Genomic DNA, 57,671 nt, shown 5'->3' with positions numbered 1-57,671 from the left:
GCGGGGATGCTCGCCCGCAAGGGCTACCCGGAGGGCATGGCGCTGCGCGTGGTGCGGCAGGCGTTGGAGGAAGAGGGGGAGGAAACCGAGGACTTGGGGTTCGGAGAGTAACGGCTCCGCTGGTGCCGGGGTGCCGGGGTGCCGGGGTGCCGGGGTGCCGGGGTGCCGGGGTGCCGGGGTGCCGGGGTGCGGCGGGGGCGCTCCTCCTGCCCCCGCCGCACCGGCCTTTCACGCCCCCGTGACCGGCAACCCTGCCGCCCGCCACGCCTGGAAGCCGCCCACCAGGTCCGTCGCGCGGTACAGGCCCAGTTGGTGCAGGGAGGCGGCGGCGAGGCTCGACGCGTAGCCCTCGTTGCAGACGACCACGATGCGCAGGTCGTGGCCGGTGGCCTCCGGGGCGCGGTGGCTGCCGCGGGGGTCGAGGCGCCACTCCAGTTCATTGCGCTCGACCACGAGCGCGCCGGGGATCAGCCCGTCGCGCTCCCGCAGCGCCGCGTACCGGATGTCGACGAGCAGCGCCTCGCCGTGGGACGCCGCGTCGAACGCGTCCTGTGCCTCGACGCGGTCGAGCCCGGACCGCACCCGTTCCAGAAGCTCGTCGATGCCCACCGGGTTGTCGCTCACTGCCAGTCCTCCGGGCGCTCCACCGACTCCAGGCGCAGCACCGGTCCTGTGCGGCTGTAGCGCCGGATCCGGGGGAGCGGTGGGTAGTAGGCGTGGACCGAGACGGCGTGCTCGGTGAGGGACTCGTTCAGTACCTCGTGCACATGGTGGCGGCCGAAGGCGCGCCCCTCGCCGGCCGTCAACTGTCGTTCCCTGTCGACGTCTTCGGACAGCTCCAGGGTCCTCCAGCCGTCGGTGGGGAGACGGGCGGCGAGCGAGTTCTCCTTGAGCGAGCCCCGCGCCGTCAGGAAGGCGCCGACGGACTCGGCGTGGTCGTGCCAGCCGGTGCCGGTGCCCGGCGGCCAGCCGATGAGCCAGGCCTCGCTGCCGTCGGGGCCCTCGAGCCGCAGCCAGCTGCGGCCCTCCGGATCGAGCGGCAGGGAGGCGATCAGTTCGCGGTCCTCAGCGACGCTGCGGACGAATGCGAGGAGGTCGGCCTGCGTGGGCGCGGCCGACGGCGTACGGGAAGAAGTGGTTCGCGCGGCAGCGGAATCAGACGCGGACGCGGAAGAAGCAGAAGGAGACACCAGTACCGTCCTGGGAGTTCGCGAGAAGCGCGCGCCGCACCGGGCTCCGTGGTCACGGAGCGGTGCACGGCGTACGCGCGGGGAAAGAATGCGAATTCAGCAGGAGGGGTGACACACGCAGCCCGCATAGCGGACGAGGTCCATATGGACCCTCCGCCACAGGCGTACATCGGTGTCGACCGTCACGCTCCGGAGTACACCATGGGGGCACGGGACGGTCAACTCACCGAAAGGATCACCGAGTGGCTCAGCGGCCGGCGCCGCTCTTCACCGGACCGTTCTCCTCCGCGGGCCTGCCGAGGGCCGTGCGCGCGGCCTCGTACAGCTCCGCGGGTCGTACGCCGCTCAGTGCCGTGACCAGATGCCCGTCGGGCCGGATCAGCAGCACGGTGTGCGCCGCGGCCTGCGGGTACGTCTCCGCGACGAGCAGCTCGGCGTCGTGGGGGAGCGCCGAGACGGCCGCCGCGAGCCGGGGCATCAGCCCCGCCGACATCCAGTGCTTGCGCTCCCACACCCCGGTGCCGGGGGCGACGAGCACGACGAGCAGTGGTCCGCGGCCGATCCGGTCCCTCAGGCGTACGAACGAGCCGTCGGGTGCGGTCACTTCGACATCGGCGACCGGTGCGCCGGGCGCCGTGCCCACCTCCACCTGCGACTCGGAGCGCGCGGGCGCGAGCGGGGAATCGGCGTACACCCCCGGCGCGCCCAGCGGTCCGTGCCCCAGGTGACCGTCCGTGAGCAGAGCGTCGTGCCCGCGCGCGGCTCCGGGGACGTACGCTCGTAGCCCGCCACCGCCACGCAGTATCGGCAGCGCCTGGTCCGCGGCGCGCAGCCGCCCGGCGACCACGGCCCGGCGCTCGGCCTGGTAGCTGTCGAGCAGCGCGTCGGGCTCGGAGCGCGATGCGTCGTGCCAGGCGATGGCCAGCTTCCAGGCGAGGTTGTCGGCGTCGCGCAGCCCCTCGTCCAGGCCCTGCGTGCCGAGCGCGCCCAGCAGGTGCGCGGAGTCCCCGGCGAGGAAGACCCGGCCCACGCGCCAGCGGCGCGCGAGCCGGTGGTGCACCGTGTGGACTCCGGTGTCGAGCAGCTCGTACGGCGGGGTGGAGCCTCCGCACCAGCCCGCGAGGGTCTCCCGGATGCGAGTCACCAGGGCGTCCGGGGTGACCAGGTCGCTGCGGGGCGGCAGCAGCCAGTCCAGGCGCCAGACGCCGTCGGCGAGGGGACGACCGACGACCTCCGAACCCGAACGACCCGAGGTCCGCCACGGAGGGCTCCGATGGAGCAACGCCTGACCGGGCCACGGAAGTTCCGCACGCAGCGCGGCGACCGCGTGTCGTTCGACGGCGGTGCGCCCGGGGAAGCGGATGTCGAGGAGCTTGCGGACCGTGGAGCGCGGCCCGTCGCAGCCGACGAGGTAACTGCCGCGCCACCAGGTGCCCTTGGAGCCGCGGGTATGGGCGGTCAGGCCCGTCTTCTCCTCCTCGATCGAGTCGAGGCGGCTGTCGACGGCGACCTTGATGAGCCGCTCGGCGGCGACGGCCCTGCGCAGGGCGCCGGTGAGATCGTGCTGGGCGATGTGCAGCGGGGCGGGCAGCGGTTCGCCGGGCCCGCCGGACGTCGTCGGCCCGCCGGGCGTCACCGTCCGCCCGGGTGACCCCGGTCCACCGGACGTTTCCGACTCACCCGTCGCACCGTGCTCACCGAAGGTGAGCACACCCATCACCTGCTTGCGGCGCATGGAGCGCCAGCCCGTCCAACGGGCGCCGATCCCCTCGAACGACGTACCCGCGAGCCGCTCGGCCAGGGCCGCGGTGTCCTCGCGCAGCACCACCGTGCGGGCGGGCCGCGGTTCGTCCTTGCCGGGGCCCTCGTCCAGGATCACGGAGGGCACGCCGTGCCGCGCGAGGGCCAGGGACAGCGCGAGCCCGACAGGACCCGCGCCGACGACGATCACCGGGTCCACGGCGTGGCCCCTCCCGCACCGCGAAGCCCGTCGGGGAGTGTCCCGTGCCAGGGCACGGGCGACGTACTGGACCAACAAGGACGGGCAGTTGGAGCGGGGTGCGCGTTCACAGAGCGTATGCAACCCATTGCCGGTGCTTGCGTCAAGTGACGGCGGCAGTGGCGATCAAGCCACTGCCGCCGTCGTGCTCGGGCCCCGCGCCGGGGGTGGGGTCAACCCCTGGGAGCGTCGGGTCCTTCGGATCGGTCATCGGTCCCCGGCTGCTCGGCGGGGCGCTCGAGGGTGGCCGAACCGTGGCCGGCGCCGCCCGGCAGGTCCGCGGCGTCCATCAGCCCGCCCTCGGCGACGGGTTCGGCGGCCGCGGCCACCTTGATGCCCGTCTTGGCGCGACGGCCGCGCCGCTCGATCCAGTTGGCGAGCCCGGACAGGGCGAGACACATCAGGACGTAGATCGTGCCGGTCACGATGAGTACCGGAACGTACGGGTACTCGCCGCCGACCAGCGTGTTGTTGGCCAGCTTGCGGGCCGCGTACAGGAGCTCCGCGTAGGTGATGATGTAGCCGAGCGAGGTGTCCTTGAGGGTGACCACAAGTTGGCTGATGATCGTCGGCAGCATCGACCGGATCGCCTGCGGCAGCAGCAGCGTGGTCATCACCTGGTACTTGCGCAGGCCCAGAGCGTACGCCGCCTCGACCTGTCCGCGCGGCACCGCCTGGAAGCCGGCGCGCAGCACCTCCGCCTGAACCGAGCTGTTGTAGATGGTCAGACCGATCACCAGTGCCCAGAAGGCGCTGTTCTGGCCGACGGCGCCCAGGTCGCTCTTGTAGGTGAGGAAAAGAACCCACAGGGCGTAAATGGTGATCAGCAGGGGGATGGCGCGGAAGAGCTCGATGAAGCCGGTGGCGAGCCAGCGGATCGGCCGGTGCTCCGAGGAGCGGGCCACGGCCAGCACCACGCCGAGCAGCAGCGAGAGCGCGCCGGCGGCGGCGAAGACCTTCAGGGTGGTCAGGATGCCGTCGCGGATCGCCGTACGGACGTTCGCGTAGTTGAAGATGTTCCACTTCTCGGCGGCGAACTGGTCCTTGGACGCGAGCTGCGCGATCACGAACACGATCAGGCCGAGGACCGCGAGCGTGCCGACGACGGTGTAGATCCGGTTGCGCGTCCGGGCCTTGGGGCCGGGAGCGTCGTAGAGAACGCTGGCACTCATCGGGCGACCTCCATGGTGCTCTCGAGCCACCGGAACAGGAGGCTGATGGCGAAGGTGATGACCAGGTAGCCGAGCGCCACCCACAGGAAGATCCAGGCGATCGGGTAGCCCTGGTCGCTCAGCAGCTTCTGCCAGCCGAACAGTTCGGTGACGCTGAAGGCGCCCGCGATGGCCGAGTTCTTGGTCAGCGCGATGAAGATGGAGCTCAGCGGGGGCAGCACGGTGCGTACCGCCTGCGGAAGGATGATCAGGCCGAGCGTCTGGAAGAACGACATGCCGATCGAGCGCGCCGCCTCGGCCTGGCCGAGCGGCACCGTGCTGATGCCGGAGCGGACCGCTTCACAGACGAACGACGAGGTGTAGCAGCTCAGCACGATGAGGGCCTTGACCCACGGGCTGAAGCCGAAGTCGATGACCTGGGGCACCGCGAACCAGATGACGAGGAACAGCAGTGTCAGCGGGGTGTTGCGGAACAATGTGACCCAGGCGGTGCCGAAGTACCGCAGGGGCGGTACGGGAGAGACGCGGAAGCCGGCGAGGAGCGTGCCGAGCAGCATCGCGAGCAGGCCACTGGCCAGGGTCAGGCCTATGGTGCCGAGGAATCCCTCGCGGAATTCCGAAAGGTGGTCGAGCAGTACATTCACGGGGAGTTCCTCGTGGGGCGGCAGCGGTCGGGCAGGGCGAGCCGCGCCCTGTACACCCACGCGGCGTACAGGGACGCGGTCAACTCACTGCCTGCGTGAGACAGGCGGCTGAACGCTCAGGAGTGCTGAACGCCCAGGGACACTCAGCGGCGCTGAACGCTCAGTAGCGCTCCAGGGCCGGCGGCTCCTCGTACGCGGAGCCCGAGAGGCCGAGCGTCGCGTCGTAGGCCTTCTTGTAGTCGCCGTTCTTCTCGTGCGCCTCGATGGCGTCGGCGACCGCGTCACGCAGGGCCTTGTCGTCCTTGGCCATGCCGACGCCGTAGGGCTCCTCGGTGAAGGGCTTGCCGACGACCTTGAGCTTCTTCGGGTTCTGCGCGGCGTAGCCCTTCAGGATCGCGTCGTCGGTGGTGACGGCGTCGACCTCGTTGTTGAGCAGCTGCTGCACGCACTCCGAGTACTTCGCCAACTCGACGGTCTCGGCGCCGTACTTGGGCTTCTTGATCTCCTGCAGCGGGGTCGAGCCCTTGATGGAGCAGACCTTCTTGCCCTTGAGGGAGGTCGGGCCGGTGATGCCCTTCTCGTCGCTGCGGACCAGGAGGTCGGCGCCGGCCATCATGTACGGGCCCGCGAAGCCGACCTGCTTCTTGCGCTCGTCGTTGATGGTGTAGGTGCCCACGTAGAGGTCGACATCGCCCTTGGAGATGGTGGTCTCGCGGACGCCGGAGTCGATCGTCTTGAACGTGATCTGGTTCGCCTTGAAGCCGAGGTCGGCGGCGACCATCTTGGCGATCTCGATGTCGAAGCCGGAGCGCTTGCCGCTGGAGTCCTGGAAGCCGAGGAACGGCTGGTCGTCCTTGGAACCAATGACGATCTTGCCGGCCTTCTGGGCCTTCTTCAGGGTCGCGGAGTCGACCTTCACATCGGTCTTCACCGCGTACGTGGGCAGCTTCGGCTGGTTCTTGCCACCCGAGGCCCCGGCGGGCTTGTCACCGGCATTGCCGGACTCGCCGCCACAGGCGGTTGCGGTGAGGGCGAGCGCGGCGACGGCGGCAGCCGCTGCGGCGGACTTGCGGAGCTTCATGGTGAACTTCCTTCGTGTCGGCAGATTCGGCAGTAGGGAAAAGGCAACACGCGCGCGTGGGACGCACATTGCGCTCCCGCGCGGGGCGCGCGTCTAGTGGTGCAGGATCTTCGACAGGAAGTCCTTGGCCCGGTCGCTGCGCGGATTGCTGAAGAACTGTTCGGGTGCGGCCTCTTCGACGATCCGGCCGTCCGACATGAAGACGACCCGGTTGGCCGCCGAGCGGGCGAAGCCCATCTCGTGCGTGACCACCACCATCGTCATGCCGTCCCGAGCGAGCTGCTGCATCACTTCCAGGACCTCGTTGATCATCTCCGGGTCGAGCGCCGACGTCGGCTCGTCGAAGAGCATCACCTTCGGGTCCATCGCCAACGCCCGTGCGATGGCCACACGCTGCTGCTGGCCGCCGGAGAGCTGCGCGGGGTACTTCTCGGCCTGCGCGGCGACACCGACCCGGTCGAGGAGCGCTCGCGCCTTCTCCTCGGCCGCCTTCTTGTCCGCCTTGCGGACCTTCACCTGCCCCAGCGTCACGTTCTCCAGCACCGTCTTGTGCGCGAAGAGATTGAAGGACTGGAAGACCATTCCCACATCCGCGCGCAGGCGGGCCAGCTCCTTGCCCTCTTGGGGCAGCGGCTTGCCGTCGATCGTGATGTCGCCGGAATCCACGGTCTCCAGGCGGTTGATCGTGCGGCACAACGTCGACTTGCCGGAACCCGACGGGCCGATGACGACGACGACCTCGCCTCGCGCGATGGTCAGGTCGATGTCCTGGAGTACGTGCAACGCGCCGAAGTGCTTGTTGACTCGACTCAGCGCGACCAGTGCGTCGCCCGCAGGGGGAGTGGCGTCCTTGGTCACCGAAACTTCGGTCATCGGGGTCTTGCTCCGTCCTCCTCGGTTGGGAGGACAGTAGTAACCCCGTACGACCAGCGTCATTACATCTGAGGGGAAATTGAGGATAACGATCCGGCCGCAACCGGACACTACGTGTGAAGGGGGCGCGGGCCCCGGATACCGGCTCCGTAACGGAACACGGCCGTAACCGGAAGGCTCTTGACGCCGTCCTTACTTTTCGGAGTGGATGCCTTCGTGAAGTGCGCGGGAGAGGTGAGGGGGCGAAATGAGACTGCTTCTGGTCGAGGACGACGACCACGTGGCCGGTGCCCTTTCGGCTGTCCTGTCCCGGCACGGCTTCGAGGTGCGGCACGCACGCAGCGGCGAGGAGGCCCTGCAGGCGCTGGTGCCCGAAGCCGACGCCTTCGGTGTCGTGCTGCTCGACCTGGGCCTGCCCGACCTGGACGGCTACGAGGTGTGCGGCAGGATCCGCAAGCGCACCACGACCCCCGTGATCATGGTGACCGCGCGCGCGGACGTGCGCTCGCGCATCCACGGGCTCAACCTCGGCGCGGACGACTACGTGGTGAAGCCGTACGACATCGGGGAGCTGCTCGCCCGCATCCACGCGGTGAGCCGCCGTACGGTGCAGGAGGAGCCTGCCGCCGCCGTCGACCACGGGGTGCAGTTCGGGGACGTGAGCATAGATCTGCCCACCCGTAGGGTCGCGGTCGCGGGCGACGCGGTGCAGCTCACCCGCAAGGAGTTCGACCTCCTCGCGCTCCTGGCACAGCGGCCGGGCGTCGTCTTCCGCCGGGAGCAGATCATCAGCGAGGTGTGGCAGACCAGCTGGGAGGGCACCGGGCGCACCCTGGAGGTGCACGTCGCCTCGCTGCGTTCCAAGCTGCGCATGCCCACGCTCATCGAGACCGTGCGGGGAGTCGGTTATCGGCTCGTCGCCCCGGCCGCGCAGTAGAAGCCGTAGAGTCCTGGTGTGCGCGCCCGCCTGCTTCCGCTGCTCATCGTCCTCATGGCGGGTGTCCTGCTCGCGCTCGGCTTCCCGCTGGCCGTGAGCGTGGCCTCCGCGGAGCAGCAGAAGGTGGTCGTCGACCGCATCGACGACACCGCCCGGTTCGCCTCCCTCGCGCAGTTCGTGACCACGCGCCCGGACAAGGCCGGCAAGGGCGAGCGGCTGGTCAGCGACGAGCGGCGGCAGACGCTGCGCACCGAACTCGCGCGCTACCACGACGTGTACGGCATCAAGGCGGGCGTCTTCTACCGGGACCGGGAGCCCATGGGGCGCGCGCCCGACGACTTCCGGGTGCCGTCCGCCGCCGGCAGCGACGTACGGGCGGCGTTCGACGAGGCGCTGTACTCGCGCGGCAGCCACGATCCGTCGCAGGTGTGGCCGTGGCAGCGGGGGCGGCTCGTGGTGGCCTCGCCCGTCATCCGGGACGGGGACGTCGTCGCCGTCGTGGTCACCGAGTCGCCGACCGGCGCGATGCGCAGCAAGACACTGCGCGGCTGGCTGGTCATCGGCGCCGGTGAGGTGGCCGCGATGCTGCTCGCCGTAGGGGCCGCGCTGCGGCTCACCGGCTGGGTGCTGCGGCCCGTACGGGTGCTGGACGCGACGACCCACGACATCGCCACCGGCCGCCTGAAGTCGCGGGTCGCGGCGGCCGGCGGTCCGCCGGAACTCCGGCGCCTGGCCAGGTCGTTCAACGAGATGGCGGACAACGTCGAGGACGTGCTGGAGCAGCAGCGCGCCTTCGTCGCCGACGCCTCGCACCAACTGCGCAACCCGCTCGCGGCCCTCCTGCTGCGCATCGACGTACTGGCGCTCGAACTACCGGACGGGAACGAGGAGATCGCGTCCGTGAAGGCCGAGGGCAAGCGCCTCGGCCGGGTCCTCGACGACCTGCTCGACCTGGCCCTGGCCGAGCACGCCGCCGCGGACCTCCAGCTGACCGACATCGGTGAGCTGGCCGCCGAGCGCGTGGAGGCCTGGCGTCCGCTCGCGGACGAGAAGGGCGTACGGCTCGTGGCCGACTGCCCCGCGGTGACGGGCTGGGCCGACCCGGTCGCACTGTCCAGCGCCCTGGACGCCGTGGTCGACAACGCCCTGAAGTTCACCCCCGAGGGCGAGCAGGTCACGGTCACCGCGCGGGCCACGGGGGATGCGACGGTGATCGAGGTCGCCGACGGCGGCCCCGGCCTGCGCGAGGAGGAACTCGCCCGGATCGGCGACCGGTTCTGGCGCAGCGGACAGCACCAGAACGTCAAGGGCTCGGGCCTCGGCCTGTCCATCTCGCGGGCCCTGCTGGCGGCGGGCGGCGGCTCCCTCGGGTACGCGCAGCGTGCACCGCACGGCCTGGAGGTGACGCTGCGTGTGCCCAGGACGGCACCGGTGCCCGCTCAGGGGGCCGCGGAGGAGGGACTCGATGCGAGCCGTGGGGGGAACGGTTCAGGCCGGGAGACGGCCGCTCAGGGCTTGACCGAGCGGTAGTAGCGGTTCGCGCCTTCGTGCAGGCTGAGCGGGTCCGTGTAGACGGCCGTTCTGAGGTCGACGAGCTGCGCCGCGTGCACCTGCGCCCCGATGTGGTCACGGCTGTCGATGACGGTACGGGTGACCGCCTCGGCCAGCTCCGGGTCCACCCGGTCGGTCGTCACCAGCAGGTTCGCCACTGCCAACGTGCTGACGGGCTCGCCCTGTTGGGCTGCCGGGTAGGCGTCGGCGGGCATCACGGCGGCGCGGTAGTAGCGCGAGTAGCCGCCCATGGCGTGCAACTTGTCGACCAGGGAGCCGAGTTCGACCAGCCGGATCGGGGCGTCCTCGGACAGCTCCCGTACGTGGTTGGTGGGCAGGCCGCCGGACCAGAAGAACGCGTCGATCTCGCCCGACTCCAGGGCGCGCGGCATGGCGTCTATGCCGATGCCCACCTCGGTGACGTCCTTCTCGACGTCGAGCCCCGCCGCCTTCAGGATCCGCTCGGCGATCAGCCGCACGCCCGAACTGCGCCCGCCCACGGCCACCTTCATGCCGCGCAGGTCCTCGACCTTCTCCACGGGGGAGGTCCGCTTGACGACGAGCTGCATGTAGTCGTCGTAGAGGCGGGCGCAGCCGCGCAGGCGCTCCGCGCCGGGCCGGCCCTCGGACTGGTACTTGGCGACCGCGTCCGCCGCGGCGATGGTGAAGTCGGCCTTGCCGGTGGCGACCCGCTCCACGTTCTCCCAGGAGCCCTCGCTGCTGGTCAGGGTGACGCCGAGGTCCGGCAGATCGCGGTCCATGGCCCGCCGCAGAAGATGGCCGTACTTCTCGTAGACGCCGGTCCGCGCGCCCGTACTGAAGGTCACCCGGCCCTGCGGCGACTGCTCGCCCAGGGGTAGCAGCCACCACAACAGCAGCCCGAACACCACGAGTCCGGCCACGGACCCCATGAGGGCGCTGCGGCGGGTGACGCGGAGGGGCGGCTGTGGCATGGCGCGATCCTGCCAGGTGGTGACGCTCGGTGGCCAGGTTCGGAACGTCCCCTTGTGGTCACGTTCGGTGACCTGTGGGCCACGGTCCAGTGGGGACGGGGCGGGCGCAGCAGAACCACTCCGGGAACCCCATACCCTTGTTCTCATGAGCAGCAGCGACCCGCGTCCGGCCGTGGACGTCAGTTCACCCGACACCACGAAGACGTACGAAGTTCGCACCTACGGGTGCCAGATGAACGTTCACGACTCCGAGCGTCTTTCGGGGCTCCTGGAGGGCGCTGGATACGTGCGCGCCCCCGAGGGCTCCGACGGTGACGCGGACGTCGTGGTCTTCAACACGTGCGCGGTGCGGGAGAACGCTGACAACAAGCTCTACGGCAACCTCGGGCACCTCGCCCCCAAGAAGGCGCGGCGTCCGGGCATGCAGATCGCCGTGGGCGGCTGCCTCGCCCAGAAGGACCGCGACACGATCGTGAAGAAGGCGCCCTGGGTGGACGTCGTCTTCGGCACGCACAACATCGGCAAGCTGCCCGTCCTGCTGGAGCGCGCCCGCATCCAGGAGGACGCACAGGTCGAGATCGCCGAGTCCCTGGAGGCTTTCCCCTCCACGCTGCCCACCCGCCGCGAGAGCGCGTACGCGGCCTGGGTCTCCATCTCGGTCGGCTGCAACAACACCTGCACCTTCTGCATCGTCCCGGCGCTGCGCGGCAAGGAGAAGGACCGCAGGACCGGCGACATCCTCGCGGAGATCGATGCCCTGGTCGGCGAGGGCGTCTCCGAGATCACGCTGCTCGGCCAGAACGTCAACGCCTACGGGAGCGACATCGGCGACCGTGAGGCCTTCAGCAAGCTGCTGCGCGCCTGCGGCGGCATCGAGGGCCTGGAGCGCGTCCGCTTCACGTCCCCGCACCCGCGCGACTTCACGGACGACGTGATCGCCGCCATGGCCGAGACCCCGAACGTGATGCCGCAGCTCCACATGCCGCTGCAGTCCGGCTCGGACACGGTTCTGAAGGCGATGCGCCGCTCGTACCGCCAGGAGCGGTTCCTCAACATCATCAAGAAGGTCCGCGAGGCCATGCCGCACGCGGCCATCACGACCGACATCATCGTGGGCTTCCCCGGCGAGACCGAGGAGGACTTCGAGCAGACGATGCACGTCGTGCGCGAGGCCCGCTTCGCGCAGGCCTTCACCTTCCAGTACTCCAAGCGCCCCGGAACCCCGGCCGCCACCATGGAGGGCCAGATCCCCAAGGAGGTCGTGCAGGCCCGCTACGAGCGCCTCGTCGCCCTCCAGGAGGAGATCTCCTGGGAGGAGAACAAAAAGCAGGTCGGCCGCACCCTGGAGATCATGGTCGCCGAGGGCGAGGGCCGGAAGAACGGCGTCACCCACCGCCTCTCCGGCCGCGCCCCCGACAACCGGCTCGTGCACTTCACCAAGCCCGAGGCCGAGGTACGCCCCGGCGATGTCGTGACCGTCGAGATCACGTACGCCGCCCCGCACCACCTGCTCGCCGAGGGCGACGTCCTGGACGTGCGCCGCACGCGCGCGGGTGACGCGTGGGAAAAGCGCAACCAGGAGGAGCAGGACAAGAAGCAGGGCGTGCTGCTCGGCCTCCCGCAGGTCGGCGTTCCCGAGCCGCTGCCCGTGGTGACCGGGGGCTGCGCCGTCGACTGACGGGGCAGCGGAGACACGACGGGTTCGCCGGTGCCCGCCCTGTTCCGGGGCGGAGGCCGATTTCCGGGGCGGAGGCCGACTTTCCTGGGGCGGAGGCCGACTTTCCGGTCCGCGGCGGGCGCGCAGTAGGCTGCCGATCATGCTTGTCGCCGCTGCCGCCTGCCCATGTCCGCCCCTGCTCGTGCCCGAGGTCGCCGCGGGTGCGGCCCCGGAACTCGACGTCGCGCGCGCGGCGTGCGACGAGGCGGTCGCGGCGCTGCTCGCGGCGGAGCCGGACCTGGTGTGGGTCATCGGTGAGGGCTCCCGCACGGGCGCCCACGAGACCGGCGCCCGCGGCTCCTTCCGCCCCTTCGGCGTCGACCTCGACGTGCACCTGGGCGCGCCGTCGGACGGTGCGCGGGCCACGCTCCCGGTGTCTCTCTCCGTAGGCGCGTGGCTGCTCGCGCGCGCGGGCTGGACCGGCGAGGTGCGCGGCTACGAGGTGGCGGGGGATGCCGCTGTCGACGGTGCGTCGCCTCTGGCGGAGGGCACGGCAGGAGCGGAGCGCGTGGCGTTCCTCGTCATGGGTGACGGCACGGCGTGCCGCACGCTGAAGGCCCCCGGCTACCTGGACGAGCGCGCCGAGGGCGTGGACGCCGCCATCGCCGCGGCCCTGCGCGACCTCGACGCCGACGGCACGCTCGCGCACCTCGATGCCGACCTCGCCCGCGAACTGAAGATCTCAGGACGCGCCCCGTGGCAGCTCCTCAGCGCCGCCTGGGAGAAGCAGGACGGAACGGGCCGCCTTCTGTACGAGGACGCGCCCTACGGAGTGGGTTACTTCGTGGCGTCCTGGACCTGATGCACCCCGTGAACGGCGACGGCCGCGGAGCCATCGGGCTCCGCGGCCGTCGCCGTCGGTGGGGTGTGCGCGGCGTCACGATGCCGCGGAAGGGGGCGAAGGCGGGTTGTCCCCGTCGTCGGTCCCCCTGGCGTTCTCGGCGCTCTTGCCGTCCGGATCGGACACTCGGCCGACGGCGTCCTTCGCCTTGTCCGTGCCCATCTGGATCTTGTCGCTGTACTTGCCCTTGGTCTTCTCGTCGACCAGCTTGCCGGCCTTCTCCAGGCCCTGGTCGATCTTGTCCCCGTGCTGCTGCGCGAGGTCGGACACCTTGCCCTTGGCGGGGGCGAGCTTGGCTTTCAACGAGTCCAGGATGCCCATGGCTGCACCTTCTTCCGTCGCACGGAGCTCTCGGGGAGCTACTTGCGGACGCCCTCACCGGCCTCGTTGTCGGCGGCCTGTTCCGCGGACTGCTGCTTCGGGATCTCGACGCCCTCCGGCGCGACGGCCTCGGCCGCCACGCCCTCGGTCGCGGCCTCCGTGGCCTCCTGCTCCGCGCTGGGGGCCGCGGCGGCCTCGGCGGGCTCCTCGGCGTCCGTCGACTCCGGAGCGGCCGTCAGGACGGCCGACCGGGGCTCGGCGATCGACGCCTCGTCCGCATCCTTGGCTTTCCGGCGAAACATGGCAAAAACGCCCATCTCAACTCCATACGTTACTCGTGTGGGCGAAATCCCGCCCTACCCGGTGCGTCCCATTGCGGCCACCGGGGCGCCGGCTCCTCGAAACCGGCGGCTGGAACCTCGCAACAGGAAACGAACCCGCACCCGTGGCGTCACGTAGCTCATTCGTGAGCAGGCGTCCGGGTTTGCGAGACTGGGGCGGTGAGTAGCGCAGCTCCCGCCCCGCGGGTCATCGCCGTCGTCGGGCCGACCGCGGCAGGAAAGTCAGATCTCGGCGTCTTCCTCGCCAAGGAACTCGGCGGCGAGGTGGTCAACGCCGACTCCATGCAGTTGTACCGGGGGATGGACATCGGTACCGCCAAGCTGACGCCCGAGGAGCGCGCCGGGGTGCCGCACCACCTCCTCGACATCTGGGACGTCACCGAGGCCGCCAGCGTCGCCGAGTACCAGCGGCTCGCCCGTGCGGAGATCGACCGACTGCTCGCGGCCGGCCGCTGGCCCGTCCTCGTCGGCGGATCGGGCCTCTACGTACGGGGTGCCGTCGACAAGATGGAGTTCCCCGGCACCGACCCCGAGGTCCGCGCCCGCCTGGAGGACGAACTCCGGCTGCGCGGCTCCGGCGCCCTGCACGCCCGCCTCGCCGCCGCCGACCCGGAGGCCGCCGCGGCGATCCTGCCGAGCAACGGCCGACGCATCGTCCGCGCCCTCGAAGTCATCGAGATCACCGGTAAACCGTTCACCGCCAACCTGCCGGGACACGACTCGGTCTACGACACCGTCCAGATCGGCGTCGACGTGGCGCGCCCCGAACTCGACGAACGCATCACCACGCGCGTGGACCGTATGTGGGACGCAGGTCTCGTCGAAGAGGTACGCGCGCTGGAGGGGCAGGGGTTGCGCGAAGGGCGTACCGCGTCCCGTGCACTCGGCTACCAGCAGGTGCTCGCGGCGCTCGCCGGCGAAAGCACCATGGACGAGGCGCGCGCGGAGACCGTCCGCGCCACCAAGCGCTTCGCGCGCCGCCAGGACTCGTGGTTCCGGCGCGACCCGCGGGTGCATTGGCTCAGTGGGGCCGTGGCCGAACGCGGAGAACTTCCGGCTCGCGCAATGTCGTTGGTCGAACGACCGGTTACAGCCTGATCACGTGATGGCATCGGGACGCTCCGCCCGTCATCCCGGCCTCTGTGGGCGTGCCATCATCGACCATCGATCGACCAGTGGAGTCCGGAGTGGGAGGGCGCGTGGCGATGGAGGCCGGCCCTCGTGACACCGCACCAGGCGGAGAACAGCTCAGCACCGACGGCCCGGAGGCGACAGCCGACGGGGTGATCGACGACGGCCCGACCGCGGACGAGCTCGCCGCACAGGACGAGGGCCAAGAGGTCGAGGTCGAGCTGCGCCCGCAGCGCAGGCTCCGGATCTGGCAGCTGGCACCCATCGTGATGCTGGCCGCGATCGGCTCCCTGATGTTCGCGTTCCCGCTGTTCTTCGAGTTCGGCGACGGCGGCGCGGTCGTCGCGATGCTCGGCCTCCTGATCAGCTCCTGCGCGGCCGGCTGGGGCATGATGGCGGCCCGCCGGGTGGGCTACACGCTGCCGGGGCTGCCGCCGCGGGGCTCGGGCCGGTGGCCGGACTGGCGGGTCGTGGGCGCGTACGTGGTCGTGGTCGTGGGCGTCGCGGTGCTCGCCGTGTGGCGCGTCGCACGGCTGCGCTGACCGCCCCACGCACCCCTGAAGGACCTCCGCCGACCAGGTTGTCGGACCGATCTCGTACGATCGAGAAATGACCACCTTCCTCAAGGGTCACGGGACCGAGAACGACTTCGTGATCATCCCGGATCCGGAGAACGCCATCGCGCTCTCGCCGACCGTCGTCGCCGCGCTGTGCGACCGCAGGGCCGGCATCGGGGCCGACGGTGTGCTGCACGTCGTGCGCACCGCCGCCCACCCCGAGGCGCGGCACATGGCCGAAGAGGCCGAGTGGTTCATGGACTACCGCAATGGCGACGGCTCGGTGGCCGAGATGTGCGGCAACGGGGTGCGGGTCTTCGCCCGCTACCTCCAGCACGCGGGGCACGTCGGCGAGGGCGACCTCGCCGTGGCCACCCGAGGCGGCGTCAAGACCGTCCACATCGACAAGGAAGGCCTGATCACGGTCGGCATGGGCAGGGCGGCGCTCCCCGAGGGCGACGTCACGGTCAGCGTCGACGAGCGGTCCTGGCCGGCGACGAACGTGAACATGGGGAACCCGCACGCGGTCGCCTTCGTGGCCGACCTCGCACACGCGGGCGCCCTGTACGAGCCGCCCCCGTTCGCGCCGGCGAACGCGTACCCGGAGGGTGTGAACGTCGAGTTCGTCGTCGACCGAGGACCGCGGCACGTCGCCATGCGCGTGCACGAGCGGGGCTCCGGCGAGACCCGCTCCTGCGGCACGGGCGCCTGCGCGGTGGCCGTCGCGGCCGCCCGCAGGGACGGCCTGGACCCGGCCGTGACCGGGGCTCCTGTCACATACGAGATCGATCTGCCCGGAGGCAGGCTGACGATCACCGAGCGTCCGGACGGCGAGATCGAGATGACCGGTCCCGCCGTGATCGTCGCGGAGGGTCGGCTCGACACCGACTGGTTCGCGGCAATCGAAACCGTAAACCAGTGAACCTTCGCTCGAATGGGTGATCCGTTTCACGCTCGGCGAGAGCGGGACTGCGCCACGTGATGGGCTCGGTAGCATCAAGCACCGGTCCGGACGGGTGCCGCCGCCAGCCCGCCGCCGGTCGACAAAGCCGGAGGTGCTCATGAGTGCGGAGGCGACCAACCCCGCGGACCGGGGGCCGATCACGCCCGGGGCCCAGCGTCGACGCGGCCGCCCCCGGATCGACCTGCGCCGTCTCGGCCGGGCCGCGCTGCTCGGCCCCGCCGCCCGCGGCCGCCTCCCCGACGCGATCGGACACGTGGCTGAGGCCCACCGCGCCCACCACCCCGACGCCGTCCTGGAGCCGCTGCACCGCGCGTACGTGCTGGCCGAGTCCTCGCACCGCGGCCAGATGCGCAAGAGCGGCGAGCCGTACATCACACACCCGCTCGCGGTGACGCTGATCCTGGCCGAGCTCGGCGCGGAGACCACGACGCTGACCGCCTCGATCCTCCACGACACCGTCGAGGACACCGCGGTCACGCTCGACCAGGTGCGCGAGGAGTTCGGCGAGGAGGTCGCCTATCTCGTCGACGGCGTGACCAAGCTGGAGAAGGTCGACTACGGGGCGGCTGCCGAACCCGAGACCTTCCGCAAAATGCTGGTCGCGACCGGCAACGACGTGCGCGTCATGTCGATCAAACTCGCCGACCGCCTGCACAACATGCGCACCCTCGGCGTGATGCGCCAGGAGAAGCAGGAACGGATCGCCAAGGTCACCCGCGACGTCCTCATCCCGCTCGCCGAGCGCCTCGGCGTGCAGGCACTGAAGACCGAGCTCGAAGACCTCGTGTTCGCGATTCTGCGTCCCGAGGAGTACGCGCAGACCCGCGAGCTCATGACGTCCTACGCCCAGCGCACCGAGGACTCCCTCGCCGGGTTCGCGACCGAGCTGCGGGCAGTGCTGCGGGAAGCGGGCCTGAGCGCCGAGGTGCTCATCCGGCCGCGGCACTTCGTGTCGGTCCACCGGGTGCGGCGCAAGCGCGGCGAGCTGCGCGGGGCCGACTTCGGACGCCTGCTCGTGCTCGTGAACGAGGACGCGGACTGTTACGGCGTCCTCGGTGAACTGCACACCTGTTTCACGCCGGTGGTCTCGGAGTTCAAGGACTTCATCGCCGTACCGAAGTTCAACCTGTACCAGTCGCTGCACACCGCGGTGGCCCGCGCGGACGGCGAGGTCGCCGAAGTCCTCATCCGGACGCACCAGATGCACAAGGTCGCGGAGGCGGGCGTCGTGGCGCTCGGCAATCCGTACGCGCCCTCCGCCGAGGAACATCTGGACACCCTGGGCGAGCGCTCCGACCCCACACGTCCCGGCTGGCTAAGCCGGCTGCTGGACTGGCAGCAGTCCGCCCCTGACACCGACACCTTCTGGTCGACGCTGCGCGAAGACCTCGCCCAGGACCGCGAGATCACCGTCTTCCGGCCCGACGGCGGCACCATCGGCCTTCCCGCGGGCGCCAGTTGCGTCGACGCCGCGTACGCGCAGTACGGCGAGGACGCCCACGCCGTCATCGGCGCGCGGGTCAACGGCCGCCTGGCGACGCTCAGTACCGTCCTCGGCGACGGTGACACGGTCCAGCTGCTCATGGCCGGGGTCGAGGGCTCCGCCGCGTCCGAGCCCTCGGTCGCCTGGCTCGACCACGCCCGTACACCCGCCGCCCGCATCGCCATCCGCCGCTGGCTGGCCGCCCACCCGGAGGGGCCCACCGCCCCGCCATCGGCGCCCCGCGCCCCGTACAGCGGCCCCTCGGCGCGGCCCGCCGCGGCGAACGCCGTGGTCGACCAGCCGGGCGCCACGGTGCGCCTCGCGGGCTGCTGCACGCCCGTGCCGCCCGACGAGATCACCGCGTTCGCCGTACGCGGCGGCGTCGTCACCGTGCACCGTGTCGCCTGCTCCGGAGCGGCGCGCATGAAGGACGCGGGGCGCGCGGAGGTCGGCGTGCGCTGGGCGGACGCGGAGGCCGGCGAGTACCGCGTGACGCTGATCGCCGAGTCGTTCAGCCGTCCCCACCTGCTCGCCGATCTGACCGAGGCCATAGCGCTCGAGGGCGTCGCGATCATCTCGGCGACCGTCGACCCGCCCGACCAGGGCCGCGTCCGGCACACGTACACGCTTCAACTCCCGGACGCCGCGCACCTCCAGGGCCTCATGCGGGCGATGCGCAACGTGCCGGGCGTGTACGACGTGGGCCGCACGCGACATGCCGCGGCGGGCGCCCTCTAGGACCCGCCCTGCCGCCACCCGGACTCCTCGTTCGGGTGGTGCGGCGCGTGCCGCGCCGTGTACGCAGGCGTGCGCTGATAGCGGTAGTTCATGCTGCTCAGCTCCCGAACGCCCCGTGTCGCCGCGCTGCTCGCCGCCGGCGCCTCGCTCGCCCTTGTCGCCGCGGCCGCGCCGCAACCGGCCGAACCGCTCGGCATCGGCGACCGGCTCTTCCCGCAGCTGGGCAACCCCGGCTACGACGTCACCGACTACGACATCTCCTTCACGTTCCACGGTGACAACAGCAAGCCCCTCGACGCCGTCACCAAGATCAATGCGCAGGCGACCTCCTCGCTCGACCGGATCAACCTCGACTTCTCGCACGGCAAGGTCCGTTCGGTGCTGGTCAACGGGGCGCGGGCGCAGTACGACAGCAAGGGCGAGGACCTGATCGTCACGCCCGCCACGCCCGTCGTGCCCGGTCAACCACTCCAGATCACCGTGCGGCACACCAGCGACCCCAAGCCCGGCAAGAAGGAAGTCGGTTGGGTGCGCACCGAGGACGGGCTCGCGATGGCCAACCAGGCCGACGCCGCGCACCGCGTGTTCCCCTCGAACGACCACCCCTCCGACAAGGCCTACTTCACCTTCCGGATCACCGCCCCCAAGGAGTACACGGCGGTCGCGGGCGGCCTCCCCGTCGCAAAGAAGCGACAAGGGGGAGCCACGCAGTGGGTCTACCGCACCGCCCACCCCATGGCCACGGAGCTGGCCCAGGTGTCCATCGGCCGCTCCGCCGTGCTGCACCGCCAGGGTCCGCACGGGCTTCCCGTGCGTGATGTCGTGCCGGCCAAGGACGCCAAGGCGCTGAAGCCGTGGCTCGACAAGACGCCTGGCCAGATCTCCTGGATGGAGCGGAAGGTCGGCTCCTACCCCTTCGAGAACTACGGGCTGCTGATCGCCCACGCGTCCACCGGCTTCGAACTCGAGACGCAAACACTCTCTCTCTTCGAGAGAGAGCTGTTCGTGCGCTCCGCGTACCCGAAGTGGTACATCGAGTCGATCATGGTCCATGAGCTGGCACACCAGTGGTTCGGCGACAGCGTCAGCCCCCGCAGCTGGTCCGACCTGTGGCTCAACGAGGGCCATGCCACCTGGTACGAGGCCCTGTACGCCCAGGAGAAGGCGGACCGGCCCATGGCGAAGCGGATGCGCGCCGCCTACCGCGTGTCCGACGCCTGGCGCGCCGAGGGCGGACCGCCCGCCGCGCCCAAGGCACCCACGGGCGGGAAGATCAGCATCTTCCGGCCGGTCGTCTACGACGGCAGCGCCCTGGTCCTCTACGCCCTGCGCCAGGAGATCGGCGCGGACGCCTTCCAGCACCTGGAGCGCGCCTGGGTGGGCACGCACCGTGACTCCACCGCCACGACCAAGGACTTCGTGCAGCTCGCCTCGCAGGTCGCCGGGCGGGACCTGAGCGGCTTCTTCGACGCCTGGCTGTACGGCAAGAAGACGCCGCCCATGCCGGGGCACCCGGACTGGAAGTCCGACCCGGTGTCGAAGGGCTGACACCGGGCAACAATCCAGATGACGAGACGGCCCGTACCGTGCGAATATCGTCGATGTCGACGGCGCGGGCCACCGGATCGGTCCTCGCGGGAATCCCCGGAGCAGGCCGCGCGTTGTCAGAGATGACGGGTGTGACACCCGTCGCACATCCCGAATCCCACAGACGTAAGGACCCAATGACCTCCTCTTCTTCCCCTTCCCAGGACGCGCAGAACATGGTGCAGAACCACACCGAGAGCCTTCGGGCCGATGCCCTGATGGAAGAGGACGTCGCCTGGAGCCACGAGATCGACGGAGAGCGGGACGGTCATCAGTTCGACCGCTCCGAGCGTGCGGCTCTGCGCCGCGTCGCCGGCCTCTCCACCGAACTCGAGGACGTCACCGAGGTCGAGTACCGACAGCTCCGCCTGGAGCGCGTCGTACTCGTCGGCGTGTGGACGTCGGGAACGGTTCATGACGCGGAGAACTCCCTGGCGGAACTCGCCGCCCTCGCCGAGACGGCGGGCGCCCTCGTGCTCGACGGCGTGATCCAGCGCCGCGACAAGCCCGACGCGGCGACGTACATCGGCTCGGGCAAGGCCCAGGAGCTGCGCGACATCGTGCTCGAGACCGGAGCGGACACCGTCGTGTGCGACGGTGAGCTGAGCCCCGGCCAGCTCATCCACCTCGAGGACGTCGTCAAGGTCAAGGTGGTCGACAGGACCGCCCTGATCCTCGACATCTTCGCCCAGCACGCCAAGTCCCGAGAGGGCAAGGCGCAGGTCGCGCTCGCGCAGATGCAGTACATGCTGCCGCGCCTGCGTGGTTGGGGTCAGTCGCTGTCCCGGCAGATGGGTGGCGGTGGCTCCGGCTCCTCGGGCGGCGGTATGGCCACCCGTGGTCCCGGTGAGACCAAGATCGAGACGGACCGGCGCCGGATCCGCGAGAAGATGGCGAAGATGCGCCGGGAGATCGCGGAGATGAAGACCGGCCGCGACATCAAGCGGCAGGAGCGCCGCAGGCACAAGGTGCCTTCGGTGGCCATCGCCGGATACACCAACGCCGGCAAGTCCTCGCTCCTCAACCGCCTCACGGGCGCGGGCGTACTGGTGGAGAACTCGCTGTTCGCCACCCTCGACCCGACCGTGCGCCGGGCCGAGACCCCGAGCGGCCGCCTCTACACGTTGGCCGACACGGTCGGCTTCGTACGGCACCTGCCGCACCACCTCGTCGAGGCGTTCCGCTCGACCATGGAGGAGGTCGGTGACTCCGACCTGATCCTGCACGTGGTCGACGGTTCGCACCCCGCGCCGGAGGAGCAGCTCGCCTCCGTACGCGAGGTCATCCGCGACGTCGGCGCGACGGACGTGCCCGAGATCGTCGTGATCAACAAGGCGGACGCGGCCGATCCGTTGGTGCTGCAGCGCCTGATGCGCGTCGAGAAGCGCTCGATCGCCGTCTCGGCCCGCTCGGGACAGGGCATCGAGGAGCTGCTCCAGCTCATCGACGACGAGCTGCCGCGTCCCGCGGTCGAGATCGAGGCCCTCGTGCCGTACACGCACGGCCAGCTGGTCGCGCGGGCGCACGCCGACGGCGAGGTGATCTCCGAGGAGCACACCCCGGAGGGCACGCTCCTGAAGGCACGCGTCCACGAGGAACTCGCGGCGGAATTCGCGCCGTACGTTCCGGCGGCGGTCGCGGGCTGACGGCCCGTACAGAACAGGACTGAGCCCCTCCCCGGTGGTCCGGGGAGGGGCTCAGTCGTGTGGTCGGCCGGTTCAGTCCTGGTTCAGTCCCGGGTCCGGCCGGTTGCGCCGCGAGGGCTCACTGCCCGGCGAACTTCTTGCTCATCGAGTCGTAGATGCCCTTGGCCTCCTTGCCGAGCCGCGGGCCGGCGAGCCAACCCGCCGTCTGCGGGCCGATCGAGGTGTTCGACACCAGTGCGGGCCGGCCGTCGGAGCCCTGGCCGACCCAGCCACCGCCGGACGAACCGCCCGTCATCGTGCAGCCGATGCGGTACATCGTCGGATCCGCGTCGTTCAGCGAGAGACGGCCCGGCTTGTCCGCGCACTGGTACAGCTTCTGCCCGTCGAACGGGGCCGCCGCCGGGTAGCCCTTCGCCGTCAGCTGCGCGACCTTCGGCACCGCCGGAGCGTTGAACTCCACCGGAAGGGCCGCACCCACCGTCTCCTCGAGCGACTTGGTGGTGCTGCTGCCCTCCTCCGGCGTCACATGGATCGTCGCGAAGTCGTACGACGCGCCCGCGCCGCCGGTCGGGCCGCCCTGATTGATCCACTGGTCGGACGTCAGCGCCCCGTCGCCCCACCACACGCCGTACGGAGCCACCTCGCTCCTGGGCGTGTTCCGCAGCTCCTGCGCGGACTTGCCGCTGTCGTTGTACGAGGGGACGAACGCGATGTTGCGGTACCAGCCGCCGTTCTTGCCCGCGTGCACACAGTGGCCCGCGGTCCAGATCATGTTGGACTTGCCCGGGTGCGCGGGGTCGGAGACCACGGTCGCCGAGCAGACCATCGAACCCTCGGGCCCGTCGAAGAACAGCTTGCCCGAGTACGGCGCGTTCGCGTGGTACGGAGTGGACACGCCCGCCGCGGCCACCGGCCTCGGCTCCGGGTCCGTCACGCCCTGGTCACCGGAGAGGTCGTTCTCGTCGACCTCGCCTCCGGAGGGCTTGTCGGCGTCCCGCATCCGGCTGGAGTCCCACAGCCCGTCGATGATCGGGTTGACGAAGTCCTGCGCCTCACGCAGCCACTGGTCCTTGTCCCAGTTCTTCCACTCGCCGTCCTTCCACTTGTCCGGGTCGATCCCGTGTTCCTTCAGCCGGTCCTGGATGTCGTCCGGGATCTTGAACTTGCCGTCGCCCGCGGACGCCGAGGCGGTCGGCTTGTCGTTCGCGTTGTTCTCGCCCGGACCGCACGCCGTGGCGGTCAGAGCGACCACGGCACCGAGCGCGACCGCCGCCGCCACGGGGGACGTTCTGCTTCGCACGCCTCGAGTGCGGCGCGCGGCGAACAGCGGGCGTATGGGTCGCATGTCGTGAATCCCCCTGGGCTTCGAAATGGTTGAACGGCCGTACACGTGCGGTGGAGGAGAGCGAGCCCTCGTCTCCGAACGGCACACCACCCTATGCCGGTGCCGTCGGCGACGACCGACGGAACAGCAACGGTTCCGTCACGGAGGGATCTTCCGGTCGACGCAGATCGTTGAGGCACGGCCGGCCGCCGACTGCCCGTGGCGGCCCTTGCCGCGGGCATCTGGCAAAGGTCTGCTCATGAGTCCGGTACGAGCCGTGTTCCTCCGCCCGTCTCGTCGTTGGTACGTACGGGGGAACTGCAGTTGGCGTTCAGGGCGCGTCAACTCGCCCCGCCGGTCGCTGAGTCGAGGGGGCTTTTCGGCCGTATATCCAGCGGGAGGACCAACAGCCGTGGCGGTGACCGATCCTGTGCCTGTGACCGATCCTGAGACCGTGGCGGTTCCCACCTCGTACGACGGGGCGACACACGGGAACCCTGTCCGCGACACCGTGGCGCACGAAGGGATTCTGCGCCGCCAGTGCGCGCGGGAGTCCGCGGCGCGCACCTATGCGCGCTCCCTGCCGATCGTGCCGGTGCGGGCGCGCGGGCTCACCATCGAGGGCGCCGACGGTCGCCGCTACCTGGACTGTCTGTCCGGCGCGGGAACCCTCGCTCTCGGTCACAACCACCCGGTGGTGCTTGAAGCCATCCGCAAGGTGCTCGACTCGGGGGCGCCGCTGCACGTCCTCGACCTGGCCACCCCGGTCAAGGACGCGTTCACCACCGAGCTGTTCCGTACGCTGCCGCCCGGCCTCGCCGACCGGGCCCGGATCCAGTTCTGCGGGCCCGCAGGCACCGATGCCGTCGAGGCCGCTCTGAAACTGGTCCGTACCGCCACCGGGCGCTCGGGCCTGCTCGCCTTCACGGGCGCCTATCACGGGATGACCGCGGGGGCGCTCGCGGCGTCGGGCGGGGCGCAGGACGTCCGCGTCACGCGCCTGCCGTATCCGCAGGACTACCGCTGCCCCTTCGGCATCGGAGGCCCGCGCGGCGCCGAACTCGCGGCCCGGTGGACCGAGTCGCTCCTCGACGACACCAAGTCCGGCGTGCCACAGCCCGCGGGCATGATCCTCGAACCGGTGCAGGGGGAGGGCGGCGTCATCCCCGCCCCCGACAGCTGGATGCGCAGGACGCGCGCCCTCACAGAGCGACGCTCGATCCCGCTGATCGTCGACGAGGTGCAGACCGGCGTGGGCCGCACCGGCGCCTTCTGGGCCGTGGAGCACAGCGGTGTCGTGCCCGACGTGATGGTCCTGTCCAAGGCCATCGGCGGCAGCCTTCCGCTCGCCGTGATCGTCTACCGCGAGGACCTCGACGTCTGGCCACCGGGCGCGCACGCCGGCACCTTCCGCGGCAACCAGCTCGCCATGGCCGCGGGCGCTGCCACCCTCGCCCATGTCCGCGAGAACGCCCTCGCCGAACGCGCCGCCGTCATCGGCGACCGCATGCTCGGCCAACTCCGTCGACTCGCCGAGGACTTCGCGTGCGTCGGCGAGGTCCGCGGGCGGGGCCTGATGATCGGCATGGAACTCGTCGACCCGGACGGCGCCGTGCCCGCCCCCGCCGCGGAGCACGCCGCCGACCCCCTGCTCGCCGGAGTCGCCACGCCGCTCCCGGCCGCGCCCCAACTCGCCGCCGCCGTGCGCGACGCCTGCCTCCACCGCGGCCTGATCGTCGAACTCGGCGGCCGCCACTCCAGCGTCGTCCGCCTGCTCCCGCCCCTCACCATCACCGACGAGCAGGCCGCGGCCGTCGTGGACCGCCTCGCGGACGCCCTGGCGGCCGTCGCCCGCGCCCGCCGTCACGAGTCGTAGGAGCACCCGACGACAGACCCCCACCAGCGACGGCAGTGACCCACCGGACCGGCCGGACCACTGCCTCATGGAGCCCACCACCCCACGCAAGGAACCCAGTTGAACGCCACCCCCGCATCCGACGGCCGTTCCCGTCCCACCGCCGGCGGATCCTGTGACACACAAGAACCGTGCGCCCAGGACCGCGACTCGATCCCTCGGCAGCAGGGCGGCGACCAGGACACCGAGGGCCCCTGCGCCTCCACCGCCGACCTTCTGGAGCACCCCGACCCCGCGACGGCCGCCCTGGCCGCGGCGGTCGAGAACCTGCTGCGCTGCTGGGTACGTGAGAACAACATCGCTCCTCCTTCCTTCGGCGCCCTCCGCGTCCCGCTGCCCGCGAGCGGCACCGCCCTCCTCGTCCCGGTCCACTACTGGTCACCCTCCGGCCTGCACCGCTTCGGCCTGCCCTACCTGGAGGACGCGCCGCACCACGCCCCACGCGTGGACGCCGTCACGCTCGCCGCACTCCTGAGTAGAGAGGCGGCCCACGGTGCCGCCCACGCCCCCGCCACCCCCGACAGCCCCGGCGGCGACAGCGGGGAACTGGTCGTCCGCGTCGCCGACTCGATGCGCCGCACCACCGAGTTCATCGCGGACCGCCGCCGGCACCCCGCCGACCCGGCCGACACCTTCCTCGCGGCGGAGCAGGCGCTGCTCCTCGGACACCCGCTGCACCCGACACCGAAGAGTCGCGAAGGACTCTCCGAGGCCGAATCCCGGTGCTACTCACCGGAGGTACGCGGCTCCTTCCCCCTGCACTGGATCGCCGTCGCCCCGGACGTCCTCGCCCACGACTCGGCCTGGACCGAGGACGGCCGCGCCCGCACCGCCGCCGACCTCACCTCCCAGCTGGCCGGCCCGGGCCTCCCGTTGCCCGAAGGGCACGCCGCGCTGCCCGTGCACCCCTGGCAGCTGCGCGAACTGCGGCAACGCCCCGACACCGCCGCCCTCCTCGACGCCGGCCTGCTGCGCGACCTGGGGCCGCACGGCGAACCCTGGTTCCCCACCTCCTCGGTCCGCACGCTGTACCGGCCCGGTGCGCCGGCCATGCTCAAGCTCTCCCTCGGCCTGCGCATCACCAACTCCCGCCGGGAGAACCTCCGCAAGGAACTCCACCGGGGCGTCGAGATCCACCGGCTCCTCGGCACCGGTCTCGCCGAGCAGTGGCAGTCCGCGCACCCCGGCTTCGACATCGTCCGCGACCCGGCCTGGCTCGCGGTCGACGGCCCGGACGGCGAACCGGTGCCCGGCCTGGACGTGATGATCCGCACCAACCCCTTCCGCTCCCACGACGACGCGTCCTGCGTCGCCGGCTTCGTCTCGCCCCGGCCGACCGCCGACCCGGCCGCCCGCACCGACCACCCGGCCATGAGCTCCCGCCTCGCCGACACGGTGACCCGGCTCGCCGCCCACACCGGTCGTTCCCGCGGCGCCGTCTCCACCGAGTGGTTCCTGCGGTATCTGGAGCACGTCGTACGGCCCGTGCTCTGGCTCGACGGCGAGGCAGGCATCGCCCTGGAGGCCCACCAGCAGAACACCCTGCTGCTCCTGGACGCCGACGGCTGGCCCGCCGGCGGCCGCTACCGGGACAACCAGGGCTACTACTTCCGCGAGTCACGCCGCGCCGAACTCGACCAGCGGCTGCCCGGCATCGGCACGCACAGCGACAGCTTCGTCGCCGACGACGTCACCGACGAGCGATTCGCCTACTACCTCGCCATCAACAACGTCCTCGGCCTGATCGGCGCCTTCGGCTCCCAAGGGCTCGCCGACGAGCAGCTGTTGATCGCCGCCTTCCGCCGCTTCCTCGGCGAAGCCGCGACCGGACCGACCCGGCTGCGCAGCACACTGCCGGGCCTGCTGCTCGACTCGCCCAAGCTGCGCTGCAAGGCGAACATGCTCACCCGGCTGCACGGCCTCGACGAACTCGTGGGCCCCGTCGACACCCAATCCGTCTACGTCACCATCCCCAACCCCTTTCCTTCACGCCGTACCTGAGAGAGGAGCGTCGCCGTGCCTCCCAGCAACGCGAGCACCGACGCCGACACCACTCCCGCCACCGACCCCCACAACACCGCCCCGCCTGCGGAGAACGCAGCGAACGCGGACGGCGCCGACCACTCCGAGAGCGCCGAGAACGCGGAAGGCGCGGAGGGTGCGGGCCACACAGGGGGAGCCGACGGTGCGGACGGCGCCGACTTCCAGGACACCCTGGACCTGCGCCTCCCCGACGAACTGATCGCGCTCATCGCGGAGCAGGACGGCGCCCACCGAGGCGACCCCGACCTCACGGGCCCGACCCGGCACGACCTGCTGGACGACGTGGGGGAGTGGGGACCGGTCACCACTCCCTCAGGCGTGTTCCAGCTCGTCCCGGTGCGCATCGAGCGAGACCTGGCACTCGTCAGCCGCTGGATGAACGACCCCGCCGTCGCAGCCTTCTGGGAACTCGCGGGACCCGACACCGTCACCGAAGAGCACTTGAGCCCCCAACTCGACGGCGACGGACGCAGCGTGCCCTGTCTCGGCGTCCTCGACGGCGTGCCCATGAGCTACTGGGAGATCTACCGCGCCGACCTCGACCCACTGGCCCGCCACTACCCCGCCCGCCCGCACGACACCGGAATCCACCTCCTCATCGGTGGCGTCGCCGACCGCGGACGAGGACTCGGCACCACGCTGCTCACAGCCGTCGCCGACCTCGTACTCGACCATCGCCCGCGCTGTGCGCGCGTCATCGCTGAACCCGACCTTCGCAACACCCCTTCCGTCTCCGCCTTCCTGGGCGCGGGATTCCGCTTCTTCGCCGAGGTGGACCTCCCCGACAAGCGGGCCGCGCTCATGGTCCGTGACCGCGCCCTCCGCAGCGTGCTCCCAGCTAGTCACTCTCTGTAACGAAGCTCGATCCGATCCGGTTCCCGTCCGAGGAGTTTTCGTGCCGAACCCGTCCGTCGTCCCGAGTTCCGAAGAGCCGCCCGAGCTGTACGACCCGCCCGAGCTCACATCCGGGAACTGGAACAGGGCGGGTGCACGGCTGCTGGCCAAGCTGATCGGCGAATTCGCCTACGAGGACATCCTGCGGCCGAAGGACCTCACCCCGGACGGACCCGGTCTTCGTCACTACTCCCTGTATCTGCCTGCCAGTCGGTCCGACGGAGCCGGTGCGGGCGCAGAAGGCATTGGCGCCACCGGCGAGGCGGCCACCGACGCGGGCGAGGCCGGTGGCACCTTCCACTTCCGCGCCCGCCGCGGCGCGTACGGCAGCTGGCAGGTCGACCCGGCGAGCATGGAGTGGCAACCCGAGCCGACCGGCACACCGGCGGCGACCCCTGCGGAAAGCGGCCGCGAGCCCCTCACCGACCCACTCACCTTCCTCCTCCACGCCAAGCACGCCCTCGGCCTCGACGGCAACACCCTCGGCCACCTCATCCGCGAACTCACCGTCACACTCGCCGCCGACGCCCGCCTCGACCACACCGCGCTCACCGCGGCGCAACTGGCCGACCTCGGGTACGCCGAGCTCGAAGGACACCAGACCGGCCACCCCTGGCTCGTACTGAACAAGGGGCGCCTCGGTTTCTCCGCGACCGACACCTCGCGCTGGGCCCCCGAGTCCCGCCGCCCCACCCGACTCCCGTGGATCGCCGTGCACACCCGTCTCGCCATGTACCGAGGCGTCGAGGGCCTGGAGGAGCCCGCCTCCCTCTATGCCGGCGAACTCGACGAACCGACGCGGGCGTTGTTCGCGCAGGCGCTCCGGTCGCGCGGCCTGGACCCGGCCGCGTACCTCTATCTCCCGGTGCACCCCTGGCAGTGGGACGACATCGTGCTGCCGCTCTTCGCACCGTCCGTCGCCAGGAACGACATCGTTGCGCTTCCCACGGACGGAGACCTGCGCCTGCCGCAGCAGTCCATCCGTACGTTCCTGAACACGGCGCGCCCCCACCGGCACACAGTGAAGTTGCCGCTCTCCATCTTCAACACCCTTGTATGGCGCGGGCTTCCGACGGAGCGCACCTGGGCCGCGCCGGCCGTCACCGCATGGGTGCACGCCCTGCGCGATGCCGACCCCTTCTTGCGCGACGAATGCGGCGTCATCCTGCTGGGCGAGGTCGCCTCCGTGACCGTCGAACACCCTCTCTACGACGGGCTCGACGAAGTGCCCTACCAGTACAAGGAATTGCTGGGCGCGATCTGGCGCGAACCCGTCTCCCGGCACCTCGCGCCTGGAGAGCGCGCCCGAACGCTCGCCTCCTTGCTGCACGTGGACACCGAAGGACGCGCGTTCGTCGCGGAGCTCGTCGCCCGCTCGGGCCTGGAACCGAAGACATGGCTCCGCAGGCTCTTCGCCGCCCTGCTGCCCCCGCTGCTGCGCTTCCTCTACCGCTACGGCACCGTCTTCTCCCCTCATGGAGAGAACGCGATCGTCGTCTTCGACGACCAGGACGTGCCCGTCCGGCTCGCGGTCAAGGACTTCGTGGACGACGTCAACATCAGCTCCGAGGCGCTCCCGGAGCACGACGCCATGCCCGACGACGTGCGCGAGGTCCTGCTCACGGAGGACCCGGCGTTCCTGACCCAGTTCATCCACTCGGGGCTCTTCGTGGGCGTCTTCCGCTACCTGGCGCCGCTGTGCGAGGAGCAACTCGCCGTCCCGGAGACCGACTTCTGGGACCTGGTGCGCGCCGAGATCCTGCGCCACCACGCCCGATTCCCCGAGCTCAAGGAGCGGTACGAGCTGTTCGACCTGCTCACCCCGGAGATCGAGCGGCTGTGCCTCAATCGCAATCGGCTGCACCTCGACGGCTACCGCGACCGCGCCGACCGCCCGCACGCAGCCGTCCACGGCACCGTCGCCAATCCGCTCCATCAGCCGTGATCGCTGGATTGTCAGTGGGTCCGTTTAGGGTGGTCGAGCTATGACGAAGCCCTCACTCCCCGAGCTCCTGCACGCCGCCGTCACCGCTGTCGGCGGCACAGAGCGCCCTGGCCAGGTGACCATGGCCGAGACCGTCGCTGAGGCGATCGACGACGGTTCCCATCTGCTTGTCCAGGCGGGCACCGGCACCGGTAAGTCACTGGGCTACCTCGTGCCGGCCCTGGCTCACGGGGAGCGCGTCGTCGTGGCGACCGCCACGCTGGCGTTGCAGCGCCAGCTCGTGGAGCGGGACCTGCCGCGCACGGTCGAGTCGCTGCACCCGCTGCTGCGGCGCCGCCCCAATTTCGCCATGCTCAAGGGCCGGTCGAACTATCTGTGCCTGCACCGCCTGCACGAGGGCGTCCCGCAGGAGGAGGAAGAGGGCCCCGGACTCTTCGACCAGTTCGAGGCGGCCGCGCCCACCAGCAAGCTGGGCCAGGACCTGCTGCGCATGCGGGACTGGGCGGACGAGACGGAGACGGGCGACCGGGACGACCTCACGCCCGGCGTCTCGGACAAGGCCTGGTCGCAGGTCTCGGTCTCCTCGCGCGAGTGCCTGGGCGCGTCGAAGTGCGCGTACGGCCAGGAGTGCTTCGCGGAGATGTCGCGGGAGCGCGCCAAGCTCGCCGACGTCATCGTGACCAACCACGCGCTGCTGGCGATCGACGCCATCGAGGGCGCGCCGGTCCTGCCGCAGCACGAGGTGCTGATCGTGGACGAGGCACACGAGCTCGTCTCACGGGTGACCGGGGTGGCGACGGGGGAGCTGACCCCCGGCCAGGTCAACAGAGCGGTGAAGCGCGCGGCGAAGCTGGTCAACGAGAAGGCGGCCGACCAGCTCCAGACCGCCTCCGAAGGCTTCGAGCGGGTCATGGAGCTGGCCCTTCCCGGCCGTCTCGAAGAGGTTCCGGAAGACCTCGGCTACGCGCTCATGGCCCTGCGCGACGCCGCCCGTACGGTGATCACCGCACTCGGCAACACCCGTGACAAGTCCGTCCAGGACGAGGACGCCGTCCGCAAGCAGGCGAGAGCCTCCGTGGAGAACATCCACGACGTGGCGGAGCGGATCGCGAACGGGTCGGAGTGGGACGTCGTCTGGTACGAGCGGCACGACCGCTTCGGCGCCTCCCTGCGTGTGGCTCCCATGTCGGTCTCCGGTCTCCTGAGGGAGAAGCTGTTCACCGACCGCTCCGTGGTCCTGACCTCGGCGACGCTGAAGCTGGGCGGCGACTTCAACGGGGTGGGCGCCTCCTTGGGTCTCGCTCCCGAAGGCACCGAGGGCGAGGACCTGCCCGTCTGGAAGGGCGTCGACGTCGGCTCGCCGTTCGAGTACCGCAAGCAAGGCATCCTCTACGTCGCCAAGCACCTGGCGAAGCCGACGCGTGACGGTACGCGTACGGACATGACGGACGAGCTGAGCGAGCTGATCCAGGCGTCCGGCGGCCGCACGCTCGGCCTCTTCTCGTCGATGCGGGCGGCCCAGGCCGCGGCCGAGGAACTGCGCAAGCGGATCCCGGAGTTTCCGATCCTGCTGCAGGGCGAGGACACCCTGGGTGAGCTGATCAAGGCTTTCGCGGCGGACCCGGAGACCTGTCTGTTCGGCACCCTGTCGCTGTGGCAGGGCGTGGACGTACCGGGCCCGAACTGTCAGCTGGTCGTGATGGACAAGATCCCGTTCCCGCGGCCCGACGACCCGCTGATGAGCGCGCGCCAGAAGGCGGTCGAGGAAGCGGGTGGCAACGGCTTCATGGCCGTGGCCGCGACGCACGCGGCGCTCCTCATGGCGCAGGGCGCGGGCCGTCTCGTCCGGGCGACGGGGGATCGCGGCGTGGTCGCGGTCCTGGACCCCCGCCTGGCGACGGCACGCTACGGAAGCTATTTGAAGGCTTCGATGCCGGACTTCTGGTTCACGACGGACCGGAACCAGGTGCGGCGCTCGCTCTCGGCGATCGACGCGGCGGCGAAGAAGGCGGACGCGGAAGCGGTGCCGAAGAAGGCCGAGGGAGAGTAGCCGGGAGCTGGAGCGAGCGGACGGGGCCCTCGCGCGGACAGCGCTGGGCCCCGGAACCGGCGCAGTAGGTTCCGGGGCCCGGTCAGGGAGGAGCGTCAGACGCGCCGCAGAACGGCCACCACCTTGCCGAGGATCGTCGCCTCGTCACCGGGAATCGGCTGGTACGCGGAGTTGTGCGGCAGGAGCCATACGTGGCCGTCCTCCCGCTTGAAGCGCTTCACGGTGGCCTCGCCGTCGAGCATCGCGGCGACGATGTCACCGTTCTCCGCGACGGGCTGGCGGCGGACCGTGACCCAGTCCCCGTCGCAGATCGCGGCCTCGATCATCGAGTCACCGACGACCTTCAGGACGAACAGCTCACCGTCACCGACGAGCTGCCGGGGCAGCGGGAAGACGTCCTCCACCGACTCCTCGGCGAGGATCGGGCCACCGGCGGCGATCCGGCCCACCAGGGGCACGTACGAAGCGGCGGGCTTGCCCGTGGTGTCCGTGGGCTGCGCGCTGGGCTGGTCCGAGCCACGGACCTCGTACGCGCGCGGGCGGTGCGGGTCACGGCGCAGGAAGCCCTTGCGCTCGAGTGCCATCAGCTGGTGCGCGACCGACGACGTGCTGGACAGGCCGACCGCCTGGCCGATCTCGCGCATGGACGGCGGGTACCCCCGACGCTGCACGGAATCCCGGATCACCTCGATCACGCGGCGCTGCCGGTCCGTGAGCCCCGAGCTGTCGGCGCGGATCCCTGGGGGTCGGCCGGGCAGGGAGCGGCCTGGCTTGGGCCCCTCCTGACTCATGGCTGTGTCATTCATGGCATGCACCGGCTCGAGTCGGCCCTGGGCGCGGCCCTGGGCAGTGATGGTGGCACTGTCTGCGGTCGTGGTCACGTCGGTCGGCCCCTCTCGAGAATGTCTCCCTAGCTAGCCAACGGTAGTTCCTTTCGAAAGGTTGCGCCAAACACACGTTCGAGTGAAAAACCGTGGATTGCTTGTCGTGATCATGCGCCTGGGTGTATGGCCACCGTGTAAGCGGAGCGTTGTTTCAGCTCGATCCGGTACGCTTCGACGCTGGAGTCGAGGCTCGGCCCGTGGGTTCCACAGTCTGCCACTCGACCCTCCGCCAACCGGGCACCGCCCTCCTTTTCTGTCGCGCCGTGCCGGTCTCCGGCGGGGCGCCGCGCGGCCTCGCCGCCCTGGATGCGGCGCGTCCCGTGCGCGACACGAACGCGCGACACGCTCTAGGGCTCAATATGCAGCCAAACCCCAGATGTAGTGGTTGGATTGGATCCGCAGCCCAGAAGTTGTGGTCCCCGGTCAATCTTGGTCGTGGTCATCGCCTATGCTTGGGGCTGCTTCGAGAGGCGTGACCAGCCCCTCGGGGCTATCGAGTCGTGCCGTGAAGGAGGGTTGGGAGTTCATGCACTGCCCCTTCTGTAGGCATCCCGACAGTCGTGTCGTCGACAGCCGCACCACCGACGACGGCACGTCGATCCGCCGGCGCCGTCAGTGTCCGGACTGCTCCCGTCGTTTCACGACGGTGGAGACGTGCTCGCTGATGGTGGTGAAGCGGAGCGGGGTGACCGAACCCTTCAGCCGCACCAAGGTCATCAACGGCGTACGCAAGGCGTGTCAGGGCCGTCCGGTCACCGAGGACGCCCTCGCCCAGCTCGGCCAGCGGGTCGAGGAGGCGGTGCGCGCCACCGGAAGCGCCGAACTGACCACGCACGACGTGGGCCTTGCCATACTCGGCCCGCTCCAGCAGCTGGACCTCGTCGCCTACCTGCGTTTCGCGTCCGTGTACCGGGCGTTCGACTCGCTGGACGACTTCGAGTCGGCGATCGCGGAACTGAGGGAACAAGCGCCCGGCGCGGAGGCGGACGGCGCGGGCGAAGAGCCCACACAGAGTGAGAGCGGGCCCGGAGGGACTGTAGAAGTCCCGGTGCCCGCCCACGCCGCCGACTGACGGCCACGGGCCGGGCGGCGGCGACCCCAAAGACCTGTTGCGGGCGGCAAGAGCGGCGGCCGCAACACAAGACAGACACCGTGCGCGGGAAGATCCGGGCACTTTAGGGCGTTTTAGCCCGATATATGGGAGGCGGCATGACAGAGACGGCGAGCGGCCCGGCACGAGGCTCCCGGGCCAAGGGAGCCAAGGCCACCAAGGGTCTGCGCATCGAGCGCATCCACACCACTCCCGGCGTGCACCCGTACGACGAGGTGGAATGGGCGCATCGTGACGTCGTCATGACCAACTGGCGCGACGGCTCGGTCAACTTCGAGCAGCGTGGCGTCGAGTTCCCCGAGTTCTGGTCGGTGAACGCGGTCAACATCGTCACCAGTAAGTACTTCCGGGGCGCCGTCGGCACCCCGCAGCGCGAGGTGAGCCTCAAGCAGCTCATCGACCGCATCGTGAAGACGTACCGGAAGTCCGGCGAGGACAACAAGTACTTCGCCTCGCCCGCCGACGCCGAGATCTTCGAGCACGAGCTGGCGTACGCCCTCCTGCACCAGATCTTCAGCTTCAACTCGCCGGTGTGGTTCAACGTCGGCACGCCGCAGCCCCAGCAGGTCTCCGCCTGCTTCATCCTGTCCGTCGACGACTCCATGGAGTCGATCCTCGACTGGTACAAGGAAGAGGGCATGATCTTCAAGGGCGGCTCCGGCGCCGGCCTGAACCTCTCCCGTATTCGTTCCTCCAAGGAACTGCTCTCCTCCGGCGGCAACGCCTCGGGTCCCGTCTCCTTCATGCGCGGTGCCGACGCCTCTGCAGGAACGATCAAGTCGGGTGGCGCCACGCGCCGCGCGGCCAAGATGGTCATCCTCGACGTCGACCACCCCGACATCGAGGGCTTCATCGAGACCAAGGTGAAGGAAGAGGAGAAGATCCGCGCCCTGCGTGACGCGGGCTTCGACATGGACCTGGGCGGCGACGACATCACGTCCGTCCAGTACCAGAACGCCAACAACTCGGTCCGCGTGAACGACGAGTTCATGAAGGCCGTCGAGGCCGGCTCGAAGTTCGGTCTGCGTGGCCGCATGGACGGCGAGGTCATCGAGGAGGTCGACGCCAAGTCGCTCTTCCGCAAGATGGCCGAGGCCGCCTGGGCCTGTGCCGACCCCGGCATCCAGTACGACGACACCATCAACCACTGGCACACGTGCCCGGAGTCCGGCCGCATCAACGGCTCGAACCCGTGCAGCGAGTACATGCACCTGGACAACACGTCCTGCAACCTCGCCTCGCTGAACCTGATGAAGTTCCTGAAGGACGACGGCCTGGGCAACCAGTCCTTCGACGTCGAGCGCTTCTCGAAGGTCGTCGAGCTGGTCATCACCGCGATGGACATCTCCATCTGCTTCGCGGACTTCCCGACGCAGAAGATCGGCGAGAACACCCGCGCCTTCCGCCAGCTCGGCATCGGCTACGCGAACCTGGGCGCCCTGCTCATGGCGACCGGCCACGCCTACGACTCGGACGGCGGCCGCGCCCTCGCCGGCGCCATCACGTCGCTGATGACGGGTACGTCCTACAAGCGCTCCGCCGAGCTCGCCGCGGTCGTCGGCGCGTACGACGGCTACGCCAAGAACGCCACGCCGCACAACCGCGTCATGAAGCAGCACGCCGACGCCAACACCGCGGCCGTTCGCGTGGACGACCTGGACACCCCGATCTGGGCCGCCGCCACGGAGGCCTGGCAGGACGTCGTCCGCCTCGGCGAGAAGAACGGTTTCCGGAACGCGCAGGCGTCCGTCATCGCCCCGACCGGCACCATCGGTCTCGCGATGTCCTGCGACACCACCGGCCTCGAGCCCGACCTCGCCCTGGTCAAGTTCAAGAAGCTGGTCGGCGGCGGCTCGATGCAGATCGTCAACGGCACCGTCCCGCAGGCCCTGCGCCGCCTGGGCTACCAGGAGGAGCAGATCGAGGCGATCGTCGCCCACATCGCCGAGTACGGCAACGTGGTGGACGCCCCCGGCCTCAAGCTCGAGCACTACGAGGTGTTCGACTGCGCCATGGGCGACCGCTCCATCTCCGCGATGGGCCACGTCCGCATGATGGCCGCCATCCAGCCCTGGATCTCCGGCGCCCTCTCCAAGACCGTCAACCTGCCGGAGACGGCGACGGTCGAGGACGTCGAGGAGGTCTACTTCGAGGCCTGGAAGATGGGCGTCAAGGCGCTCGCCATCTACCGCGACAACTGCAAGGTCGGCCAGCCCCTCTCCGCGAAGAAGAAGGAGCAGGAGAAGGCCGAGGTGACCGAGAAGACCGAGGCGACGATCCGCGAGGCCGTCGAGAAGGTCGTCGAGTACCGCCCGGTCCGCAAGCGCCTCCCGAAGGGTCGTCCCGGCATCACCACCTCCTTCACGGTGGGTGGCGCCGAGGGCTACATGACCGCCAACTCCTACCCGGACGACGGTCTCGGCGAGGTCTTCCTCAAGATGTCCAAGCAGGGCTCCACCCTCGCGGGCATGATGGACGCCTTCTCCATCGCCGTCTCGGTCGGCCTCCAGTACGGCGTGCCGCTGGAGACCTACGTCTCGAAGTTCACGAACATGCGCTTCGAGCCGGCCGGCATGACGGACGACCCGGACGTGCGGATGGCGCAGTCGATCGTCGACTACATCTTCCGTCGCCTGGCGCTCGACTTCCTGCCCTTCGAGACGCGCTCCGCGCTCGGCATCCACTCCGCCGAGGAGCGTCAGCGTCACCTGGAGACGGGTTCCTACGAGCCGACCGAGGACGAGGTCGACGTCGAGGGTCTGTCCCAGTCGGCGCCGCGTGCCCAGGAGCTGAAGGCCGTCGAGACGCCGAAGGCCGAGGCCGCCACCGCGCAGCCCGTGCCGCAGCAGGCGCACACCAGCGCCGAGCTCGTCGAGATGCAGCTGGGCATCCAGGCCGACGCCCCGCTCTGCTTCTCCTGCGGTACGAAGATGCAGCGGGCCGGCTCCTGCTACATCTGCGAGGGCTGCGGCTCGACCAGCGGTTGCAGCTGATCGCGCTGAACGCTTGACCTGAAGGGCGGCGGAACCCACTGGGTTCCGCCGCCCTTCGGCGTTGACGACACGGGCGCCGCCGCGGAGCTGTTGGCGCCTACATTGGCGCCTACAGAGAGCCCATCGCCGCCGCGAACGCGGTCAGGTCGCCGTCGAAGCCGCGGACCGACTCCTGGAACGACCATGCGCCCTCGCTGTCCCTGACGAATTCCGCGATCGTGGCCGAAGGCGAGGCGCCGACCGTCGAGAAGTCGTGCTCCGACAGGTCGGTGTAGTCCTCCCGTATGCGCACCGCGGTGTGCGGCACGTCCGCGAACACCTTCACGCCGTCCGCCCCGTCGGTCTGTTGCTCGCTCTGCTGAATGGCCACGCCCACGACCACGCGCGCGTACCGCGACGCCAACCGGTCCAGTTCGAGCGTCATCACCTCGTCGAAGCCGAAGCCCTGCCCGGTCCTGCTGTCCCGGTTGAGGATGATCGTCCCGTCGGGCGAACGGCTGTCGAAGTGAACGACGTAATCGGGGCTGCCGTGCGGATCGTCGCTCGTGTATGTCGCGGCGACGAGGTCCAGGTCATGGGGCGGCGAACCCAGCGGACTCGGGTCCCACTTCAGCGCGATCTCGACCTTCTCGATTCCCTTGCGGAGGCTGCTCACCGAACTCCCCCTCCTCGGTGCGATGTTGAGTGCACTGGATACGCTACGTGGTCCCACTGACAACAACACGGTCATCCCCCTCAGGGGTGTGCTCGACCGTGGGTTCGGGACCCCCGCGGAGCAGGGCATGCGCGCCGTACGATGGCGCGGTGCTGGTCAAGTGGATTCGTTGCACTGTGGTGGATCGTCGGGGTTTCGAGCGGGGACAGCGGAAGTGGGCGGGGCTCCTGGGAGAGCCGGGATTCCGGGGGCAGGGCGGGGGCTGGAGCAGGCAACGGCCCGACGTGGCCCACGTCTTCGGGTTCTGGGAGAGCCGTGCCTTCTACGACTCCTTCATGGCGCGCTCCCACGACCGGCTCGCGGCCGCGCAGTCCGGGACGTACAGAAACATCCAGGCCAAGCTGTTCGACCATCGCTTCGATGTGAAGACCGGGTTCGAGCCGCGGTTCACGGACGCGGACGTCGTGCGGGTGGCGCACTGCAGGGTGCACGCGGATCGGGCCGAGCACTTCACGTTGATGCAGCAGAAGGTGTGGAACCCGGCGATGGCCGGCTCGCCCGGCATGGTCAGGGGGCTGTTCGGCGACGCCCCCGGAGACGAGTTCCTGGTCCTGTCCATGTGGCACTCGGCGGCCGAGCACGGCAAGTACCAGGTCGACCGGGTGGAGCGGCTCTCGATACGCGCCCAGACGGACCTCGACCTCGCGGCCATCACCGGGGACATCGTGGAACTGGAACCGACCTGGACGGTCTGAACGCACGACCACGCGCGCGTGCAGCGCCCCTGCGACGCACGTGATCCCTGCCGCACGGCCCATACGGGTGCCCGAACCGGCTCGGCGATCTAGGGTCGTGTGCATGGCACGACCGCGGCGCATCGTTCTTGTCCGACACGGCGAATCCGAAGGCAACGCCGACGACACCATTTACGAGCGCGAGCCCGATCACGCCCTGACGCTCACCGACAAGGGCTGGCGCCAGGCCGAGACCACCGGCGAGGAACTCCGGCGGCTCTTCGGACGCGAGCGGGTGAGCGTGTACGTATCCCCGTACCGGCGCACCCACGAGACCTTCCGTGCCTTCCGGCTCGACCCCGACCTCGTACGCGTACGAGAAGAGCCCCGGCTCAGGGAGCAGGACTGGGGGAACTGGCAGGACCGAGAGGACGTGCGGCTGCAGAAGGCGTACCGCGACGCCTATGGGCACTTCTTCTACCGGTTCGCCCAGGGAGAGTCCGGGGCGGACGTGTACGACCGGGTGGGCGCCTTCCTGGAGAGCCTGCACCGCAGCTTCGAGGCACCCGACCACCCGCCGAACGTGCTGCTCGTGACGCACGGGCTGACCATGCGGCTGTTCTGCATGCGCTGGTTCCACTGGACGGTCGGTGACTTCGAGTCGCTGTCGAACCCCGGGAACGCGGAGAAACGGCTGCTCGTTCTCGGCGAGAACGGCAAGTACACCCTGGACCGTCCATTCGAGCGCTGGCGCGAACCGGAATCGTACGGGGTCACCGGATAGAGTGGCAGAGCGATGACCGCTGACTCCTCTCCCGACGGGCGCCTGCTCCGCGCCCTGTCCAGCCTGCGCGGCCTCTCCGTGGGGGACGCGCTGGGATCACAATTCTTCGTGCCCGCGAACTATCCGCTGCTCAAGGCCCGCGCCCTGCCGGAAGACACGTGGCAGTGGACCGACGACACCGAGATGGCCTGCTCCGTGGTGGCCGTTCTGGCCGCTCACGACCGTCTCGACCAGGACGAGCTGGCGCGCTCCTTCGCGGAGCACCACGACGTCGACCGTGGGTACGGCCCCGCCGTGAACAAGCTGCTGCAACAGGTCCGGGACGGCGGCGACTGGCGGGCCCTGGCCTCCGCGCTGTTCAACGGGCGGGGGTCGTGGGGGAACGGCGCGGCCATGCGGATCGCCCCGCTCGGCGCCTACTACGCCGACGACCCCGAGCAGGCCACGCACCAGGCCGAGATCTCCGCCTACCCGACGCACCAGCACCGTGAGGCCGTCGTGGGCGCGATGGCGGTGGCGGCCGCGGCCGCTCTGGTGGCCGACCCGGCGGGGCCTCCCACGCCGCAGGAACTGCTGGACGGCGTGATCTCGCTGGTCCCGCGCAGCGCGGTGGGTGCCGGTCTGCGCCGCGCCAAGGACATGCTCGACTACGGGGACGCGTCCACGGTGGCGGCGGTCCTCGGCTGCGGTCGGCGGACGACCGCGCACGACACCGTGCCGTTCGCCATCTGGTCGGCCGCGCGGGGCCTCGGTGGCTTCGAGGAGGCCTTCTGGAGCACGGCTCAGGTCGGCGGCGACATGGACACGACCTGCGCGATCGTGGGCGGCATCGTCGCCTCCGGCAAGGACGGGGCGCCCCCGGCCGAGTGGCTCGGGCGGACCGAGGCACTGCCGGCCTGGGCGCCGACCGCGTAGGGCACGGGACGGAACGGGGAGCGCTCCTCGGGCTGGAGGAGTGCCCCTCGCACCAGGGGCCCCTCCTCAGACCGAGGCTGCTCCCGACTTCCCACTGAGCGCCTCCAGGTCGCTCTTGCGCACCTGGATGACGAACAGGGCGATGAGCGCCGCGAGCACGGCCAGTGAGGCGGCGGCTATGAAGGCGTTGCCTATGCCGTGGGCCAGCACCGCGTCGTTCCACGGTGCGGGCAGCCGGTGAGTCTTGGCGAACTCGGCCTTCTGTTCCGGTGAGGCTTCGGCCAGGAACTTCGGGATCTGCTTCTTGGCCTCGGTCTCGCCGGCGCTGCTGAAGATGGTGGTGAGGACCGACAGGCCGAGGGCGCCGCCGACCTGTTGCGTGGTGTTGAGCATGCCGGACGCCGCACCGGACTCGCTCTCGGCTATGCCGGAGACGGCGGTCAGGGTGAGGGTGACGAAGTTCAGGCCCATGCCGAAGCCGAACAGGAGCATCGGGCCGAGAATGCCGCCGACGTAGGAGCTGTCGGGATCGATGAGCGTCAGCCAGCCCATACCCGTGGCGGTCAGCAGAGAGCCCACGACCATGAAGGGCTTGGGGCCGAGCCGCGGCAGCAGGTTCGTGGCGATCCCCGCGCCGAGCACGATGGCGGCGGTCACCGGGAGGAACGCGAGGCCGGCTTTGATCGGGCTGTAGTGCAGCACGTTCTGCACGAAGAGCACGATGAAGAAGAACATGCCGAACATCGCCGCGGCGAGGCTCAGCATCATCGCGTAGGTCCCGGAGCGGTTTCGGTCCCTGAACAGCTTCAGAGGCGTGATCGGCTGACTGGTGCGCCGCTCGATGGCGACGAAGGCGATCAGCAGGACGATGGCCGCGCCGAAGGACGCGATGGAGAGGCGGTCGCTCCAGCCTTCGGAGGCGGCACGGATGAATCCGTACACGAGGGCGGCCATACCGAGGGTCGAGGTGAGGGCTCCCGGTAGATCGAACCGGCCGGGGTGGCGCTGCGACTCCTTGATGTAGCGAGGGGCGAGGACGGCGATCAGCACGCCTATGGGGACGTTGACGAAGAGCACCCATCGCCAGTCCAGCCAGTCGGTGAGCATGCCGCCCGCCAGCAGTCCGACGGCGCCGCCACCGGCGGAGACGGAGGCGAAGACGCCGAACGCCCGATTCCGCTCGGGTCCCTCGGGGAACGTGGTGGCGATGAGGGCCAGCGAGGTGGGTGACGCGATCGCGCCGCCGACGCCCTGAAGCGCGCGGGCCGCGAGCAACTGCCAGGGCTCCTGAGCGAATCCGCCCAGGAGCGAGGCCAGGCTGAACAGGGCAATGCCGGTGATGAACATGCGGCGGCGCCCGAGAAGGTCGCCGGCCCGGCCGCCCAGGAGCAGCAGTCCACCGAAGGTGAGCGCATACGCGTTGATCACCCAGGTGAGGTCGTTGGTGGAGAAGCCCAGTGCCGTCTGGATGTGCGGCAGGGCGATGTTCACGATCGTGGCGTCGAGAACGACCATCAGCTGGCAGGCGGCTATGACAGCCAGCGCGATGCCTGGTCGGGACGGGCGCGCGGTGGCGCGGGACTTGCTGGGCGGAGCCGGATGTACCTGGACCTGATCCTGTGTCACGAGCGATCCCCCATGGACAAGTTTAGGGAACGGTCACGTTCCCTGTTCGGGATCCTAGCCTCCCTGGAATAAGGAACACAAGCGTTCTTTAGGGGAGTTGGGAAGTCGTGGAGGTGCGGGAAGATCGTCGATGCCGCCCCATCGAAAAGTGGGGGTGACGCCTGACATGCTCGGTGGTGGCTCCCCATCGGCGCGCGAACGCGCGCCGAGCTCGCTGCATTGCGTCCGAACCGCTCTCGGACCGCTCAACGGAGAGATGAAAATGGTTAGTTCACGTCGGACGGCCGCCCCCGCTCAGGCGGCCGCCGCGCTTCGACGGCGTGGTCCCGTGCTCGAACGGGCCATTCTGGAAGCGGCGTTGGATCAGCTCAGTACGGTCGGCTGGAACGGACTGACCATGGAGGGGGTCGCCGCGGGTGCCCAGACCGGCAAGGCCGCGGTCTATCGGCGCTGGCCCTCCAAGGAGGATCTTGTCGTCGACGCGCTCCAGGCGGGGCTGCCCGCGCTCGATTCGGCGCCGGAGTGCGGAAGTGTGCGCGAGGACCTGCTCGAACTGTGTCGTCGGATGCGGGCGGCCATGTACTCCAGGCCCGGCTACGCGCTGCGTTCCGTGCTTCACGAATGCGACACCCTCACCGCCGAACGCTTCCACGGCGTGATCACCGAGGGTGTTATCGAGCCCAGCGTTGAGCTGATCAAGGAAGTCGTGCGTCGCGGCGTTGAGCGAGGCGAGGTGCGAACGGACGTCGACGAGGCGAGTGTGTGCGACGTGATTCCGGCGCTGATGATGTACCGCTCGAAAGTTTGCGGAAGTGAATGGGGGGAGGCGGATCTGGTCGAGATGATCGACCACGTGATGGTCCCGCTGTTGCGCCGGCACGGGCATTGAGGTGAGCCGGGTGTCGCGACGGTACCCGGGCGGCGTACGCTGTCTGCCGCCATGCCGTACGAAGCACCCACCCACACCGTCGAGCGCTCATTGCGCGCCACTACCGGTGCCAAGATCATTGCCGGTGTCGACGAGGTCGGTCGCGGTGCCTGGGCCGGTCCGGTCACTGTCTGCGCAGCCGTCACAGGGCTGCGCCGACCACCGGAGGGCCTCACCGACTCCAAGCTGATCAGCCCCAAGCGCCGCGAGACGCTCGCGGTCGAGCTGGAGAGCTGGGTGACCGCGCACGCCCTCGGGCACGCTTCGCCCGAGGAGATCGATGACCTGGGGATGACGGCAGCCCTCCGGCTCGCCGCCGTGCGCGCCCTCGAGGGCCTGCCGGTGCAGCCGGAAGCGGTCATCCTTGACGGGAAGCACGACTACCTGGGTGCCCCCTGGCAGGTTCGTACGGTGATCAAGGGCGACCGTTCCTGCATCGCCGTCGCCGCGGCGTCGGTGATCGCCAAGGTCCGCCGCGACAAAATGATGGCCGAACTGGGCATCGACCATGCAGACTTCGGGTTTGCGGCCAACGCCGGATACCCGTCGCCGGTGCATCGCGCCGCGCTGGAGGAGCGGGGGCCCACCCCGTACCACCGGCTTTCGTGGGCGTATCTTGATGCGCTGCCCCAGTGGCGGCACCTCAAGAGGGCCCGCAGTTGGGCGGACGTCGGCGTTCCGGAGATCGAGGGCCAGCTCGGCTTCGACTTCTGACCGTCGCGCTCGCACTGACGTGCCACCCGTTGACGCGAGCCGCACCTGCGTTTGATAGATATCAGCTCATGCCTCTCAGTCCCGAGGAGCCTCAGATTCCCGAGAGTGCCCAGGGTCCCCGCGCCACGCCCACCAGTGGCCGTACCGCGCCGACCCCCCGCCCCGTACCCGGCCCGCGTCCCGCGGCGCCCCCGCGACCCGGACGTCCGGGTCCCTCACGGCCGATGCCGCCCGCGCAGCGAACCTCGCGCGAGTCGGCGGGCGCCCACAAGCCGGGGCCGAGCGCCCCTGCCGCCACGCCGACTGCCGCCTCCCAGCCGCAGATCCAGCTCATCCCGGCCTCGGCCGAGGGCGCGCTGGATGCCGCCGAGGAAGCCCTCGACCTGCTGCTCGACTCGGGTCGCGCGCCCGGCGAAGTGCTGGTGATCACTACTGGTGACCCGCACCCGTGGGCGGCCCACGAGCTGTCCTTCGGCGAGGACTCCTACTGGGCGCAGCACGACGCGCGCGAAGACGTCTTCTACGCCGACGCCTCCGCCCTGGGCCGTGCCGACTCCCGTCCGGTGGTCGTCCTCGCCGTGAACGGCGGAGCCGACGAGGTGGCCACCACGGCACTTCCGGTCGCGCTCGGCCGCGCCGGTGCGCTGCTCATCGTGTGCGGCGACCCGGAGCGCATCAACTCGCTGCTGGGCGCCGGGGTCTGACGCGCCGCTTGCCGGCTGCCCGCACCGCGAGACGGTCCACGGGGAGTCCGGCAGGCGGGCGCGGTACGGCCGCCGTCGCTCAGCGCGCGGCGGCGCGGCGGAGCACTTCCGTCGCGGCGCCACCGGTGCGCGGCGCCGACGACTCGCCGTGGCCCAGCGCCTCGGCCACGGAGCCCACGCTCGGGCGGCGACCGGCCCTGCCTTCGCCGAGTACCTGCCAGCCGTCCCGCGTCATCGTGATGTACGCGCCGCAGCGCAGGCCGTGCAGCGTGCACGCGTCACGCAGCCCCCACATCCACGCCCCGTCCTCCTCCGTCCAACCGGTGTCGCCCTCGCGGCAGTACAGCAGCACCGCGGTGCGGACCGGAGTGCGGCGGCGCAGATCGTGCGGGATCACCCGGCGCAGCTGGGACAGCAGGGCGTTGCGGAACGTCCAGCCGTCGGTGCTGCTCTCGCGCCGTACGAACGATGCACTGGCCCGTAGCCGCTCGTCCGGGTCGAGCACGGCCACCACCGCGGTCTGTGGGATGGGTTGATGGCGGGTGTGCAGCCCACTGACGACCTCGCGCGGATTGCGCAGCAGTGGGATACCGGCTGCCGCCCACTCCGCGGGTTCGAGCAGTCTGGTAGGTCGGTTGACGGAATCGGCGGACCTGTTGGTGCGCATCGAGGACGCGGACATCGATACGGCCGAGGACGGAGCGAATCCGAAGGTCACGGTCCTCCCTTCGGCTACACGCCCACACTGAGGGCGGGGTCGGACTGAGGAGCGCATCGCGACACAGCTCTACCGTCTGCCAGGCCGCGGGAAGCCGCGCGGGGATCGGGTCCAATTCTTCCCGCCCTGGTGGCAGAGGGCAACGAGCAATTGTGACCGCGTTCCTGTATCTGGCGATGCGCCGTCAATATCCCTGCCCAAAGCTTGGTTCGCTACGCGTCCCTCAGCCCTGTACCGCCAGGACCAGTGGCAACACCTCCTGGGCGCCCGCCCGGCGCAGCAGCCGCGCGGCCATCGCCAGCGTCCAGCCGGTCTCCGTGAAGTCGTCGACGAGCAGCACCGGCCCGTCCGCGTGCGCGAGCGCCTCGGACAGCTCGTCCGGGAGCGTCAATGTGCCGTCGAGGGCGCGCAGCCGCTGTGCGCTGTTGCTGCGCGGGATGTGTGCGGTGTCGCTGCCGGGCGCATACGAGACGCTGCCCAGGAGCGGCATGCGGCCGACCTGCGCGATGCCCGCGCCCAGGGACTGGATGAGCTGCGGGCGGGTGTGCGACGCCATGGTCACCACGCCTACGGGGCGCGGTGAGGCGTCGGCGGACCCCGACGCCCAGCCGCCCGGCCCCTTCGCCCAGTCGGCGAGCACGTCGACCACGGCCCCCGCCACGTCGTCCGGCACCGGCCCGTCCGGGGCCTGTGGCGCGAACATGGGGCGCAGCCGGTTGCCCCAGCCGATGTCCGACAGACGGCCGAGCGCCCGTCCGGCCCCGGCCTGCTCACCCGCCGGGATACGGCCCTTGAGGTCAATGCCTACGGCCGCGAGCCCGGTCGGCCACATCTTCCGGGGCTCCACCTCGACACCGGGACGCCCGAGTTCACCGCGCGCCGAATTCAGCGCTTCGGGCGAGACGGTGTCGGAGAACCGTGGCGCCGCGCAGTTGTCGCAGCGGCCGCACGGGGCCGCCTCCTCGTCGTCCAGCTGCCGGCGCAGGAACTCCATGCGGCAGCCGCTCGTCGTCGCGTAGTCGCGCATCGCCTGCTGCTCGGCCTCGCGCTGCTTGGCCACCCACGCATAGCGCTCGGTGTCGTAGACCCAGGGCTGCCCCGTGGCGATCCAGCCGCCCTTCACTCGGTGCACCGCGCCGTCCACGTCGAGGACCTTGAGCATGGTCTCCAGGCGGGACCGGCGCAGCTCCACCAGCGGTTCGAGCGCGGGCAGGGAGAGCGGACGCTCGGCCTGCGCGAGCACGTCCAGCGTGCGCCGCACCTGCTCCTCCGGAGGGAAGGCGAGCGAGGCGAAGTAGCGCCAGATCGCCTCGTCCTCCTTGCCGGGGAGCAGCAGCACCTCCGCGTGGTCGACTCCACGCCCGGCGCGGCCCACCTGCTGGTAGTAGGCGATCGGAGAGGACGGGGAGCCCAGGTGGACGACGAACCCGAGGTCCGGCTTGTCGAAGCCCATGCCCAGCGCGGACGTGGCGACCAGGGCCTTCACCCGGTTCGCCAGCAGGTCCTCCTCGGCCTGCTGCCTGTCGGCGTTCTCCGTCTTGCCCGTGTACGAGGCCACGGTGTGGCCGCACTGTCGCAGATAGGCCGTGACCTCCTCCGCCGCGGCGACGGTGAGGGTGTAGATGATCCCGGAGCCCGGAAGCTCGTCCAAGTGATCTGCGAGCCAGGCCAACCGGTGCGCGGCATCCGGCAGTTGCAGGACACCGAGGCTGAGGCTCTCGCGGTCGAGCGGACCGCGCAGCACCAGGGCGTCCGAGCCGGAGCCGGTACCGAGCTGGTCGGCCACGTCCGCCGTCACGCGCGCGTTGGCCGTCGCCGTCGTCGCGAGGACCGGGACGCCCTGCGGGAGCTCGGCCAGCATCGTGCGCAGGCGGCGGTAGTCGGGGCGGAAGTCGTGCCCCCAGTCCGAGATGCAGTGAGCCTCGTCGACGACGAGCAGGCCCGTGGCCGCGGAGAGCTCCGGCAGTACGTTGTCCCGGAAGTCCGGGTTGTTGAGCCGCTCCGGGCTGACCAGGAGCACGTCGACGTCGCCGGTCGCCACCTCGGCCCGTACGGCGTCCCACTCCTCGGTGTTCGACGAGTTGATGGTGCGGGCGCGGATGCCGGCCCGCTCCGCCGCCTCCACCTGGTTGCGCATGAGCGCGAGCAGCGGGGAGACGATCACCGTCGGCCCACCGCCGCGGCGGCGAATCAGCGAGGTCGCCACGAAGTACACCGCGGACTTGCCCCAGCCGGTGCGCTGCACGACGAGGGCCCGCCGATGGTCGGCGACCAGGGCCTCGATGGCGCGCCACTGGTCCTCGCGCAGTCTGGCCTTACCGCTCGGGTCGCCGACGAGGCGGGCGAGAACGGTATCGGCGGCTGTCCGCAGCTCTTCGTTGCTCATGCCCCCATGCAACCCGATGGCACTGACATCGCGCGAACGACCCCGCCGACCTGTGGACAACTCCTGTCGTGTCCCTGATCAGGGTTATCCACAGGCCAAACCGGAGTCATGCATTCCGGTGCATCGTCGGCGCATGACGAATCACAGCGAGCCCGCCGGACTGACCGGCGCAGCGAAGATCACCCTCCGCACGGCAGGTGAACTCGCCGAGGCACTCCCGTATTTGCTCGGGTTCCGGCCCGACGACAGCATTGTCCTTGTCGCTCTGCACAAGGGGCGTTTCGGCGGTCGCGTGCGCCTCGGGATTCCCGAGCGCACCGAGGACTGGCAGGCCGTGGCGCGCCAGATGGCCCAGTGCCTGATCGGCGAGTGCGAGCGCAGGGACGGGCACCCCGACAGCGTCGTCGCGTTCCTGTGCCAGGACTCCACGGCACCGGGACCCGACGCGGGGCTGCGGGTCATGCAGCGGCTCAGGCCGCTCGCCCAGCTTCTGCGCACCGAGTGCGGCGCTCTCGACGTGCCGGTCACGGAAGCGCTGTGCCTCTCGGAAGGCAGGTACTGGTCCTACTGCTGCCCACGTGCCGAGTGCTGCCCGTCCGAGGGCAATGTCATCGCGACCGGGGGCACGTCGGTGATGGCGGCCACGGCGGCCTTCGCGGGCATTCAAGTGCGGGGTTCCCTGGGCCGGATGAGGGCGCGCCTGGCCCCCTTGGAGACGGGGCTCGTCACGGATCAGGCGCGCGCCCTCGACGCGGCGGCGATGGATCTCGTGCCGCGAATCCTCGCCGGGACGCGCCGCAAGGAGGTGGAGACGGCGACGCTGGATCTTGCCCGCCTCGTGATGTGGCGTCTCGCGGACGCGCCGGGATCGGACGACGTGCTCGCGGCGGACCTCAAGGACGACGAGCTGCTGGCGCACGACGAAGCCGCGTCGCTGATTCTCGGCCTTCAGGACAGGGTGACCAGGGACCGGGCCGCAGAGTGGATGGAGGGTGAGGAGGCCGTCCACGCACTGCGCCTGTGGCGGGCGCTGGCACGTCGGTGTGTCGGCCCCTATGGGGAGTACGCCGCGGCGCCGCTGGCACTCGCGGGATGGGTTGCCTGGTCGCTCGGCGACACGGCCGAGGCGGACCAGGCACTGGAGATGTCCCTCGGGGCAGACCCGCGCTACGTGTTCGCCCAACTGCTCAACGAAGCGCGGGCGGAAGGGCTCGACCCCGAGCCCGTGCGGCGCTCCCTGCGGGCGCGGCGGACGGCCCCGGAGCCCGCATCGGAGACCTCGGACGAGGCGGTTGAGGGCGATGCCGCGAGTGCGGGTGACGTCGACGAACCTCGGCCGCCGGCGGTGGCCGTCCCCGGCGGCGCCGATCCAGGCGTGTCCCGTGCCGCCCGTGGCCTGGAGGCCGCCCTGCGCCGGCGGGGCGAGCGACGCCCCGGAGCCGGGACACGGCCTGCGCGGGCGGGCGCGCGTGCACCCCGGCGTCCGATGGAGCCGCGACGCCCTGGGCGACAGCGGAGCAGGGGCCGAGGGTGAGGCTCGGGCATCCCGCCGGCGCGCGGCGTCGCTTCGCCGTCCTATGGCGTTACTTGGAGTGGGCGCGCCCCGTTCATCTGGTTGAGCGGTGGCCGCGGCCGGGCCGCGCCGCCGAGGTGCACAGCAGGACGGCGGCATGCCGTACCCGCAGGGGGAGGGGAGCGGAGATGATGTCCGACGCTTCGCGGCAGTACGCATTGACGGTGCGCGACGGAGACGTGCCCCGCGACGCCCTGGAGACCCGTGACGCCCCGGAGACCCGCGAGGTCCCGGGGACCCGCGAGATTCCCGGGACGCCGCCCCCGCGTCGTGGTCCTGGCGACGTACCGCCCGGGCCTGCCCAAGGACGGCCCCGTACGCCGCCGGGCCACCCCGGCCTCCAGGCACCTTCGACGGGACCGGCCCGTGCGCTGCGGCGAGGCGTGGACATCCCGCCGGTTCACGAGGCCTTGATCTGCGTCGCCCTGCCCGGCCTGGTGATCTCCTCCACCCATGGCCAGTTGACGGCCCAAGGGCTCGAAGGCTTCTACCAGGGAGGCAGACGCGTGCTGTCGCGCTGCCAGATCCGGGTGGCGGGTCGTGAACCACTCGCTGTGCAGGCGCGCATGATCGCCGCGGACCGCGCGTGCTTCACATCGACCGTGCGGGCGTCCTCGGACGCGGGGCCCGACCCGGACGTCGTCGTGGAGCGGATTCGGCACGCGGAGGGCACGGAGGACATCACGCTGCACAGTTCCGCGCAGCGCCCACTGCGGCTGTCGCTCGAAGTGGCCCTCGGCTGCGATCTCGCCGACATCGCCGCTGTGGCGTCCGGGAGCGGTGGGCGCGAACTGCCTGCCATGGTCCATGACTCCGGACTGCGTTGGTCGTCACCGACGGGCGGCGGACCGTCCGCCCTGGTCACGGTGGAGCCTGCGCCCATGGACGCCCTGGCCTCCGCAGGCCTGCTGCGCTGGGAGTTCGAGCTCCCGCCGGGCGGCAGGCGCACGGTGCGCCTGCGGGTCCGTGCGGGCGGCGCGGGCTCTGGCAGAGGGATGGGGCACAGCGCGGTGAGACCGCTGGCCGCGGCCACAGCGCAGGGGGACGACCCACGGGTGGGTCCGTTGCTGCGGGGCAGCATCGCCGACCTTCAGGCGCTGCTGGTGCGCGACCCCACGCATCCGTCGGACCTCTGCGTGGCCGCGGGCGCACCGTGGCGTTGCGGCCCGGCTTCCGCCGAGGCGTTGGCCGCGGCCCGGATGGCGTTGCCGTTGGGGACCCGACTCGCCGTAAGCACCCTGAGAGCCCTCGCCCGTACGCAACTGAGCGAGCCCGGAGCGGAGTTCGGGATGGTGCCCGGGCCGCGACGGCAGGCGGGCGCGCAACTGCCGCCCAGCTGCACCGGGATCGAGGCCACCCTCCTGTTCCCGGTCCTGCTGGCCGAGGCCAGACGCTGGGGTCTTGCCGAGCAGGAGGTGGCGGAGCTGCTGCCCGCCGCCGAGCGATGTCTGCAGTGGCTGCGGACGACCGCCCGCGCAGGCCCCTATCTGCCGGACCCCGGCCCCGGCAGCCCCCAGCGGTGCGAGACCCAGGCGCACGCCCACCGGGCTGCGCTGCTCGGCGCCGACCTGCTCGACGCCCACGGCAGACCCGGCGGCGCTGAACTGCGCCAGTGGGCCGAGGAACTGCGGCGGCGCTTCCGGGAGGACTTCTGGGTCGAGGATCGCGGCGGGGGCCGACCGGCGGCCGCGCGTACGGCGGACGGTCGGGTGTTCACGCAGTTGGGCAGCGGCGCCGCGCATCTGCTGGACACCGGATTGCTCGGTGCGGGCGCGTGTGCGCCGGGCCTGCTGGACAAGGTGCAGACCGAGCACCTCGCGAGACTGTTCGGCGGGCCGGGGCTCGACTCCGGGTGGGGGCTCAGAAGCCTGGGGGTGAAGGAGACGTCGTACAACCCTTTCGGACACCGCTCGGGAGCGGTGCGGGTGTACGAGACCGCGATCGCTGCGGCGGGGTTGTCCGCCACCGGATACGAGAAGGAGGCGGCGTCCCTGATCAGAGGGGTCCTCGCCGCGGCTGACGCCTTCGACTCCAGGCTGCCCGAGATGTACGCGGGGCTGCAGCGGGTCGAGGGAGGCGTTCCGCTGCCGCACCCCGCCGCGTGCAGACCCGCTGCCGTGGCGGCCGCGGCCGGAGTGCACCTCCTGGCCACCCTCGCGGGCATCCGGCCCGACGCACCGGCCCGGACGGTGACGCTGTCCCCGATGCGCAGCGCCCCGCTCGGCGAGATCGGCCTGACCGGGCTGCGGATCGCCGGGCAGGCCTTCTCCGTCCGCGTCAGCAGGCTCGGCCTCGCCATGGTGGAGGAGGCCGCGGACGAACTGCAGTTGGGGGTGTGACAGGAGTGGACCACGACGCACTCGTACCGCTGCGAACCACCCGATGCACGGCGGAGTAGGCGGGCGAAGGGCGTGTTTATCGTCAGGCAGACGACTATGATCGTTCCATGTCGCGCTACGACCCGTCGGCCTTTCCGCCCTTCGCAGTCACCGTCGATCTGGTCGTGCTGACCGTGCGCCGTCACGCACTGTGTGCACTGGCGGTGCGCCGTGGTGAACCGCCGTTTCAGGGGCGTTGGGCCCTGCCCGGCGGATTCGTGCGGGACGACGAGGACCTGACGGCGGCGGCCGCGCGCGAACTGATCGAGGAGACGGGGCTGTGCGCCCACGACCCCTTGGCGCCGGCGCAGGACAACGGCGCGCACCTGGAGCAGCTGGCCACGTACGGCGAGCCGAAAAGGGATCCCCGGATGCGCGTGGTCAGCGTCGCCCACCTCGCGCTCGCCCCCGATCTACCCGCGCCGCGCCCGGGCGGCGACGCGCACAGCGCACGGTGGGCCCCGGTGGAAGCGCTGCTGAACCGCAGCGGCTACGGGCGCGAGGACGAGCAGGCCGCGCCGTTGGCCTTCGACCACGCGCAGATCCTGGCCGACGGAGTGGAGCGGGCCCGCTCCAAGATCGAGTACTCCTCGCTCGCGACGGCGTTCTGCCCGCCCGAGTTCACCGTCGGCGAGCTGCGCCGCGTCTACGAAGCCGTGTGGGGCGTCGCGCTCGATCCACGCAACTTCCACCGCAAGGTGACGGGCACTCCGGGCTTCCTGGTGCCGACCGGGGGCACCACCACCCGGCAGGGCGGTCGGCCGGCCCAGCTCTTCCGCGCCGGTGGGGCCACGCTCCTCAACCCGCCGATGCTGCGACCGGAAGCCTGATCAACCCGCCGGTGCGGGCCTGCGGCTCCCGCACGGTGCGTGCGGCGCGCCCGGTGGGCCGCGCCGACCCCGGACGAGGCCTGGAATCGTGGGCACTCGCGTAAGCACCATGCCCGAAAAGTGGTAAATATCGCGTTATCTTGCTGCGGTACCCCAGGGGTTCGCCCGTCGCCCTGTCGTTGGGCGGATCCCGGCCGCCGAGCGGTCGCCCATCCTGCGAGAGAAGCGATGATCCAGGCCATCGGACTGACCAGTAACGCACGCAAGGGGAGCCCGCCCGCGGTCGACGACGTGTCCTTCGACGCGCCCGTCGGCCGCGTCACCGCCCTGCTCGGCGCACGGCGGTCAGGTAAGACGACAGCCGTACGCCTGATGCTCGAACTCCAACAGGGCCGTGGAGTCACCTACTTCAGAGGCCGCCCGCTGCACCGCATCGGCCACCCGGCGAGAGAAGTCGGCGTGCTGCTCGGCGATGTGCCCGGTCATCCGGCCCGCACCGTCCGGGGGCACCTGCGCATGCTCTGCTCCGCAGCAGGCGTGCCCGTGCGGCGCGCGGACGAGGTGCTCGAAGTGGTGGGCCTGGTGAGCCTGCGCGACGAACGCCTCGGCACGCTCTCGCGCGGCATGGACCGGCGGCTCGGCCTGGCCTGCGCGCTGCTCGCCGATCCGCACACGCTGGTGCTCGACGACCCCGCGGCAGGACTCTCCGTCCGGGAGAGCAGGTGGCTGCACGGCACCCTGAGGGCGTACGCCGAGCAGGGCGGCACGGTCCTGTTCACCACGGACGACGCAAAGGAGGCGGCGCGGGTCGCCGACCGTGTCGTCACGCTCGACGCGGGCAAGGTGGTCGCGGACCAGGACGCGGCCGACTTCGCACGTACTCGGCTGCGGCCTCGCGTCGCGGTCCGCAGCCCGCACGCCGCGAGGTTCGGCATCCTCTTGGCGAAGGAGGCGCGCACGGCCAGGCGCTCGATCGAAGTGGTCACGGAGGACGGCAGTCGGCTGTCGGTGTACGGCAGTACGTGTGCGGACGTGGGGGAAGTCGCGTTCCGGCACGGCATCCTCGTGCACCAACTCGCCGACGAGGTCGGTGACGCGGGCTCCTCGTCGGTGACGTCCCGCGCCACCGACGACCGGCCGGACAGCGCTGGTGGCGGTACCGGCGTCGGCACCACCACCGAGGAAGCCGGCACCATTGCCGAGGAGGCTGGCACCACTGCCGAAGCCGGCACCGGTGCCGACCGTCAGGCGCCTGCCCTCGCGACTGCCGCGCCCCTCAACGCCGTCCCGACCGACAGCACGTTCGTGCCACTCGCCGATACGGCGTGGCCCCCGGCGAAGCAGCACCGAGCCACGTCGAACGAGCGTGCACCCGAGACCGAGTCCGCACGCGGGACGTCCGCCGCTCCGCCGCAGCTTCCGCCTCCCATCACCGTCCGCACCGCCCGCGGCCCACTGCGCCCGGTGCGCTACGAACTGCGTCGCGCGACCGGCATCGCCACCGGTTGTGTCACCGCCGCGCTCGTCCTGGCCGTCTCCGCGCTCCTGTCCGTGCTGCTCGCACGTACGGGACACACACCGCAGGCACGCCTGATCGCGGCCTGGCCACGGGAACTGCCCCTGCCGCCCGCCGCCCTGGGCGCGGGGCTGCTCGGCGCCTTCGCCTTCGGAGAGGAATTCCGCCACCCCGCACTCGCCGCCGACCGCGGAACCGTCCCCCGCCGACTGGGACTTCTCGCCGCGAAGCTGCTGGTCGGCGCGGCAACCGCCCTGCTCCTGGGGCTTCTCACCGTCGCCAGTGACGCCGCGTTGCTCTACCTCGTATACGGAGCGGAACTCGCACAAGTTCCCGCCGAGTGGCTTTCTCTGAGCGCGAGTTGGCTTGCTCTGCTCGTTGGATGCTCCTGGGCGGGCGTGCTCGCGGCCGGCCTGTTCCGGTCCACGGCGGCCGGGCTGGCCGCCGTGGTGGCCGTTCCGATCGTCGTCGTACCTCTCGTACAGAAGGCCGTAGAGGGTCCATCCGTGCGAACGGCGGCGGGACTTCCTGAGCGCATTCGTGATCTTGCCCTGGTGGACTGGCCGTTCGGAATCGAGCGGTTCGCGGCCGCCGGAATGCGGATGATCACTCAACCTGTGGGCGGCGCGCTGATGTTGTCGCTGGGTGCTCTGCTCTGCGCATATCTGCTCACTGTGCTGCGTACTCGGGTGCGGTGACGACCGCCCGACGCCTTCCGGGCCGTCGCTGTGCGCAACTCCCCGTGGAACGCCCATTTCTTTCCGATAAGGCGTCAAGTGCAGCGAGGAGGGAGATCACCCTTTCGTGTGCTTTTCACCAAAGACCTCAAGGGAGTTGGAGACGGCGCCGACAACAGATTCCGTGAGTACCCTTGCGCACACCATGATGACCGCCGCCCGCTCCGCCGAAACCGGCCTCGCAGGACCGGGCGAACTCGATCGCTACCCGTATGTGGAGTCGACCGCCGAGCGCGTCGGCGGCCCCGCATGGGACAGCGCGGATCCCGATCTCGGCCGGGTGGGCCGACGCGCCGCGGGCAGCCGGGGCCGCGGTCTGCACGGCCAACTCGTCCAGCAGCTCGGACAGATGATCGTCTCCGGTGACCTGGGTGCCGACCGCCCGCTGGTCCCCGAGGAGATCGGCCAGCGCTTCGAGGTGTCCCGCACCGTTGTCCGCGAGTCCCTGCGCGTACTGGAGGCCAAGGGCCTGGTCAGTGCCCGGCCGAACGTCGGCACGCGCGTGCGTCCGGTCAGCGACTGGAACCTGCTGGACCCGGACATCATCGAATGGCGCGCCTTCGGGCCGCAGCGTGATGACCAGCGGCGTGAGCTGAACGAGCTGCGGTGGACGATCGAGCCGCTCGCCGCACGCCTCGCCGCTGGGCACGGCAGGGAGGACGTGCAGCAGCGTCTTGCCGACATGGTGGAGATCATGCGGCACGCGCTGGGGCAGGGGGACTCGATCACGTTCTCGCGTGCCGACGCCGAGTTCCACGGGCTGCTCATCCAGCTCGCGGGCAACAGGATGCTCGAACACCTTTCCGGCATCGTCTCCGCCGCTCTGCAGGTCTCCGGTGGTCCGGTCATCGGCTGCGACCGCCCGAACGAGACGGTCGTCGGGCACCACGCGCGGATCGTCGACGCGCTCGCCGCGGGCGACGCGGCCGGCGCCGAGGCGGCCATGCGGCAGCTGCTCACCGTCCACCCCGAGGTGGAGCGCGTGGTGCCGGCTCCCCGCGAGCACTGACCGCGCCAGGGGCGCGGCAGGGCGAATCATGGGTCGCCGGACGGTGCCTCATGTGCGACGCGGACGCGGCGCATGTGTAGAAGGGCGCCGTCCGGCGACTCGAGGCGTAGGCGGAAGGTCCGTTCTCCTGTAGGGACCCGCTCCTCGGAGGTCGTTATGTGCCCGCGCGAGTTCAGCCGCATGACACGTTCTGTCCGTATCGGTCAGTCTTTGACCGATAACGCGGTGTGACTCGGGCCACGCAGATTGGGCGTAACGCTCCTCGGGGCAGCGCGATGACCTAAGAGGTGACAGCCGAGGAGGGAATACAGCAGCCGCTTGTGGCGCTGTGCATCTCCCAGGCTCCTGCCCGCGCCGTCGGCCCATTCCCAAGCCGGCGGTCGTCGGCTCCGGTCCACACAGGACGGGGCCGGAAGCCGTTTTCCAACGTTCCGAGAGGTTGTTCGTGTCGGCCAGCACATCCCGTACGCTCCCGCCGGAGATCGCCGAGTCCGTCTCTGTCATGGCGCTCATTGAGCGGGGAAAGGCTGATGGCCAGATCGCCGGCGATGACGTGCGCCGTGCGTTCGAAGCCGACCAGATTCCGGCCACTCAGTGGAAGAACGTTCTGCGCAGCCTCAACCAGATCCTCGAGGAAGAGGGTGTGACGCTGATGGTCAGTGCCGCTGAGCCCAAGCGTCCCCGAAAGAGCAGCGTCGCAGCCAAGAGTCCGGTCAAGCGCACCGCGACCAAGACCGTCGCGGCCAAGACGGTCACCGCCAAGAAGGTCGCGGCCACCACCACGCCCGAGCCGCCGGTCGTCGAGGCTGTCGACGAGGAGGTCGCCCCGGCCAAGAAGGCCGTGGCGAAGAAGGCGGCCCCGGCCAAGAAGGCCGCCGCGAAGAAGACGGTCGCCAAGAAGGCGACCGCGAAGAAGACCGCCGCCAAGAAGGACGACGACCTTCTTGAGGACGAGGCGACCGAAGAGACCCCGGCCGCTCCGGCGGCTAAGGCCGGCGAGGAAGAGCCCGCAGAGGGCCAGGGCTTCGTGCTCTCCGACGACGACGAGGACGACGCGCCGGCCCAGCAGGTCGCCGCCGCCGGCGCCACCGCCGACCCGGTCAAGGACTACCTCAAGCAGATCGGCAAGGTCCCGCTGCTCAACGCCGAGCAGGAGGTCGAGCTCGCCAAGCGCATCGAGGCCGGTCTGTTCGCCGAGGACAAGCTGGCCAACGCCGACAAGCTGGCTCCCAAGCTCAAGCGCGAGCTGGAGATCATCGCCGAGGACGGCCGCCGGGCCAAGAACCACCTCCTGGAGGCCAACCTCCGTCTGGTGGTCTCCCTGGCCAAGCGCTACACCGGCCGCGGCATGCTCTTCCTGGACCTCATCCAGGAGGGCAACCTCGGTCTGATCCGCGCGGTCGAGAAGTTCGACTACACCAAGGGCTACAAGTTCTCGACGTACGCCACCTGGTGGATCCGTCAGGCGATCACCCGCGCCATGGCCGACCAGGCCCGCACCATCCGTATCCCGGTGCACATGGTCGAGGTCATCAACAAGCTCGCGCGCGTGCAGCGCCAGATGCTCCAGGACCTGGGCCGAGAGCCCACCCCGGAGGAGCTGGCCAAGGAACTCGACATGACCCCCGAGAAGGTCATCGAGGTCCAGAAGTACGGCCGCGAGCCGATCTCCCTGCACACCCCGCTGGGCGAGGACGGCGACAGCGAGTTCGGTGACCTCATCGAGGACTCCGAGGCCGTCGTCCCGGCCGACGCGGTGAGCTTCACGCTCCTCCAGGAGCAGCTGCACTCCGTGCTCGACACCCTGTCCGAGCGCGAGGCGGGCGTCGTCTCCATGCGCTTCGGTCTCACCGACGGTCAGCCGAAGACCCTCGACGAGATCGGCAAGGTCTACGGCGTGACGCGTGAGCGCATCCGCCAGATCGAGTCCAAGACGATGTCGAAGCTGCGTCACCCGTCGCGCTCGCAGGTCCTGCGCGACTACCTCGACTAGTCACAGGCGCTGTACGGCCCACAGAAGGCCCGGCACTGTCCCGTTCGTGGACAGTGCCGGGCCTTCGTCGTGCGTGCCTGTGCGCGGATCCTCGCGGTGCGCGGCGTGTCGCGCTGAATGACTCTGGGTGTGCCGTTGCAACCGAGAGTGAGGAGACCGTATGCGTCGCCCTTTCGCGAGAGTGCTGACCGCTCCACTGGCCGTGCTGGCCGCGGCGGCGGTGCTGCCGCTGGCTTCCCCGCAGCCGGCGGCCGCCGACGAGGGGATCGTCGGCGGCCATCAGGTCGACGCTTCCCGGAGTCCCTGGGCGGTGGCGCTCTCGAGCCGTGACCGGTTCGGGGGTACCCGCGCGGGGCAGTTCTGCGGGGGAGTGGTCGTCGGACGGTCGACGGTCCTCACCGCGGCGCACTGCCTGAGCGAGGGAGTGCTCGGGGTGCCGCACGACCAAGTGCGTGACCTCAAGGCGATCGCCGGCCGCAGCGACCTGGAGACGTCCGACGGCACCGAGGTGTCCGTACGCAGTGAGTGGATCAACCCGGCGTACGACGGCCGGACGAACGCCGGTGATGTGGCGGTACTCACACTC

At 70.5% G+C, this 57,671-nt stretch carries 48 protein-coding genes (2 of these 48 only partly in view); 31 read left to right on the top strand and 17 right to left on the bottom strand.

Translation table 11 applies throughout. The features are described from left to right. A protein-coding gene (recX, locus tag ACY34M_RS12760; protein WP_462718541.1) for a recombination regulator RecX crosses the window boundary here: on the top strand, positions 1–111 show its end. It extends 672 nt beyond the left edge of the window; 111 of the gene's 783 nt are visible here — the last part of the coding sequence; the start codon falls outside the window, past its left edge; the stop codon is at positions 109–111. A gap of 117 nt (positions 112–228) precedes the next feature. On the opposite strand, the gene ACY34M_RS12755 is transcribed toward recX, so the two are convergent. The 8 genes from ACY34M_RS12755 to ACY34M_RS12720 all read right to left on the bottom strand — a co-directional run bounded on the left by ACY34M_RS12755 (position 229) and on the right by ACY34M_RS12720 (position 6,959). Beyond that, entirely contained in the window at positions 229–630 is a 402-nt protein-coding gene (locus ACY34M_RS12755) for a rhodanese-like domain-containing protein (RefSeq protein ID WP_462718582.1), read from the bottom strand. Then, positions 621–1,193 carry a cupin domain-containing protein gene (locus tag ACY34M_RS12750; RefSeq protein WP_462718581.1) on the bottom strand — a complete coding sequence of 191 codons (573 nt, stop codon included), beginning with the start codon at positions 1,191–1,193 and terminating at the stop codon, positions 621–623. The genes ACY34M_RS12755 and ACY34M_RS12750 overlap by 10 nt, the downstream gene beginning before the upstream one ends. Positions 1,194–1,286: 93 nt before the next feature. Continuing rightward, a complete protein-coding gene (locus ACY34M_RS12745; RefSeq protein WP_385769274.1) occupies positions 1,287–1,376 on the bottom strand; it encodes a putative leader peptide in 90 nt (29 codons plus the stop codon). A 61-nt stretch (positions 1,377–1,437) separates the two neighbouring features. Further along, entirely contained in the window at positions 1,438–3,150 is a 1,713-nt protein-coding gene (locus ACY34M_RS12740) for an FAD-dependent monooxygenase (RefSeq protein WP_462718540.1), read from the bottom strand. A gap of 212 nt (positions 3,151–3,362) precedes the next feature. Beyond that, positions 3,363–4,361 carry an amino acid ABC transporter permease gene (locus ACY34M_RS12735; RefSeq protein WP_462718539.1) on the bottom strand — a complete coding sequence of 333 codons (999 nt, stop codon included), beginning with the start codon at positions 4,359–4,361 and terminating at the stop codon, positions 3,363–3,365. Continuing rightward, positions 4,358–5,005: an amino acid ABC transporter permease gene (locus ACY34M_RS12730; protein ID WP_462718538.1), complete on the bottom strand. Its 648-nt coding sequence runs from the start codon at positions 5,003–5,005 to the stop codon at positions 4,358–4,360. The genes ACY34M_RS12735 and ACY34M_RS12730 overlap by 4 nt, the downstream gene beginning before the upstream one ends. Positions 5,006–5,165: 160 nt before the next feature. Then, on the bottom strand, positions 5,166–6,086 hold the full coding sequence (locus tag ACY34M_RS12725) for a glutamate ABC transporter substrate-binding protein (RefSeq protein ID WP_462718537.1): 921 nt from the start codon (positions 6,084–6,086) through the stop codon (positions 5,166–5,168). Between the two features lie 93 nt (positions 6,087–6,179). Beyond that, positions 6,180–6,959 carry an amino acid ABC transporter ATP-binding protein gene (locus ACY34M_RS12720; protein ID WP_462718536.1) on the bottom strand — a complete coding sequence of 260 codons (780 nt, stop codon included), beginning with the start codon at positions 6,957–6,959 and terminating at the stop codon, positions 6,180–6,182. 247 nt (positions 6,960–7,206) lie between these two features. On the opposite strand from ACY34M_RS12720, the gene ACY34M_RS12715 reads away from it, so the two are divergent. Beyond that, positions 7,207–7,896, top strand: coding sequence for a response regulator transcription factor (locus tag ACY34M_RS12715; RefSeq protein ID WP_462718535.1), 690 nt, complete (start codon positions 7,207–7,209; stop codon positions 7,894–7,896). Between the two features lie 18 nt (positions 7,897–7,914). Beyond that, entirely contained in the window at positions 7,915–9,426 is a 1,512-nt protein-coding gene (locus ACY34M_RS12710) for a sensor histidine kinase (RefSeq protein WP_462718534.1), read from the top strand. On the opposite strand, the gene ACY34M_RS12705 is transcribed toward ACY34M_RS12710, so the two are convergent. Continuing rightward, on the bottom strand, positions 9,405–10,400 hold the full coding sequence (locus ACY34M_RS12705) for a TAXI family TRAP transporter solute-binding subunit (RefSeq protein WP_462718533.1): 996 nt from the start codon (positions 10,398–10,400) through the stop codon (positions 9,405–9,407). The two genes, ACY34M_RS12710 and ACY34M_RS12705, sit on opposite strands and share 22 nt — an antisense overlap. 145 nt (positions 10,401–10,545) lie before the next feature. On the opposite strand from ACY34M_RS12705, the gene miaB reads away from it, so the two are divergent. Together miaB and ACY34M_RS12695 are read left to right on the top strand one after the other, a co-directional pair. Continuing rightward, positions 10,546–12,078: a tRNA (N6-isopentenyl adenosine(37)-C2)-methylthiotransferase MiaB gene (miaB, locus tag ACY34M_RS12700; RefSeq protein ID WP_462718532.1), complete on the top strand. Its 1,533-nt coding sequence runs from the start codon at positions 10,546–10,548 to the stop codon at positions 12,076–12,078. Between the two features lie 139 nt (positions 12,079–12,217). Further along, positions 12,218–12,919: a class III extradiol dioxygenase subunit B-like domain-containing protein gene (locus ACY34M_RS12695; RefSeq protein ID WP_462718531.1), complete on the top strand. Its 702-nt coding sequence runs from the start codon at positions 12,218–12,220 to the stop codon at positions 12,917–12,919. A gap of 75 nt (positions 12,920–12,994) precedes the next feature. Here ACY34M_RS12695 and ACY34M_RS12690 read toward each other — a convergent pair whose 3' ends face one another. Both ACY34M_RS12690 and ACY34M_RS12685 read right to left on the bottom strand, forming a co-directional pair. Next, a complete protein-coding gene (locus ACY34M_RS12690) occupies positions 12,995–13,279 on the bottom strand; it encodes an antitoxin (protein WP_462718530.1) in 285 nt (94 codons plus the stop codon). A 38-nt stretch (positions 13,280–13,317) separates the two neighbouring features. Beyond that, complete coding sequence (locus ACY34M_RS12685) at positions 13,318–13,581, bottom strand: hypothetical protein (protein WP_462718529.1); 264 nt, start codon at positions 13,579–13,581, stop codon at positions 13,318–13,320. A 198-nt stretch (positions 13,582–13,779) separates the two neighbouring features. Here ACY34M_RS12685 and miaA point away from each other — a divergent pair, with 198 nt between their 5' ends. From miaA to hflX, 6 genes are all read left to right on the top strand, one after another. Continuing rightward, positions 13,780–14,718 carry a tRNA (adenosine(37)-N6)-dimethylallyltransferase MiaA gene (gene miaA / locus ACY34M_RS12680; protein ID WP_462718528.1) on the top strand — a complete coding sequence of 313 codons (939 nt, stop codon included), beginning with the start codon at positions 13,780–13,782 and terminating at the stop codon, positions 14,716–14,718. 107 nt (positions 14,719–14,825) lie between these two features. Beyond that, complete coding sequence (locus ACY34M_RS12675; RefSeq protein ID WP_462718580.1) at positions 14,826–15,293, top strand: hypothetical protein; 468 nt, start codon at positions 14,826–14,828, stop codon at positions 15,291–15,293. A 67-nt stretch (positions 15,294–15,360) separates the two neighbouring features. Further along, positions 15,361–16,230 carry a diaminopimelate epimerase gene (gene dapF, locus ACY34M_RS12670; protein WP_462718527.1) on the top strand — a complete coding sequence of 290 codons (870 nt, stop codon included), beginning with the start codon at positions 15,361–15,363 and terminating at the stop codon, positions 16,228–16,230. A 139-nt stretch (positions 16,231–16,369) separates the two neighbouring features. Continuing rightward, positions 16,370–18,493: a RelA/SpoT family protein gene (locus tag ACY34M_RS12665; protein ID WP_462718526.1), complete on the top strand. Its 2,124-nt coding sequence runs from the start codon at positions 16,370–16,372 to the stop codon at positions 18,491–18,493. Positions 18,494–18,583: 90 nt separating this feature from the next. Further along, positions 18,584–20,041 (top strand): M1 family metallopeptidase, encoded by a 1,458-nt coding sequence (locus ACY34M_RS12660; protein WP_462718525.1) that lies wholly within the window; start codon positions 18,584–18,586, stop codon positions 20,039–20,041. 176 nt (positions 20,042–20,217) lie between these two features. After that, positions 20,218–21,726 (top strand): GTPase HflX, encoded by a 1,509-nt coding sequence (hflX, locus tag ACY34M_RS12655; protein WP_462718524.1) that lies wholly within the window; start codon positions 20,218–20,220, stop codon positions 21,724–21,726. 118 nt (positions 21,727–21,844) lie between these two features. Here the strand turns inward: hflX and ACY34M_RS12650 are convergent, their stop codons facing one another. Then, complete coding sequence (locus ACY34M_RS12650; protein WP_462718523.1) at positions 21,845–23,071, bottom strand: trypsin-like serine peptidase; 1,227 nt, start codon at positions 23,069–23,071, stop codon at positions 21,845–21,847. A 490-nt stretch (positions 23,072–23,561) separates the two neighbouring features. On the opposite strand from ACY34M_RS12650, the gene ACY34M_RS12645 reads away from it, so the two are divergent. From ACY34M_RS12645 to ACY34M_RS12625, 5 genes are all read left to right on the top strand, one after another. Continuing rightward, positions 23,562–24,926 (top strand): diaminobutyrate--2-oxoglutarate transaminase family protein, encoded by a 1,365-nt coding sequence (locus ACY34M_RS12645; RefSeq protein ID WP_462718579.1) that lies wholly within the window; start codon positions 23,562–23,564, stop codon positions 24,924–24,926. A gap of 99 nt (positions 24,927–25,025) precedes the next feature. Further along, a complete protein-coding gene (locus ACY34M_RS12640) occupies positions 25,026–26,966 on the top strand; it encodes an IucA/IucC family protein (protein WP_462718522.1) in 1,941 nt (646 codons plus the stop codon). Between the two features lie 15 nt (positions 26,967–26,981). Continuing rightward, a complete protein-coding gene (locus tag ACY34M_RS12635) occupies positions 26,982–27,863 on the top strand; it encodes a GNAT family N-acetyltransferase (RefSeq protein ID WP_462718521.1) in 882 nt (293 codons plus the stop codon). Positions 27,864–27,903: 40 nt separating this feature from the next. Further along, a complete protein-coding gene (locus ACY34M_RS12630; protein WP_462718520.1) occupies positions 27,904–29,847 on the top strand; it encodes an IucA/IucC family protein in 1,944 nt (647 codons plus the stop codon). Between the two features lie 40 nt (positions 29,848–29,887). Further along, positions 29,888–31,897 carry an ATP-dependent DNA helicase gene (locus ACY34M_RS12625; RefSeq protein ID WP_462718519.1) on the top strand — a complete coding sequence of 670 codons (2,010 nt, stop codon included), beginning with the start codon at positions 29,888–29,890 and terminating at the stop codon, positions 31,895–31,897. Positions 31,898–31,992: 95 nt separating this feature from the next. Here ACY34M_RS12625 and lexA read toward each other — a convergent pair whose 3' ends face one another. Further along, the gene (lexA, locus tag ACY34M_RS12620) at positions 31,993–32,778 is read right to left on the bottom strand and encodes a transcriptional repressor LexA (protein WP_450810713.1); all 786 of its coding nucleotides are present in this window, start codon (positions 32,776–32,778) and stop codon (positions 31,993–31,995) included. Positions 32,779–33,307: 529 nt separating this feature from the next. Here lexA and nrdR point away from each other — a divergent pair. Continuing rightward, entirely contained in the window at positions 33,308–33,853 is a 546-nt protein-coding gene (nrdR, locus tag ACY34M_RS12615; protein WP_462718518.1) for a transcriptional regulator NrdR, read from the top strand. A gap of 137 nt (positions 33,854–33,990) precedes the next feature. Beyond that, on the top strand, positions 33,991–36,885 hold the full coding sequence (locus ACY34M_RS12610; protein ID WP_462718517.1) for a vitamin B12-dependent ribonucleotide reductase: 2,895 nt from the start codon (positions 33,991–33,993) through the stop codon (positions 36,883–36,885). Positions 36,886–36,994: 109 nt separating this feature from the next. Here the strand turns inward: ACY34M_RS12610 and ACY34M_RS12605 are convergent, their stop codons facing one another. Continuing rightward, positions 36,995–37,540 (bottom strand): TerD family protein, encoded by a 546-nt coding sequence (locus ACY34M_RS12605; RefSeq protein WP_462718516.1) that lies wholly within the window; start codon positions 37,538–37,540, stop codon positions 36,995–36,997. A 149-nt stretch (positions 37,541–37,689) separates the two neighbouring features. Here ACY34M_RS12605 and ACY34M_RS12600 point away from each other — a divergent pair, with 149 nt between their 5' ends. From ACY34M_RS12600 to ACY34M_RS12590, 3 genes are all read left to right on the top strand, one after another. Further along, positions 37,690–38,295 (top strand): YdbC family protein, encoded by a 606-nt coding sequence (locus ACY34M_RS12600; RefSeq protein WP_462718515.1) that lies wholly within the window; start codon positions 37,690–37,692, stop codon positions 38,293–38,295. 103 nt (positions 38,296–38,398) lie between these two features. Further along, on the top strand, positions 38,399–39,058 hold the full coding sequence (locus tag ACY34M_RS12595; protein WP_462718514.1) for a histidine phosphatase family protein: 660 nt from the start codon (positions 38,399–38,401) through the stop codon (positions 39,056–39,058). A gap of 12 nt (positions 39,059–39,070) precedes the next feature. After that, positions 39,071–39,973 (top strand): ADP-ribosylglycohydrolase family protein, encoded by a 903-nt coding sequence (locus ACY34M_RS12590; RefSeq protein WP_462718513.1) that lies wholly within the window; start codon positions 39,071–39,073, stop codon positions 39,971–39,973. 66 nt (positions 39,974–40,039) lie between these two features. Here the strand turns inward: ACY34M_RS12590 and ACY34M_RS12585 are convergent, their stop codons facing one another. After that, on the bottom strand, positions 40,040–41,521 hold the full coding sequence (locus ACY34M_RS12585) for an MFS transporter (RefSeq protein ID WP_462718578.1): 1,482 nt from the start codon (positions 41,519–41,521) through the stop codon (positions 40,040–40,042). 340 nt (positions 41,522–41,861) lie between these two features. Between ACY34M_RS12585 and ACY34M_RS12580 the strand changes: the two genes are divergently transcribed. The 3 genes from ACY34M_RS12580 (at position 41,862) to ACY34M_RS12570 (ending at position 43,945) form a co-directional block, all read left to right on the top strand. After that, a complete protein-coding gene (locus tag ACY34M_RS12580) occupies positions 41,862–42,488 on the top strand; it encodes a TetR/AcrR family transcriptional regulator (protein ID WP_462718512.1) in 627 nt (208 codons plus the stop codon). A gap of 51 nt (positions 42,489–42,539) precedes the next feature. Continuing rightward, the gene (locus tag ACY34M_RS12575) at positions 42,540–43,241 is read left to right on the top strand and encodes a ribonuclease HII (RefSeq protein ID WP_462718511.1); all 702 of its coding nucleotides are present in this window, start codon (positions 42,540–42,542) and stop codon (positions 43,239–43,241) included. Positions 43,242–43,309: 68 nt separating this feature from the next. After that, positions 43,310–43,945 carry a hypothetical protein gene (locus tag ACY34M_RS12570; RefSeq protein ID WP_462718510.1) on the top strand — a complete coding sequence of 212 codons (636 nt, stop codon included), beginning with the start codon at positions 43,310–43,312 and terminating at the stop codon, positions 43,943–43,945. A gap of 79 nt (positions 43,946–44,024) precedes the next feature. Here the strand turns inward: ACY34M_RS12570 and ACY34M_RS12565 are convergent, their stop codons facing one another. After that, complete coding sequence (locus tag ACY34M_RS12565; RefSeq protein ID WP_462718509.1) at positions 44,025–44,663, bottom strand: hypothetical protein; 639 nt, start codon at positions 44,661–44,663, stop codon at positions 44,025–44,027. A gap of 223 nt (positions 44,664–44,886) precedes the next feature. Next, on the bottom strand, positions 44,887–47,049 hold the full coding sequence (locus tag ACY34M_RS12560; RefSeq protein WP_462718508.1) for a RecQ family ATP-dependent DNA helicase: 2,163 nt from the start codon (positions 47,047–47,049) through the stop codon (positions 44,887–44,889). 133 nt (positions 47,050–47,182) lie between these two features. Between ACY34M_RS12560 and ACY34M_RS12555 the strand changes: the two genes are divergently transcribed. The 7 genes from ACY34M_RS12555 to ACY34M_RS12525 all read left to right on the top strand — a co-directional run. Further along, the gene (locus tag ACY34M_RS12555) at positions 47,183–48,583 is read left to right on the top strand and encodes a DUF4192 domain-containing protein (protein ID WP_462718507.1); all 1,401 of its coding nucleotides are present in this window, start codon (positions 47,183–47,185) and stop codon (positions 48,581–48,583) included. 170 nt (positions 48,584–48,753) lie between these two features. Next, positions 48,754–50,961: a glycogen debranching N-terminal domain-containing protein gene (locus ACY34M_RS12550; protein WP_462718506.1), complete on the top strand. Its 2,208-nt coding sequence runs from the start codon at positions 48,754–48,756 to the stop codon at positions 50,959–50,961. Positions 50,962–51,068: 107 nt separating this feature from the next. Next, the gene (locus ACY34M_RS12545; RefSeq protein WP_462718505.1) at positions 51,069–51,830 is read left to right on the top strand and encodes an NUDIX hydrolase; all 762 of its coding nucleotides are present in this window, start codon (positions 51,069–51,071) and stop codon (positions 51,828–51,830) included. Between the two features lie 228 nt (positions 51,831–52,058). Continuing rightward, the gene (locus ACY34M_RS12540; protein WP_462718504.1) at positions 52,059–54,044 is read left to right on the top strand and encodes an ABC transporter ATP-binding protein; all 1,986 of its coding nucleotides are present in this window, start codon (positions 52,059–52,061) and stop codon (positions 54,042–54,044) included. A 163-nt stretch (positions 54,045–54,207) separates the two neighbouring features. After that, complete coding sequence (locus ACY34M_RS12535) at positions 54,208–55,092, top strand: FadR/GntR family transcriptional regulator (RefSeq protein WP_462718503.1); 885 nt, start codon at positions 54,208–54,210, stop codon at positions 55,090–55,092. 439 nt (positions 55,093–55,531) lie between these two features. Further along, a complete protein-coding gene (locus ACY34M_RS12530; protein ID WP_462718502.1) occupies positions 55,532–57,085 on the top strand; it encodes an RNA polymerase sigma factor in 1,554 nt (517 codons plus the stop codon). A gap of 160 nt (positions 57,086–57,245) precedes the next feature. Next, positions 57,246–57,671, top strand: the 5' portion of a protein-coding gene (locus tag ACY34M_RS12525; RefSeq protein WP_462718501.1) for a serine protease. The gene runs 408 nt beyond the window's last position; 426 of the gene's 834 nt are visible here — the first part of the coding sequence; the start codon lies at positions 57,246–57,248; its stop codon lies beyond the right edge, outside the window.

This window comes from Streptomyces sp. EDA2-14 (assembly GCF_054963755.1).
This window is presented reverse-complemented; position numbering and strand designations above follow the sequence as displayed.

What these genes read in the sequence shown, in the direction of transcription:
- ACY34M_RS12690 (WP_462718530.1), bottom strand. Translation starts at nt 13,279, where the DNA reads ATGGGCATCCTGGACTCGTTGAAAGCCAAGCTCGCCCCCGCCAAGGGC.
- ACY34M_RS12540 (WP_462718504.1), top strand. Translation starts at nt 52,059, where the DNA reads ATGATCCAGGCCATCGGACTGACCAGTAACGCACGCAAGGGGAGCCCG.
- ACY34M_RS12545 (WP_462718505.1), top strand. Translation starts at nt 51,069, where the DNA reads ATGTCGCGCTACGACCCGTCGGCCTTTCCGCCCTTCGCAGTCACCGTC.
- ACY34M_RS12590 (WP_462718513.1), top strand. Translation starts at nt 39,071, where the DNA reads ATGACCGCTGACTCCTCTCCCGACGGGCGCCTGCTCCGCGCCCTGTCC.
- nrdR (WP_462718518.1), top strand. Translation starts at nt 33,308, where the DNA reads ATGCACTGCCCCTTCTGTAGGCATCCCGACAGTCGTGTCGTCGACAGC.
- ACY34M_RS12665 (WP_462718526.1), top strand. Translation starts at nt 16,370, where the DNA reads ATGAGTGCGGAGGCGACCAACCCCGCGGACCGGGGGCCGATCACGCCC.
- ACY34M_RS12685 (WP_462718529.1), bottom strand. Translation starts at nt 13,581, where the DNA reads ATGTTTCGCCGGAAAGCCAAGGATGCGGACGAGGCGTCGATCGCCGAG.
- ACY34M_RS12580 (WP_462718512.1), top strand. Translation starts at nt 41,862, where the DNA reads ATGGTTAGTTCACGTCGGACGGCCGCCCCCGCTCAGGCGGCCGCCGCG.
- dapF (WP_462718527.1), top strand. Translation starts at nt 15,361, where the DNA reads ATGACCACCTTCCTCAAGGGTCACGGGACCGAGAACGACTTCGTGATC.
- ACY34M_RS12570 (WP_462718510.1), top strand. Translation starts at nt 43,310, where the DNA reads ATGCCTCTCAGTCCCGAGGAGCCTCAGATTCCCGAGAGTGCCCAGGGT.
- ACY34M_RS12595 (WP_462718514.1), top strand. Translation starts at nt 38,399, where the DNA reads ATGGCACGACCGCGGCGCATCGTTCTTGTCCGACACGGCGAATCCGAA.
- ACY34M_RS12695 (WP_462718531.1), top strand. Translation starts at nt 12,218, where the DNA reads ATGCTTGTCGCCGCTGCCGCCTGCCCATGTCCGCCCCTGCTCGTGCCC.
- hflX (WP_462718524.1), top strand. Translation starts at nt 20,218, where the DNA reads ATGACCTCCTCTTCTTCCCCTTCCCAGGACGCGCAGAACATGGTGCAG.
- ACY34M_RS12660 (WP_462718525.1), top strand. Translation starts at nt 18,584, where the DNA reads ATGCTGCTCAGCTCCCGAACGCCCCGTGTCGCCGCGCTGCTCGCCGCC.
- ACY34M_RS12675 (WP_462718580.1), top strand. Translation starts at nt 14,826, where the DNA reads ATGGAGGCCGGCCCTCGTGACACCGCACCAGGCGGAGAACAGCTCAGC.
- ACY34M_RS12720 (WP_462718536.1), bottom strand. Translation starts at nt 6,959, where the DNA reads ATGACCGAAGTTTCGGTGACCAAGGACGCCACTCCCCCTGCGGGCGAC.
- ACY34M_RS12715 (WP_462718535.1), top strand. Translation starts at nt 7,207, where the DNA reads ATGAGACTGCTTCTGGTCGAGGACGACGACCACGTGGCCGGTGCCCTT.
- ACY34M_RS12705 (WP_462718533.1), bottom strand. Translation starts at nt 10,400, where the DNA reads ATGCCACAGCCGCCCCTCCGCGTCACCCGCCGCAGCGCCCTCATGGGG.
- ACY34M_RS12625 (WP_462718519.1), top strand. Translation starts at nt 29,888, where the DNA reads ATGACGAAGCCCTCACTCCCCGAGCTCCTGCACGCCGCCGTCACCGCT.
- ACY34M_RS12735 (WP_462718539.1), bottom strand. Translation starts at nt 4,361, where the DNA reads ATGAGTGCCAGCGTTCTCTACGACGCTCCCGGCCCCAAGGCCCGGACG.
- ACY34M_RS12650 (WP_462718523.1), bottom strand. Translation starts at nt 23,071, where the DNA reads ATGCGACCCATACGCCCGCTGTTCGCCGCGCGCCGCACTCGAGGCGTG.
- ACY34M_RS12610 (WP_462718517.1), top strand. Translation starts at nt 33,991, where the DNA reads ATGACAGAGACGGCGAGCGGCCCGGCACGAGGCTCCCGGGCCAAGGGA.
- miaB (WP_462718532.1), top strand. Translation starts at nt 10,546, where the DNA reads ATGAGCAGCAGCGACCCGCGTCCGGCCGTGGACGTCAGTTCACCCGAC.
- ACY34M_RS12575 (WP_462718511.1), top strand. Translation starts at nt 42,540, where the DNA reads ATGCCGTACGAAGCACCCACCCACACCGTCGAGCGCTCATTGCGCGCC.
- ACY34M_RS12725 (WP_462718537.1), bottom strand. Translation starts at nt 6,086, where the DNA reads ATGAAGCTCCGCAAGTCCGCCGCAGCGGCTGCCGCCGTCGCCGCGCTC.
- ACY34M_RS12555 (WP_462718507.1), top strand. Translation starts at nt 47,183, where the DNA reads ATGACGAATCACAGCGAGCCCGCCGGACTGACCGGCGCAGCGAAGATC.
- ACY34M_RS12560 (WP_462718508.1), bottom strand. Translation starts at nt 47,049, where the DNA reads ATGAGCAACGAAGAGCTGCGGACAGCCGCCGATACCGTTCTCGCCCGC.
- ACY34M_RS12550 (WP_462718506.1), top strand. Translation starts at nt 48,754, where the DNA reads ATGTCCGACGCTTCGCGGCAGTACGCATTGACGGTGCGCGACGGAGAC.